The sequence below is a fragment of the Bradyrhizobium sp. IAR9 genome (genome assembly GCF_013408065.1).
Lineage (GTDB): Bacteria > Pseudomonadota > Alphaproteobacteria > Rhizobiales > Xanthobacteraceae > Bradyrhizobium.
In genome coordinates, this window is record NZ_JACBZW010000019.1 from 1 (window position 1) to 57,671 (window position 57,671).

General features: G+C 65.1%; 46 protein-coding genes (1 of these 46 running past the window's edge). 20 read left to right on the forward strand and 26 right to left on the reverse strand.

The window, feature by feature from the left end; genetic code table 11:
• Positions 1-141 precede the first annotated feature (141 nt).
• Together GGD67_RS34900 and malQ are read right to left on the reverse strand one after the other, a co-directional pair.
• Positions 142-1,944 carry a glycoside hydrolase family 15 protein gene (locus tag GGD67_RS34900; RefSeq protein ID WP_179739405.1) on the reverse strand — a complete coding sequence of 601 codons (1,803 nt, stop codon included), beginning with the start codon at positions 1,942-1,944 and terminating at the stop codon, positions 142-144.
• Positions 1,945-1,984: 40 nt separating this feature from the next.
• Complete coding sequence (gene malQ / locus GGD67_RS34905) at positions 1,985-3,946, reverse strand: 4-alpha-glucanotransferase (RefSeq protein WP_179739115.1); 1,962 nt, start codon at positions 3,944-3,946, stop codon at positions 1,985-1,987.
• Positions 3,947-4,150: 204 nt separating this feature from the next.
• Here malQ and GGD67_RS34910 point away from each other — a divergent pair, with 204 nt between their 5' ends.
• The 6 genes from GGD67_RS34910 to treY are packed head-to-tail and all read left to right on the forward strand — an operon-like array spanning position 4,151 to position 18,160.
• Complete coding sequence (locus tag GGD67_RS34910; protein WP_179739117.1) at positions 4,151-6,097, forward strand: maltotransferase domain-containing protein; 1,947 nt, start codon at positions 4,151-4,153, stop codon at positions 6,095-6,097.
• A gap of 11 nt (positions 6,098-6,108) precedes the next feature.
• Positions 6,109-9,402, forward strand: coding sequence for a maltose alpha-D-glucosyltransferase (gene treS / locus GGD67_RS34915; RefSeq protein WP_179739119.1), 3,294 nt, complete (start codon positions 6,109-6,111; stop codon positions 9,400-9,402).
• Positions 9,395-11,542 (forward strand): 1,4-alpha-glucan branching protein GlgB, encoded by a 2,148-nt coding sequence (glgB, locus tag GGD67_RS34920; RefSeq protein WP_179739121.1) that lies wholly within the window; start codon positions 9,395-9,397, stop codon positions 11,540-11,542. Before treS ends, glgB begins: the two co-directional genes overlap by 8 nt.
• 3 nt (positions 11,543-11,545) lie before the next feature.
• Positions 11,546-13,624, forward strand: coding sequence for a glycogen debranching protein GlgX (glgX, locus tag GGD67_RS34925; RefSeq protein ID WP_179739123.1), 2,079 nt, complete (start codon positions 11,546-11,548; stop codon positions 13,622-13,624).
• The gene (gene treZ, locus GGD67_RS34930) at positions 13,621-15,372 is read left to right on the forward strand and encodes a malto-oligosyltrehalose trehalohydrolase (RefSeq protein WP_179739125.1); all 1,752 of its coding nucleotides are present in this window, start codon (positions 13,621-13,623) and stop codon (positions 15,370-15,372) included. The genes glgX and treZ overlap by 4 nt, the downstream gene beginning before the upstream one ends.
• 1 nt (position 15,373) lies before the next feature.
• A complete protein-coding gene (gene treY / locus GGD67_RS34935; protein WP_179739127.1) occupies positions 15,374-18,160 on the forward strand; it encodes a malto-oligosyltrehalose synthase in 2,787 nt (928 codons plus the stop codon).
• Positions 18,161-18,162: 2 nt separating this feature from the next.
• Here treY and GGD67_RS34940 read toward each other — a convergent pair whose 3' ends face one another.
• On the reverse strand, positions 18,163-18,480 hold the full coding sequence (locus GGD67_RS34940) for a polyhydroxyalkanoic acid system family protein (RefSeq protein ID WP_179739129.1): 318 nt from the start codon (positions 18,478-18,480) through the stop codon (positions 18,163-18,165).
• A 180-nt stretch (positions 18,481-18,660) separates the two neighbouring features.
• Here GGD67_RS34940 and GGD67_RS34945 point away from each other — a divergent pair, with 180 nt between their 5' ends.
• Positions 18,661-18,825, forward strand: a complete 165-nt coding sequence (locus tag GGD67_RS34945; RefSeq protein ID WP_018318514.1) for a DUF3309 family protein — start codon at positions 18,661-18,663, stop codon at positions 18,823-18,825.
• Between the two features lie 140 nt (positions 18,826-18,965).
• On the opposite strand, the gene ligD is transcribed toward GGD67_RS34945, so the two are convergent.
• Positions 18,966-21,653 (reverse strand): DNA ligase D, encoded by a 2,688-nt coding sequence (gene ligD / locus GGD67_RS34950; protein ID WP_179739131.1) that lies wholly within the window; start codon positions 21,651-21,653, stop codon positions 18,966-18,968.
• Positions 21,654-21,771: 118 nt separating this feature from the next.
• On the opposite strand from ligD, the gene GGD67_RS34955 reads away from it, so the two are divergent.
• Positions 21,772-22,656: a Ku protein gene (locus GGD67_RS34955; RefSeq protein ID WP_179739141.1), complete on the forward strand. Its 885-nt coding sequence runs from the start codon at positions 21,772-21,774 to the stop codon at positions 22,654-22,656.
• A gap of 136 nt (positions 22,657-22,792) precedes the next feature.
• On the opposite strand, the gene GGD67_RS34960 is transcribed toward GGD67_RS34955, so the two are convergent.
• The 7 genes from GGD67_RS34960 to GGD67_RS34990 form a co-directional block, all read right to left on the reverse strand.
• Complete coding sequence (locus GGD67_RS34960; protein ID WP_179739143.1) at positions 22,793-23,482, reverse strand: response regulator; 690 nt, start codon at positions 23,480-23,482, stop codon at positions 22,793-22,795.
• Positions 23,479-26,202, reverse strand: a complete 2,724-nt coding sequence (locus GGD67_RS34965) for a sensor histidine kinase KdpD (RefSeq protein ID WP_179739145.1) — start codon at positions 26,200-26,202, stop codon at positions 23,479-23,481. Before GGD67_RS34965 ends, GGD67_RS34960 begins: the two co-directional genes overlap by 4 nt.
• A gap of 40 nt (positions 26,203-26,242) precedes the next feature.
• Positions 26,243-26,848: a K(+)-transporting ATPase subunit C gene (locus tag GGD67_RS34970; RefSeq protein WP_179739147.1), complete on the reverse strand. Its 606-nt coding sequence runs from the start codon at positions 26,846-26,848 to the stop codon at positions 26,243-26,245.
• Positions 26,849-26,904: 56 nt separating this feature from the next.
• Positions 26,905-29,019, reverse strand: coding sequence for a potassium-transporting ATPase subunit KdpB (gene kdpB / locus GGD67_RS34975; RefSeq protein WP_179739149.1), 2,115 nt, complete (start codon positions 29,017-29,019; stop codon positions 26,905-26,907).
• 18 nt (positions 29,020-29,037) lie between these two features.
• A complete protein-coding gene (kdpA, locus tag GGD67_RS34980; protein WP_179739151.1) occupies positions 29,038-30,741 on the reverse strand; it encodes a potassium-transporting ATPase subunit KdpA in 1,704 nt (567 codons plus the stop codon).
• A 112-nt stretch (positions 30,742-30,853) separates the two neighbouring features.
• Complete coding sequence (locus GGD67_RS34985) at positions 30,854-30,943, reverse strand: K(+)-transporting ATPase subunit F (RefSeq protein ID WP_049814895.1); 90 nt, start codon at positions 30,941-30,943, stop codon at positions 30,854-30,856.
• Positions 30,944-30,954: 11 nt separating this feature from the next.
• Positions 30,955-31,113 (reverse strand): hypothetical protein, encoded by a 159-nt coding sequence (locus GGD67_RS34990; protein WP_179739113.1) that lies wholly within the window; start codon positions 31,111-31,113, stop codon positions 30,955-30,957.
• A 326-nt stretch (positions 31,114-31,439) separates the two neighbouring features.
• On the opposite strand from GGD67_RS34990, the gene GGD67_RS34995 reads away from it, so the two are divergent.
• Genes GGD67_RS34995 through GGD67_RS39835 form a run of 3 tightly spaced genes read left to right on the forward strand, consistent with a single transcriptional unit; the run spans position 31,440 to position 32,260 of the window.
• Positions 31,440-31,907, forward strand: a complete 468-nt coding sequence (locus GGD67_RS34995) for a hypothetical protein (protein ID WP_179739152.1) — start codon at positions 31,440-31,442, stop codon at positions 31,905-31,907.
• A gap of 27 nt (positions 31,908-31,934) precedes the next feature.
• Positions 31,935-32,126: a hypothetical protein gene (locus GGD67_RS35000; protein ID WP_179739154.1), complete on the forward strand. Its 192-nt coding sequence runs from the start codon at positions 31,935-31,937 to the stop codon at positions 32,124-32,126.
• A 5-nt stretch (positions 32,127-32,131) separates the two neighbouring features.
• Positions 32,132-32,260 (forward strand): hypothetical protein, encoded by a 129-nt coding sequence (locus GGD67_RS39835; protein WP_256375091.1) that lies wholly within the window; start codon positions 32,132-32,134, stop codon positions 32,258-32,260.
• Here GGD67_RS39835 and GGD67_RS35005 read toward each other — a convergent pair.
• On the reverse strand, positions 32,257-32,838 hold the full coding sequence (locus GGD67_RS35005) for a TetR/AcrR family transcriptional regulator (protein ID WP_179739156.1): 582 nt from the start codon (positions 32,836-32,838) through the stop codon (positions 32,257-32,259). The genes GGD67_RS39835 and GGD67_RS35005 overlap by 4 nt on opposite strands.
• Before the next feature lie 85 nt (positions 32,839-32,923).
• On the opposite strand from GGD67_RS35005, the gene GGD67_RS35010 reads away from it, so the two are divergent.
• From GGD67_RS35010 to GGD67_RS35020, 3 genes are all read left to right on the forward strand, one after another.
• Positions 32,924-33,664, forward strand: coding sequence for a crotonase/enoyl-CoA hydratase family protein (locus GGD67_RS35010; RefSeq protein WP_179739158.1), 741 nt, complete (start codon positions 32,924-32,926; stop codon positions 33,662-33,664).
• 69 nt (positions 33,665-33,733) lie between these two features.
• Positions 33,734-34,369, forward strand: a complete 636-nt coding sequence (upp, locus tag GGD67_RS35015) for a uracil phosphoribosyltransferase (protein ID WP_179739160.1) — start codon at positions 33,734-33,736, stop codon at positions 34,367-34,369.
• 33 nt (positions 34,370-34,402) lie between these two features.
• Positions 34,403-35,977 (forward strand): AMP-binding protein, encoded by a 1,575-nt coding sequence (locus tag GGD67_RS35020; protein WP_179739162.1) that lies wholly within the window; start codon positions 34,403-34,405, stop codon positions 35,975-35,977.
• Positions 35,978-36,010: 33 nt separating this feature from the next.
• Here GGD67_RS35020 and GGD67_RS35025 read toward each other — a convergent pair whose 3' ends face one another.
• Entirely contained in the window at positions 36,011-37,177 is a 1,167-nt protein-coding gene (locus tag GGD67_RS35025) for an acyl-CoA dehydrogenase family protein (RefSeq protein ID WP_026202029.1), read from the reverse strand.
• A 181-nt stretch (positions 37,178-37,358) separates the two neighbouring features.
• Between GGD67_RS35025 and GGD67_RS35030 the strand changes: the two genes are divergently transcribed.
• Both GGD67_RS35030 and GGD67_RS35035 read left to right on the forward strand, forming a co-directional pair.
• Positions 37,359-37,862 carry a MaoC family dehydratase gene (locus tag GGD67_RS35030; protein ID WP_409411129.1) on the forward strand — a complete coding sequence of 168 codons (504 nt, stop codon included), beginning with the start codon at positions 37,359-37,361 and terminating at the stop codon, positions 37,860-37,862.
• Positions 37,862-38,713 (forward strand): CoA ester lyase, encoded by an 852-nt coding sequence (locus tag GGD67_RS35035; RefSeq protein ID WP_177236977.1) that lies wholly within the window; start codon positions 37,862-37,864, stop codon positions 38,711-38,713. Before GGD67_RS35030 ends, GGD67_RS35035 begins: the two co-directional genes overlap by 1 nt.
• 47 nt (positions 38,714-38,760) lie before the next feature.
• Here GGD67_RS35035 and GGD67_RS35040 read toward each other — a convergent pair whose 3' ends face one another.
• The 3 genes from GGD67_RS35040 to GGD67_RS35050 all read right to left on the reverse strand — a co-directional run bounded on the left by GGD67_RS35040 (position 38,761) and on the right by GGD67_RS35050 (position 41,494).
• Positions 38,761-39,144: a hypothetical protein gene (locus GGD67_RS35040; RefSeq protein ID WP_049814890.1), complete on the reverse strand. Its 384-nt coding sequence runs from the start codon at positions 39,142-39,144 to the stop codon at positions 38,761-38,763.
• Between the two features lie 147 nt (positions 39,145-39,291).
• A complete protein-coding gene (locus GGD67_RS35045) occupies positions 39,292-40,083 on the reverse strand; it encodes a fumarylacetoacetate hydrolase family protein (RefSeq protein ID WP_179739166.1) in 792 nt (263 codons plus the stop codon).
• A 109-nt stretch (positions 40,084-40,192) separates the two neighbouring features.
• The gene (locus GGD67_RS35050; RefSeq protein ID WP_179739168.1) at positions 40,193-41,494 is read right to left on the reverse strand and encodes an MFS transporter; all 1,302 of its coding nucleotides are present in this window, start codon (positions 41,492-41,494) and stop codon (positions 40,193-40,195) included.
• 391 nt (positions 41,495-41,885) lie between these two features.
• On the opposite strand from GGD67_RS35050, the gene GGD67_RS35055 reads away from it, so the two are divergent.
• The 3 genes from GGD67_RS35055 to GGD67_RS35065 are packed head-to-tail and all read left to right on the forward strand — an operon-like array spanning position 41,886 to position 45,656.
• Positions 41,886-43,100, forward strand: a complete 1,215-nt coding sequence (locus GGD67_RS35055; RefSeq protein WP_018318490.1) for an ABC transporter substrate-binding protein — start codon at positions 41,886-41,888, stop codon at positions 43,098-43,100.
• Between the two features lie 7 nt (positions 43,101-43,107).
• A complete protein-coding gene (locus GGD67_RS35060) occupies positions 43,108-44,841 on the forward strand; it encodes an FAD-dependent oxidoreductase (RefSeq protein WP_179739170.1) in 1,734 nt (577 codons plus the stop codon).
• A gap of 20 nt (positions 44,842-44,861) precedes the next feature.
• Positions 44,862-45,656 (forward strand): IclR family transcriptional regulator, encoded by a 795-nt coding sequence (locus tag GGD67_RS35065; RefSeq protein ID WP_179739172.1) that lies wholly within the window; start codon positions 44,862-44,864, stop codon positions 45,654-45,656.
• A 4-nt stretch (positions 45,657-45,660) separates the two neighbouring features.
• Here the strand turns inward: GGD67_RS35065 and GGD67_RS35070 are convergent, their stop codons facing one another.
• From GGD67_RS35070 to GGD67_RS35085, 4 genes are read right to left on the reverse strand one after another with little or no spacing between them, the layout of a single operon-like run.
• The gene (locus GGD67_RS35070) at positions 45,661-46,440 is read right to left on the reverse strand and encodes an SDR family NAD(P)-dependent oxidoreductase (RefSeq protein ID WP_018318487.1); all 780 of its coding nucleotides are present in this window, start codon (positions 46,438-46,440) and stop codon (positions 45,661-45,663) included.
• Positions 46,441-46,479: 39 nt separating this feature from the next.
• Positions 46,480-47,223 (reverse strand): aspartate/glutamate racemase family protein, encoded by a 744-nt coding sequence (locus tag GGD67_RS35075; RefSeq protein WP_179739174.1) that lies wholly within the window; start codon positions 47,221-47,223, stop codon positions 46,480-46,482.
• Between the two features lie 9 nt (positions 47,224-47,232).
• A complete protein-coding gene (locus GGD67_RS35080) occupies positions 47,233-48,498 on the reverse strand; it encodes an FAD-binding oxidoreductase (protein ID WP_179739176.1) in 1,266 nt (421 codons plus the stop codon).
• 3 nt (positions 48,499-48,501) lie between these two features.
• The gene (locus GGD67_RS35085) at positions 48,502-50,163 is read right to left on the reverse strand and encodes a thiamine pyrophosphate-binding protein (protein ID WP_179739178.1); all 1,662 of its coding nucleotides are present in this window, start codon (positions 50,161-50,163) and stop codon (positions 48,502-48,504) included.
• A gap of 1,143 nt (positions 50,164-51,306) precedes the next feature.
• On the opposite strand from GGD67_RS35085, the gene GGD67_RS35090 reads away from it, so the two are divergent.
• Complete coding sequence (locus GGD67_RS35090) at positions 51,307-51,996, forward strand: aspartate/glutamate racemase family protein (RefSeq protein WP_179739180.1); 690 nt, start codon at positions 51,307-51,309, stop codon at positions 51,994-51,996.
• 33 nt (positions 51,997-52,029) lie between these two features.
• On the opposite strand, the gene uxuA is transcribed toward GGD67_RS35090, so the two are convergent.
• The 6 genes from uxuA to GGD67_RS35120 form a co-directional block, all read right to left on the reverse strand.
• Positions 52,030-53,220, reverse strand: coding sequence for a mannonate dehydratase (gene uxuA, locus GGD67_RS35095; protein WP_018318482.1), 1,191 nt, complete (start codon positions 53,218-53,220; stop codon positions 52,030-52,032).
• A gap of 72 nt (positions 53,221-53,292) precedes the next feature.
• Positions 53,293-54,342 carry an L-idonate 5-dehydrogenase gene (locus GGD67_RS35100; RefSeq protein WP_179739182.1) on the reverse strand — a complete coding sequence of 350 codons (1,050 nt, stop codon included), beginning with the start codon at positions 54,340-54,342 and terminating at the stop codon, positions 53,293-53,295.
• Positions 54,339-55,745 carry a TRAP transporter large permease gene (locus GGD67_RS35105; protein WP_018318480.1) on the reverse strand — a complete coding sequence of 469 codons (1,407 nt, stop codon included), beginning with the start codon at positions 55,743-55,745 and terminating at the stop codon, positions 54,339-54,341. Before GGD67_RS35105 ends, GGD67_RS35100 begins: the two co-directional genes overlap by 4 nt.
• A gap of 4 nt (positions 55,746-55,749) precedes the next feature.
• On the reverse strand, positions 55,750-56,328 hold the full coding sequence (locus tag GGD67_RS35110) for a TRAP transporter small permease (protein ID WP_018318479.1): 579 nt from the start codon (positions 56,326-56,328) through the stop codon (positions 55,750-55,752).
• Positions 56,329-56,444: 116 nt separating this feature from the next.
• Positions 56,445-57,422: a sialic acid TRAP transporter substrate-binding protein SiaP gene (locus GGD67_RS35115; protein ID WP_026202026.1), complete on the reverse strand. Its 978-nt coding sequence runs from the start codon at positions 57,420-57,422 to the stop codon at positions 56,445-56,447.
• Positions 57,423-57,492: 70 nt separating this feature from the next.
• Positions 57,493-57,671: the 3' portion of a FadR/GntR family transcriptional regulator gene (locus GGD67_RS35120; RefSeq protein ID WP_179739185.1), read on the reverse strand. 634 nt of this gene lie beyond the right edge of the window; only the last 179 of its 813 coding nucleotides appear in the window; its start codon lies beyond the right edge, outside the window — the gene reads right to left on this strand; it ends in the stop codon at positions 57,493-57,495.

Consider the following 57,671-nt stretch of genomic DNA (forward strand, 5'->3'; position numbering starts at 1 on the left):
CCGGATCGCGCTTCCCTCCGGCGTAAAATCAAGCGCGCTGGCTGGGACAACGCATTCCTCTTGGCCACCCTCAGCCATATGCGATAGCCCTGCCCGCAAGCGGGAGAGGGAGCGCACCTCCCTCGCGGACGCAACTCTCCCTTACTTCGACCGCTGCACCGCCGGCTTCTCGCTCTCCTGTCTTGCCGCCGACAGATTATGCGCGGTGTTGATCAGCGCGATGTGCGTCAGCGCCTGCGGGAAATTCCCGGTCTGGCGCCGGGCGACTGAATCGTATTCCTCCGCCAGCAAGCCGACATCGTTCGCGATGCCCACGACGCGATCGAGCAAGATCTGCGCCTTGTCGAGATCGCCGGCGAGCACATGGGCATCGGCGAGCCACAGGCTGCAGGCCAGAAACGCGCCTTCGAGCGGCGGCTGCCCCGCAGGCAGCTCGCGCGGATCGTGCCGCAGCACGAAGCCGTCGCGCATCAGGCATGTCTCGACCGCGGCGATGGTGCCACGGATGCGCGGGTCCGACGGCGGCAGGAAGCCCACGGCCGGCAGGAGCAGCACGCTGGCGTCGAGCAGCTTCGAGCCGTAGGATACGACGAAGGCATTTTCCTCCACGTCGAACCCCCGGTTGCAGACGTCGCGATGAATGGCCTCGCGCAAGGTACGCCAGTGCAGCAGCGGCGCCTTGAAGCCGAAGGTCTCGGCGCTCTTGATGCCGCGGTCGAAGGCGACCCAGGTCATCACCTTGGAGAAGACGTAGTGCCTGGGCTGGCCGCGCCGCTCCCAGATGCCGTGATCGGGCCGGTCCCACACTTCGGCCAGATGATTGAGCACGGCACATTCCAGCGCCCATGTCGTTTCATCATCGAGCTTGAGCTTGGCCATGCGCGACTGGTGGAAGGCGTCGATCAGCTCGCCGTAGACGTCGAGCTGGAGCTGCGCATGCGCGGCATTGCCGACGCGCACCGGCCTCGCGCCCTCATAGCCGTCGAGCCAGCCCGCCTCCCATTCCAAGAGCCGCCGCTGGCCCCAGATGCCGTACATGATCTGCATGTTCGCCGGCGAGCCGGCCGCCGCGCGCAGCAGCCAATTGTGCCAGGCCAGCGCTTCCTCGGTATAGCCCGAGTTCATCAGCGCCAGCAGCGTGAAGGTGGCGTCGCGCAGCCAGCAGAAACGATAATCCCAGTTCCTGCTGCCCCCGAGCTTTTCCGGCAGCGAGGTGGTGGGTGCCGCGACGATGCCGCCGGTCGGCGCGAAGGTCAGCGCCTTCAGCGTGATCAGCGAGCGCATGACGAGGTCTTGATAGTCGCCGTCGCGGGTGCAGTGGCCGCACCAATCCTGCCAAAACTTTTCGGTGTCCTGAAGCGCGATCTCCGGATCGATCGGCGCGGGCGGCTCCAGATGCGAGGGGCCGTAGGTCAGCACGAAGGGTACCGTCTCGCCGGCCTTCACCTCGAAATCGGACACCGTGGTCAGATCCTCGCCGCGGGTCTCGACCGGCGTGCGCAGCACCGTCATGTCCTGGCCGGCGATTGCCATCAGCGAATGGTCGATCCGCCGCACCCAGGGGATATCGGTACCGAAGCCGAAGCGGATGACGAGCTCCATCCGCATCTTCACCGCGCCGCTGACGCCGCGGACCAGCCGCACGATGTCGGACGCCTTGCCGCGCGGCGGCATGAAATCGATCAGCGCGACGGTGCCGCTCTTCGTCTCGAAACGCGTTTCGAGGATGAGAGTGTTGCCGAGATAGCGGCGCGAAATCTTCGTGACGTCCTCACCCGGTGCGATCAGCCAGCGGCCATTCTTGTGGGTGCCGAGGATGGCGGCAAAGCAGGCATCGGAATCGAAGGCCGGCCAGCACAGCCAGTCGATCGAGCCGTTGCGCCCGACCAGCGCCGCGGTCTCGCAATCACCGATCAGCGCATAGTCCTCGATCCTCTGAGACAATGTCGTGCGAGCCTTGAAAGAGCCCTTGTAACCTCGCGCGTCAACTCCCGCCATTCAGCGAACGTTCCCGCGTCGCGGCTCGCAAGGCCGTGAGGTCGACCTTCGCGGCGATCTTGTCGAGCGCGACCGGCAAGCGCTGACGCCAATTCGGATGTTCGTCGATCGTGCCGGGAATGTTGGGCTGGTCGATCACGCCGAGCAGATCCTCCATTGAGACCGCGAGCAGCCGCGACGGCGTGCGCGACAGGAAGGCCAGCACGGAATAGAGGTCGTTGGCACGAATGCCGTTCTGGCGCAGGATCTCGTCGAGCCTGCCGAGCGCATCCCAGCGCGCCTGGTCGTTCTCGCCGGGATCGAGCCCGAGCGAGCGCTTCATCTTGAGGTCGCTGAAGGAGCGCCAGCCGGCATAGGTCGACAAATCATGCGTGTTCAGCGTGACCAGTGCGTTGGGCCGGTAATGGTCGACGTTGCGGAAATGGCCGGCATCGTCGCGCTCGAACATCATGACGAGATAGGACCAGATACCGAAATCCTGCATCATCTCGCGAAAACCTTCCGGCACGGTGCCGAGATCCTCGCCGATCACGATGCATTTGTGGGCCGCGCTCTCGCGCGCCACCGCGCCAAGCAGCGCCTCGAACGGCATCTGCACATAGGCACCGTTGTCCGGCTTGAAGCCGCGCGGCACCAGATAAAGCCGCTTCAGCCCGAGCACGTGATCGAGCCTGATAGCGCCGGCATGGCGCATTGAAGCGGCGAGCATGTCGGCGAACGGCACGAAGGATTGCGCTTCCAGGCCGCCGGCGTTGAAGCCGGCAAGGCCCCAGTCCTGGCCGATGGTGTTGAGCACGTCGGGCGGCGCGCCGACGGCGAGATGACGGGAGATCGCCATCTGCTCGTTCCAGGCATCGAAGCCGTTGGACTGCACGCCGACGGCGACATCGAGATAGAGCCCGACGCGCATGCCGAGCTGGCTGGCAAGCTCCTTGGCAGCATGCAGCTGGCTATCTGCGGTCCATTGCACGAATTCGACGAACTCGACCTCGCGCTTGTCAGGCCCATTGCGCAAGCTGGCGCATTTTGCCTCATCAGGTTGCTGCCATTCAACCGGCCATTCCCACCATGGCGCGGTGAAACGATGGCGCAGCACCTCGAAGCAGGCGAAGCGGGACAATAGGGGCGCGCGGGCGGCGCGGAAGGCGTCGAACGCCTTGCGGCGCGCCGCGCTTGCCGTCGTCACGAAGCTGTCAAAGGCGGCGCGCAGCCCCAGCCATTTCAAAGCCGCCATATCGGCATAGGGGACGCGGTCGCCTTGGCGCAGACGCGCCGCGGTCGCGGCTGCGTCGGGGACGAGGTCTGGGGAGAATTCGGGAATGGCCTCGACGTCGATATAGAGCGGATTGAGGAACAGCCGGCTGTTCGGCGAATAAGGGCTGCAATCGGCCGGGTGGTCGTCGAACAGGACATGCAGCGGATTGAGCCCGACGCCGTCGGCCCCGAGCTGCTTTGCGAGCCGGACCAGATCGGCGAGATCGGTGAAATCGCCAATGCCCCAATTGCGGTCCGAACGGACGCTGTAGAGCTGCACGGCAAGCAGCCAGCCGCGGTCGAAATCGCCGCCGAAGGCGCGCTCGGGCGCCACGATCATCGGCACCTCTTCCGTCACACCTTCCGCATCAGTCAGTGTCAACCGGTGATAGCCGAGCGGCAGGCGGGCAGGCCAGGCGATCACGGGCTCGCGGGCCTCGCCCTCGGCGATCACCTCCGCCTTTGCGGTCAATTTCCACTTCAGTGGCGGCGCGCCGATCGTCGCCAATTCGGTGCGCGGATGCCCTAAGGCCCGGACCACGACCGGCCCGCTGACGAAGCGGTAAACCCGCTTCTCCGGCAGGGCATCGAGGATGGATTTGAGGGCCACGGGATCGGTGACCCGCAGCTTTCCGAGGGCGTCGATGAATTCGGATTGAACGCCCTTGATGCGGGCTTGAGCTAAAAGATCCATTCGGCACGCAGCTTGCAGGCCACCCTTTTGCCGGGGGCATCAATTTTAACGAGACGGTGGAAGACGTTAGTCAGCCCTAACTCGCAGACCGCGCTACCCGTTCCCGAGGGAACTAATGACACACAACCGGCTTTCTATATAGGTATCAAGCGTAGGTTCCCGACAAGGGAAACGGGCTCCTGCTTTCTTGTCAATGGCATCACCGTGAACAAGACAATTCAAACTGTCGAAAGTGCCGCAGCCGGCAGCGCTTTCCTGATCGAGGACGTCTATCCCGCAATCGACGCCGGCCGCTTCGCCGTGAAGCGGATCGCGGGTGAGCGCATGGAGGTGTGGGCCGATGTCTACCGCGATGGCGACGCCGTGGTCGGGGCCGCGCTGATCTGGCGCCGCGAGCAGGACCGCGACTGGAAGCACGAGCCGATGGACCATCGGGGCAATGACCGCTGGTCCGGCGGATTCACACCTGTTGAGCCCGGGCAATACGTCTATGCCGTCGAAGCCTGGACCGACGAGTTCGCCACCTGGTCGCACGGGGTCGCGCGCAAGCAGCGAATGGGTGCCGATGTCAGCCTCGATGCGATCGAGGGGGCCGGGCTCCTGACCAAGGCGCATGGCGCGCGACAGGACGCGGCGGCCGTCATCGTCAAACAGTGCGAGGATTATCTTCAGACTGGCGATGTCGCCTCGCTGCTTGCCGCCGAGCTCGGCAATGCCATGGCAGAGAGCCAGTCCAGGCCAGACCTGACCCGCTCGCAGCCCTTCCCGCTGACCGTCGACCGCGACAAGGCGCGCTTCGGCGCCTGGTATCAGATGATGCCGCGCAGCCAGAGCCAGGTCGCCGGCCAGCACGGCACGCTGCGAGACTGCATCGCCCGCGTGCCTGATATCGCCGCGATGGGTTTTGACGTGCTCTATTTCACGCCGATCCACCCGATCGGCCGTCGCCGCCGCAAGGGCCGCAACAATGCGCCGGTGGCAACCGAAGGCGAGCCCGGCTCGCCCTACGCGATCGGAGCCGCCGAGGGCGGCCACGATGCGCTGCATCCCGAGCTCGGCACCATCGAGGATTTCCGCGCACTGGTCGCGACCTGCCTGGAATATGGTCTCGAGCTCGCGCTTGATTTCGCCGTGCAATGCTCGCCCGACCATCCCTGGCTGACGCAGCATCCGGAATGGTTCAAATGGCGGCCGGACCGCTCGGTGCGGACGGCCGATGGACCCTATTCGGACATCGTGATCCCCGATTTCAATTCCGTCGACCGGGCCGGGCTATGGAATGGGTTTCGCGACGCCATGCTGTTCTGGATCGACCAAGGCGTCACCATCTTCGCCATCGACAACCACGACACCGCGCCGCTTGCGTTCTGGGACTGGCTGGTCCGCGACATCCGCCGCCGGCATCCCGAGGTGATCCTGTTCTCCAAGACGTTTGCCCGGCCGAAGCTGATGAAGGGCCTCGCCAAGCTCGGCTTTGCGCAGTCCTTCACCTATTTCCCCTGGCGCACGACAAGGTGGGAGCTGGAGCAATATCTCGGCGAGCTGACGCGCTATCCCGAGCGCGACTTCTATCGCCCGAACCTGTTCGTCAACACGCCCGACCTGCTGCCCTATCATCTCCAGAGCGGCGAAGCCTGGGCATTCAAGTCGCGCCTCGCGCTGGCGGGGACATTGTCGGGCAATTACGGCGTCTACAGCGGGTTCGAGTTGCTCGAACACGAGGCGATGCCCGGCCGCGAGGAATATCTGGATTCCGAGAAATACCAGATCCGGCAACGCGACTGGGACCGTCCCGGCAACATCAAGTCCTACATTGCCGCGCTCAACCGCATCCGCAACGACAATGCCGCGCTCCAGCAAACGGCGAACTTGCGGTTTCTCGGCGTTGAAGACGGCGAGACGATCGCCTTCGTCAAGGAAGCGGCCGAGCCTGCCAATACCGTCCTCGTCGTGATCGCGCTTTCGGGCCATTTGCGCGAGTGCTGGCTGCCGCTGGGCGACGTCACCGTTGACGCCGGCGGGCAGCGGCACCATGTGACGAAACTCGAAAACCTTCTCACCGGCGAACAGTCCCGCATCGAATGGGGCGGGATCAGGTTGCGTATCGATCCCGACCGCGATCCGGCGCTCTTGTTCCGCTGCCTGGCGTAAGGGGTCACGCCATGAATGTTCTGTCTTCCGTCGACACCAAGAAGCTTGAGGCTGCCGAGATCGTGGATGAGCTCTGGTACAAGGACGCCATTATCTATCAGCTCCACGTCAAGGCCTTCGCCGACAGCAACAATGACGGCATCGGCGATTTCGCCGGTCTGACCGAGAAGTTGCCCTATCTGCAGGAGCTCGGCGTCACCGCGCTGTGGCTTTTGCCGTTCTATCCCTCGCCGGGGCGCGACGACGGCTACGACATCGCCGACTACGGCTCGGTCAATCCCGATTTCGGGACCATGAAGGACTTCAAGCGCTTCATCCAGGAAGCGCAGAAGCGCGGCCTGCGCGTCATCACCGAGCTGGTCGTCAACCACACCTCGGACCAGCACAAATGGTTCAAGCGCGCGCGCCGCAGCCATCCCGGCTCCAGCGCCCGCAACTGGTATGTCTGGAGCGACACCGACCAGAAATACCAGGGCACGCGGATCATCTTCACCGACACCGAGAAGTCGAACTGGACCTGGGATCACGAGGCCGGCGCGTTCTACTGGCACCGCTTCTTCTCGCACCAGCCGGATCTCAATTTCGACAATCCGCGCGTGGTCAGCGCGCTGATCCAGGTGATGAAGCGCTGGCTGGACGCCGGCGTCGACGGCTTCCGGCTCGATGCCATTCCCTATCTATGCGAGCGCGAGGGCACCTCGAACGAGAACCTTCCCGAGACGCATGCGATCATCAAGCGCCTGCGCCACGAGCTGGATTCCTACTCCAAGGGCAAGCTGCTGCTGGCCGAGGCCAATCAATGGCCGGAGGACGTGCAGGAATATTTCGGCCGTGGCGACGAGTGCCACATGGCCTACCACTTCCCGCTGATGCCGCGCATCTACATGGCGATCGCGCAGGAGGACCGCTTTCCGATCACCGACATTCTGCGCCAGACACCTGATATTCCGGCAAGCTGCCAATGGGCGCTGTTCCTGCGCAACCATGACGAACTGACGCTGGAGATGGTCACCGACGTCGAGCGCGATTATCTCTGGACCACCTACGCCAACGACCCGCGCGCCCGCATCAATGTCGGCATCCGCAGGCGCCTTGCGCCGCTGATGGACAACGACCGGCGCAAGATCGAGCTGATGAACTCCCTGCTGCTATCCTTCCCCGGCACGCCGATCATCTATTACGGCGACGAGATCGGGATGGGCGACAACATCTATCTCGGCGACCGCAACGGCGTCCGCACGCCGATGCAGTGGAGCCCCGACCGCAACGGCGGCTTCTCGCGCTGTGACCCCGCCCGCCTCTACGCGCCGCTGATCATGGACCCCGTCTACGGCTACGAATCCGTGAACGTCGAAGCCCAGTCGCGCAGCCTGTCGTCGCTGCTCAGCGCCACCAAGCGGCTGATCTCGGTGCGCAAGTCGACGCTCGCTTTCGGCCGCGGCACCATGACCTTCATCCGCCCGGCCAACCGCGCCGTGCTGGCCTATGTCCGCCAATATCGCGACGAGGTGATCCTCTGCGTCGCCAATTTGTCGCGCGCAGCGCAAGCGACCGAGCTCGACCTGTCGCCCTGGAAGGATCGCATCCCGCAGGAGATGCTCGGCCGCACCCGCTTTCCTGCGATCGGCGAACTGCCCTACATGATCACGCTGGGGCCTTACGGCTTCTACTGGTTCCAGCTTCAGGAACGCGACAAGTCCGAGCCGGTGACGCCGCGCGCGGTGCCGGAGTTCGAGACGCTGGTGGTGCCGGTGAACTCGAACTGGGTGTCGCTCGCCCGCGAGCGCGGCGTGTTCGAGCGCGACGTGCTACCGGGATTCTTGTCGCGGACGCGGTGGTATCCCGAGCACAATCCCAAGCAGATCAAAACCACGCTGACCTCGGCCGTGCCGTTCTGCGACATCGGCGACAACAGGCCCTGGATCGCTTTTTTCCAGAAGGCCGACCAGGACGCCGCGTCGCGCTACGTGCTGCCGATGCAGATCGAGTGGGTGCGCTTCGACCGCGAGCGCTTCAACCCGAAGGCGCTCGCCGCCGTCCGCCAGGGTGCGCGAGAGGGCACGCTGCTCGACGTGGCGACCGATCAGATCTTCATCGGCCTGTTCCTGCGCAACCTCTCGCAGAATTTGGTGGTGGAAGAAAACAATCTGCGGCTGGAGTTCAAGGCGACGAGCCGCTTCGCCGATTACACCATCAAGGAGCCCGAACGCATCCGCGCGATCGAGCAATCGAACAGCACCGCGCTGGTCGACAACCAGTACGTCGCCAAGCTCTATCGCCAGCTCGAAGGCGGCATCAACCCCGAGATCGAGATCGGCCATTACCTCACCGAGGTCGCGCGCTTTGCCAATACGCCGGCGCTGCTCGGCAGCGTCGAGCTGGTCGAAGGCGATCAGCGCAGCACGCTCGGCGTGCTCCATGCTTATATCGAGAACCAGGGTGACGGCTGGACCGTGACCACGGGCTATCTCGATCGCTATATCGACGAGCAGCGCGTGCTATCGGCAGGCGAAACGCCGCGCGAGACCCAGGAGCAAGCGCCTTATCTGCACTTCATCGCGCAGATCGGCCGGCGGCTCGGCGAGTTGCATGTCGCCTTGGCGGCGGCAGGGCCGCACGATCTTGCTCCAGAGCCGATCGGCTCTGCGCACGCCAAACGATTTGTGTCCGACCTCAAGGCACGGGCCGAGCGGGTTTTCGAGCGGCTGGCCGACAGCCGCGACGGCCTGCGGGAGGCGGACCGACCGTTGATCGACCGGCTCGCCGCCGTGCGCACGTCCCTGCCCGACCACCTGAATGCGCTATTGCCTTCCGGGATCGGCGGGCTGAGCATCCGTCATCATGGCGACTTCCGCCTCGGGCAAACTCTGATCGTGAAGGACGATATCTTCATCATCGACTTCGACGGCGATCCGCGTCTGCCGCTGGCCGACAAGCGGCGCAAGGCGCCGGCCGCGCGCGACGTCGCCGGCCTGATCCGCTCGATCGATCTTTCGGTTAACGCGGCGCTGAGCCGTGCGCTCACGGGCGCTTCCGACGAGCAGGGCCGGATCACCGCCGCGCTCGACGAATGGCGCGAGCGAGCCGCCGCAACCTTCCTGTCCGCCTATCGCGAAGCCATGACCGATCGACGGCTGTGGCCGGAGGATCGGCAATCCGCGGAAGGCCTGTTAAGGTTTTTCCTGCTTGATCAAGCCTTCGATGAAGTAGAGTACGAGCTGTCCAACCGGCCTGAGGGGCTCCATGCGCCGCTGACCGGACTGCTTCGCATTCTGTCCAGTGCCGGGAGCGAAGCCCATGCCTAAACTGCCTGCCGAGGCCTATGCGATCATCGAGGGCCGCCACTCCGACCCCTTCCACTATCTCGGGCTGCACCCCGAAGGCGATAAAAGCGTGGTGCGCGCTTTTCTCCCCGAGGCCTCAAATGTCGAGGCAGTTGGCGAGCATGGCGAAGTCGCTCCGCTCGACCGCGTGCATGATTCCGGCCTGTTCATCGGCGCCCTGCCCAATGGCTCGAAGCACTATCAGCTGCGCGCAAAATTCGGCGGCAACGTCGTCGAGTTCGAGGACGCCTACCGCTTTCCGCCGATCCTGACCGATTTCGACCTCTATTTGCTCGGCGAAGGCACCGATCAGCGCCTCTACGACAAGCTCGGAGCGCATCCGATGCGGCTCGAGGGCATCGACGGCATCGGCTTCGTGGTACTGGCCCCGAACGCACGCCGCGTTTCCGTGGTCGGCGATTTCAATTTTTGGGACGGACGGCGCCATCCGATGCGGGTGCGCGGCTCCGGGTATTGGGAATTGTTCATTCCGCATGCCAAAGCCGGCGATCACTACAAGTTCGAGATCATCGGGCCGCACGGCCATCTGCTTCCGCTGAAATCAGACCCGATGGCCTTTGCCAGCGAAGTCCGTCCGAAGACGGCCTCCATCGTGTTCGACGAAACGCATTTGCCACGGCCACGCCCGGCGCCCGACGGCATCAACGCGCTGTCGGCGCCGATGTCGATCTATGAGGTGCATCTCGGCTCGTGGCGTCGCAAGAACGGCGATGAATGGCTGACCTATCGCGAGCTGGCCGAACAGTTGCCGGCCTATGCCCGCGACATGGGCTTCACCCACCTCGAATTCCTGCCCGTAAGCGAGCATCCCTTCGACGGCTCCTGGGGCTATCAGCCGACCGGCCTCTATGCGCCGACCAGCCGCTTCGGCACGCCGGAGGATTTTGCCGCCCTCGTCGATGCCTGCCACCGCGAGGGCGTCGGCGTATTGCTCGATTGGGTGCCCGGTCACTTCCCCGACGATCCGCACGGGCTAGGCAGTTTCGACGGCACCGCGCTCTACGAGCACGCCAACCCGCTCCAGGGCCGCCACCTCGACTGGGGCACCTTGATCTACAATTACGGCCGCACCGAAGTGACTAACTTCCTGGTGTCGAACGCACTGTTCTGGATGGAGCGCTATGCGATCGACGGCTTACGCGTCGATGCCGTCGCGTCCATGCTCTATCTCGACTACAGCCGGCCGCCCGGTGCCTGGATCCCGAACCAGTATGGCGGCCGCGAAAACATCGAGGCGATCAACTTCCTGCGCCGCTTCAACACCGAGGTCTTCGCGCGCTTCCCGCAGGCGACCACGGCGGCCGAGGAGTCCACCGCCTGGCCTCAGGTCTCGCGCCCCGTCGAGTTCGGCGGGCTCGGCTTCGGCTACAAGTGGAACATGGGCTGGATGCACGACACGCTGAACTACATCAGCAAGGACCCTGTTCACCGCAAGCACCATCACGGCGAGATCCTGTTCGGCCTGCACTACGCGTTCTCGGAAAACTTCATCCTGCCGCTGTCCCACGACGAGGTCGTGCACGGCAAGCGCTCGATCTTCGGCCGCATGCCCGGCGACGAGTGGCAGCGCTTTGCGAATTTGCGCGCCTATTACAGTTTCATGTTCGGCCATCCCGGCAAGAAGCTGTTGTTCATGGGCGCGGAAATCGCCCAAAGCCGCGAATGGAATCACGACCAGTCGCTCGACTGGCACCTGCTCGAATACAAGTATCATTCCGGCATTCAGTCACTGATCCGGGACCTCAACCGGCTCTATCGCGCGGTGCCGGCGCTGCACCAGATGGACTGCGACCAGGCCGGCTTCGAATGGCTGATCACGGATGACGCCAACCGCAACGTGTTCGCCTGGCTGCGCAAGGGATTTGACGAGCAGGCGCGGTGTCTCGTCATCATCAACTTCTCACCCAATGTCTATCGCAACTATCGCGTTCGTGTGCCCTTTGCCGGCAAGTGGAAGGAAGTGTTCAATTCGGACTCCGCCCATTATGGCGGCAGCAATGTCGGGAACATCGGCGAGGTTCATGCCGTTGAAGGCAAGGCGCCCGAGCTCCGCCTCACCATTCCGCCGCTCGCCGCGATCTTTCTCGTTCCGGAAAGCTGACACATGCGCCTGACTGCCGGATCGCCTGCACGCCTCGGCGCAAGCTGGGACGGACGCGGCACCAATTTCGCGCTGTTCTCCGCGAACGCACAGAAGGTCGAACTCTGCCTGTTCGACACGCAAGGCCGCCGCGAGCTCGAGCGCATCGAGCTGCCGGAAAGAACCGAAGATGTCTGGCACGGCTATCTCAACGACGTCTCGCCCGGCCAGCTCTACGGTTATCGCGTGCACGGCCCCTACGAGCCCGAGCACGGCCACCGCTTCAACGCGAACAAGCTGCTGCTCGATCCCTATGCCAAGCGGCTCGCGGGACGCCTGGTCTGGAGCGATGCGCATTTCGCCTACCGCACCGGGAGCCCACGCGAGGATCTGTCCTTCGATCGGCGCGACAATGCCCGCGGCATGCCCAAGGCCGTCGTGGTCGACGAGACCTTCAACTGGGGCCGCCGCGAGATCCGTCCCAATATCCCCTGGGAAGACACCGTCATCTACGAGGCCCACGTCAAGGGTTTGACCCAGAAGCGCGACGACGTGCCGCCGAACCTGCGGGGCACCTATGGCGGGCTGTCTTCGCCGGCGATGATCGAGCACCTGAAGAAGCTCGGCGTCACCACGGTGGAGCTGCTGCCGGTGCACAGCTTCGTCGACGACCGCATCCTGGTCGAGAAGAAGCTCGCCAATTACTGGGGCTACAACTCGCTCTCCTTCTTCGCGCCTGAGCTGCGCTACGCCCAGGACAATGCGCTCGACTCCTTCCGCACCACGGTGGCGCGCCTGCACGATGCCGGCATCGAGGTGATGCTCGACGTCGTCTACAACCACACCGCCGAGGGCAACCATCTCGGCCCGACGCTGTGCTACCGCGGCATCGACAACGCCTCCTATTACTGGCTCAACCGCGAGAACCCGCGCTATTACGACGACTTCACCGGCTGCGGCTCGTCGGTGAATCTCACCCATCCGCGCGTGCTGCAGATGGTGATGGACTCCTTGCGCTACTGGGTCGAGGTCTGCCACGTCGACGGCTTCCGCTTCGACCTTGCCACCACGCTCGCGCGCGGGCCGAACGGTTATGATCGCGGCATCTCGTTCCTGACCGCGATCCGGCAGGATCCGGTGCTTGCGACCGTCAAGCTCGTCGCCGAACCCTGGGACCTCGGCCTTGGCGGCTATCAGGTCGGCGCATTCCCCTCGCAATGGTCGGAATGGAATGATCGCTATCGCAGCGCCATGCGCCGCTACTGGAGCGGCGAAGGCAGCCTGATCGGCGACATCTCCAGCCGGATGACGGCATCGTCCGACCTGTTCAACCATGACGGACGGCGGCCGCGCGCCAGCATCAATCACATCACCGTCCATGACGGCTTCACGCTCGCCGACCTCTTCAGCTACAACGAGAAGCACAACGAGGCCAACGGCGAGGACAACCGCGACGGCTCCAACGACAACCACAGCAACAATTGCGGTGTCGAGGGGACGACCGACGATCCTCAGATCCTCGCCCTGCGCCGTCAGCTTCGCAAGAACGTGCTGGCTTGCCTGATGCTGGCGCAGGGCGTTCCGCTGATCCTCGCCGGCGACGAGGTCGGCAACTCGCAATCCGGCAACAACAACGCCTATTGCCAGGACAACGAGATCGGCTGGGTCGGCTGGGACAATCTCGGCAAAGAGGGCGACGACATGGTCGATTTCGTTGGCCATCTCGCCGACATCCGCCGCCGGTTCTCGCAGCTTCGCAGCCATCGCTGGCTCGACGGCCGCCCCGCAGACGGCGTGTCGTACGGCGCATTGTGGCTGACACCTGCGGGCGACGAAATGACGGAGAACGACTGGAAATTCCCGGAGGGAAGATTCCTCTCCTATGTGATGGGCCCGGTGGAACCGGGTGGGGCCGCGATCTTTATCGTACTGAACGCCGCCCCCGAAGAGATCGCATTCAAATTGCCCAAAATGACCGAATACAAGAGCTGGCAGCAGATCTTGAACACGACCGATGCCAAGCTGAATACGGTCGAGTTCCCGCCCGGGAGCGACAGCAAGGCGCCGCCGCGCTCGGTGCTCGCCTTCGCGGGGGCGCTATGAGGCCATCCTTCGGGGCGAGGCCGACAAAGGACGGCGTGTCGTTCCGCCTGTGGGCGCCTGGCGCGCGGCGTGTCGACCTCCTGCTCGACCGAAGACACGCGATGCAGCGCCGGCAGGATGGCTGGTACGTGGCCGAGATTTCCGGCCTCACCGCCGGCAGCCCCTACAAGTTCAGGATCGACGACGAGATCGAGGTACCCGATCCCGCCTCGGCCTTTCAGCCCGAGGATGTGTTCGGGCCGAGCGAGGTGATCGATCACGACGCCTTTTCGTGGCGTGCGCGCGATTGGCGCGGCCGCCCCTGGGAAGAGACGGTGCTGACCGAGACCCATGTCGGCACCTTCACCTCCGAAGGCACTTACCGCGCCATGATCGACAAGCTCGATCATCTCGTCGCAACGGGCATCACCGCGCTGGAATTGATGCCGCTGGCCGATTTCGCCGGGCGCCGCGGCTGGGGCTATGACGGCGTGCTTTGGTATGCGCCCGACAGCGCCTATGGCCGGCCCGACGACCTGAAGACGCTGATCGACGAAGCGCATCTGCGCGGCCTGATGGTGTTCCTCGACGTCGTCTACAATCATTTTGGGCCCGAGGGGAATTATCTCGGCCGCTATGCGCCGGCCTTCTTCACCGACGCCCACACGCCCTGGGGCAGTGCGATCGACTATCGCGTGCCGCAGGTGCGCGCATTCGCGGTCGAGAATGCGCTGTCCTGGCTCAGCGACTACCGTTTCGACGGCCTGAGGCTGGATGCCGCCAATCACATCATGGCGATCCCCGGCGAGCAATCGATGCTGCAGGACCTCAGCGTCGCCGCAGGCGAGCTTGCCAAGGCCACGGGGCGGCACATCCATCTCGTGCTGGAGAACGGCGACAATCGCGCCAGCCTGCTCGACGCGGCGCAGGAGCCGCCGAACGGGAAATATCGGGGACAGTGGAACGACGACTATCACCACGTCTGGCACGTGATGCTGACCGGCGAGCTCGCCGGATACTACGCGGATTATCAAACGCCGCGGCTCGATCTCGCCCGCGCGCTGGCCTCCGGCTTCGTCTACCAGGGCGAAGTTTCGGAGTTCTGGGGCAAGAAGCCGCGCGGCGAGCCGAGCGGCAAGCTGCCGCCGGCGACCTTCGTCAATTTCCTGCAAAACCACGACCAGATCGGCAACCGTCCGCTCGGCGACCGGCTCGAGAGCCTGGCATCATCGCAGCAGATCGAAGCGGCGCTCGCGGTGTCCCTGCTCGCGCCGATGGTGCCGATGCTGTTTCAGGGCGAGGAATGGGGCTCCACGGTGCCTTTCCCGTTCTTCTGCGATTTCCACGGCGAACTGGCCGATGCCGTCCGCAAGGGGCGCAAGCAGGAATATGCCTGGGCTTACGAGAAGTACGGCGACGAGGTGCCCGACCCGCTCGATCCGGCAACGCTGCAATCAGCCGTGCTCGACTGGACCGGCCGCACGCCGCAGCAGGACGCGCGGCTCGCGCTGGTCCGGGAGCTGCTCGCGCTTCGCCGCAAGGAGATCATGCCGCGGCTGAGGGGCGCGAGCTTCGGCGAGGCCGAGGCGGCCGACAGCGGCCTGCTCACCGCGCATTGGCGCATGGGCGACGGCACCGTGCTTCGCCTGTCCGCCAACCTGTCGGACCAAGAAATCATCTCCAATATCAGCGCGGGTACGCCGATCTGGGGCGGCGAGATCGGCGACCGGCTTGCCCCCTGGTCGGTGGTCTGGCGCCTCGGAGGTTAGGATGCCTCCCGCCATTCCGCTCGCGACCTACCGGCTTCAGCTCACCGCGGATTTCGATTTCGACAAGGCCGCCGCGGTGGTGCCCTATCTGAAAGCGCTGGGGATCACGCATCTCTATGCCTCGCCGGTGATGAAGGCGCGCAAGGGCTCGACCCACGGCTACGACACCGTCGATCACAGCCAGTTCAGTCCGGAGCTTGGCGGCGAGGCCGGCTTCGCCCGGCTGAGCGAGGCACTGACCAAGCACGACCTCGGCCTCATCATCGACTTCGTACCCAACCATGTCGGCGTGCATTTTGCCGACAATCCCTGGTGGCTCGACGTGCTGGAATGGGGCCAGGCTTCGCCCCACGCGGTCTCCTTCGACATCGACTGGGATCAGCTCGCCTATCGGGCCCGCGGCGGCGTGCTGCTGCCGATCCTGGGGGCGTCCTATGGCGAGGCGCTCGAGCGCGGCGACATCGAGCTGCGCTACGATCCGGACCAGGGAAGCTTTTCCGCCTGGTATTTCGAACATCGCCTGCCCGTCGCGCCGGAGCGCTATGGCGAGATGCTGCGCATGATCGTCAAGGAAGCGGATGCCGCCGAGACGGAGGCCGGCAAGCGCCTGCTGTCGCTCGCTGCGCGCTATACCGGATTACGTCGCCCCAACCGCAAGGAAGCCCCCGCGTTCAAGGCCGAGCTCAGGGAGATCCCTGGTGCTGCCGAAGTCATCGCACGCGGCCTCGCCGCCTATCGTGCCGCCAAGGATCGTCCCGCACCGACGCTGGCGCTGCATCATCTGCTGGAGCGCCAGCACTACAAGCTCGGGCACTGGCGGCTTGCCTCCAGCGATATCAACTATCGCCGCTTCTTCGACGTCAACGGGCTCGCGGGTCTGCGCGTCGAGGACGCGAGCACCTTCGCCGCCACGCACCGGCTGGTGAAGCAGCTCATCGCCAGCGGCAAGCTGCAGGGCATCCGGCTCGATCACATCGACGGCCTGCGAGATCCCGCGCAATATTGCCAGCGGCTGCGCCGGCTGGTGCGCGACGCGCAAGGAAATACAAAGCCCTTTTACACGGTGATCGAGAAGATCCTGTGCGAGCACGAACGCCTGCCGCACTTCGCCGGGGTTCAGGGCACCACCGGCTATGAATGGATGAACGTCATCACCCATGCGCTGGTCGAGGCCGGGGGACTGGGGGCGCTGGACGAGACCTGGCGGCAGGTCAGCAACCGGCCGCCGCGGCTTGCGCCTTACGTCAAGGACGCCAAGCGGCGCGTGCTGGAGACGCTGCTCACCAGCGAATTCACCGTGCTGACGCGCCTGCTCGCGCGCATCGCCAACGGGCATTACTCGACGCGCGATTTCTCCGCCGACAGCCTGCGGCAGGCGCTCGAGCTCTATGTGCTGCATTTCCCGGTGTACCGCACCTATCTGACCAACAGCGGCCCGACCGCGCCCGACCGCAAGCTGATCGACGACACCATCGCGCGCGCCCGCGCCGAATGGTTCGCCGCGGACGAAGGCATCTTCGATTTCCTGCGCGACGCCTTGACCATGGACCTGCTCAAGCCCGGCCGCCCCCCGCACAGCGCCCCGCGCGTGCGCCGTTTTGCGCTGAAAGTGCAGCAATTCACCGGGCCGGTGATGGCGAAGTCGCTGGAAGACACCGCGTTCTATCAATTCCACCGCTTGCTCGCGCTGAACGAGGTCGGCGGCGATCCCGCCAGCACCGGGCTCACGATTTCCGCCTTCCACGAGACCATGCAGGCCCGCGCCAGGGAATGGCCGCTGGGAATGACGGCGACCGCCACCCACGACACCAAGCGCGGCGAGGACGCCCGGGCGCGCATCGCGGCGATCAGCGAGATTCCGGGCGAATGGACCAGCGCGGTGGCGCGCTGGAAGGTGCTGAACGCGCCGCACCTCACGCTCCACGGCAATTACCGCGCGCCGTCGGCGACGTTCGAATACATGCTCTACCAAACCCTGCTCGGAGCCTGGCCGCTGCACGGGCCGGTCGATGCCGGCTTCGTCGAGCGCATCCAGGCCTATGCGCTGAAGGCCGCGCGCGAGGGCAAGGAAGAGACGAGCTGGCTCAACCCGCATGAAGCCTATGAGAACGGCATCAAGAGCTTTATCGACAAGATCCTCGATCCTGCACTGTCAGGGGAATTCCTGGATTCGCTGCAAACGCTGGCCCGACGCGTGGCGCTGCTCGGCGCCTTGAATTCTCTAAGCCAGCTCACCCTCAAGGCGACGCTGCCCGGCGTGCCCGACTTCTACCAGGGCACCGAGTTCTGGGACCTGTCGCTGGTCGACCCCGACAACCGTCGCCCGGTCGACTTTGGCTCGCGGCACGCGGCGCTGGATTCGTTGGACGATCCGGATTGGCGTGGCCTGATCAAGAGCTGGCCTGACGGCCTGCTCAAGCTGGCCTGGACACGGCGTCTTCTCAAGCTGCGCAATGAACTCGCCGACGTCTTCGCTCAAGGCGACTATCAGCCGCTGGCGGTGCGCGGCGCACATGCCGACCATGTCATTGCCTTCGCCCGCCGCCATGGCCGCGCTGCGGCGATCGTCGTGGTCGGGCGTCAGTTCGCGCCGTTCACCCAAGCCGGCCGGGAATGGCCCGCGCTGGAGGGATTTGACGCGACCGTCGATATCACAGGCTATGCCGCGACGGGCCTTGAGGGCCACGAACTGCCGGTCACCCAGGCTTTCGGTGATTTTCCCGCCGCTGTCATCGAGGCCCGCACGGCAAGCGCCATCAGGCCCGCGCGGCCGCGCATGCGCGCCTGAAGCTACTTTCCGTCATCCTTGGTCAGCAGCAACTGCCCGCGCTTCCTGATCGTGGCCTGCGCCATCTCGGCAAAGCGCTGCAACAGCCAGGGCAGCACCACCTGGACCTTGACATGGTCTTCGGCGACGTCGACCTGACCCGTCGCGATCTGCCCGAGCGCGCGAATGCGAAACGCCATGCTGTCGCCGGTCCAGCGCTCCTCCTCGACCTGCATCACGGGAATGCTGGCTGCCGCCCGGCCGAGCCCGGTCTTGAGCCGGCGCACCGCCTCCTCGCGGCCGAGACGGTGCGGAATAGAAACGACAAGCGGTGCTGACATGGCCCTGCCCCGTGATGATCAATCCTCACATAGTCATGCCGGACGAAGCGGCAAAGGTTCCATGCAACTTGGACCTGTGGCCCTGTTTCAAAACCGGAACTTAAAAACCTGCGGCAAGTTGCCCTTGCACAAGGGGACAGGTGCAAACGACCCTTTCAACAAAGGGCTGAGGAGATTCGCATGTCAATCGGTACGATCATTCTGATCATTCTGGTCATCGCCCTGCTCGGCGGCTTCAGCGGCATCGGCGGCGGCCCGTTCTACGGCACCGGCTATTACGGCGGCGGCGGCCTCGGGCTGGTCATCGTCATCCTGTTGATCCTGCTGCTGATGGGACGGATCTAGGACGAGAACTCGTAGGTGGGCAAAGGCGCTCTTGCGCCGTGCCCACCTATTCGTCGTAATGAAAAAGATTCGTTACAACGAAAAAAACGTGGGCACGCTTCGCTTTGCCCACCCTACAGGCGCGGTGCCCGGAGCGCGACCTACTTCCTTTTCCCCGCAAGCTTCTTGATCGCCGCCTTGATCGAGGCGGCCGCATCGTCATAGTCCTCCCACGCCTTTGACCGCGGCAGCAGGCCCGGCACGGTCCGGAGCGTATAGCGCTTCGGATCGAGATCGCTCTTCACCTGCGCCCAAGTGACGGGCATCGAGACCGTTGCCCCGGCGCGCGCCCGCGGCGACAACGGGGCCACCGCCGTCGACATCCGGTCGTTGCGGAGATAGTCGAGGAAGATCTTCCCCTTGCGCAGCTTCTTCGACATGTTGAGCAGATAGCGCTCTGGATCGTCGTCGGCCATCCACTGGCAGACGCCTTGCGCGAAGGCCTTGGCTTCCTTCCAGCTCACCTTGTCGCGCGCGCCGTGAAGCAGCGGCACCACCACATGCAGGCCTTTGCCGCCCGTGGTCTTGCAGAAGCTCTCCATGCCGACATCGGCCAGCCGCTGCCGCATCTCCTTGGCAGCCTCGACGACATCGGCGAACTCCACATCCGGCGCCGGATCGAGATCGAACACCAACCGGCCCGGCGTATCGTAGGCATCAGGTGCGCAATTCCAGGGATGCAGCTCGACACCGCCGATCTGCGCGACGGCGGCAAGCCCTTCGACGCGATCGATCTGCAAATAGGGTTTGCGATCGCCCGAGACCTTGGCCAGCTCGAGCAAATTCGAGGTGCCCTGCATGGCGTGACGCTGGAAAAACGTCTCGCCGCCGATGCCATCGGGCGCACGCACGATCGAGCACGGGCGCCCTTTCAGATGTTCGATCATCCAGTCGCCGACCGCCTCGAAGTAGCGCGCGAGATCGAGCTTCGTCGCGCCCTCGCCGTCACCGCCGTCCGGCCACAGCTCCTTGTCCGGCTTGGAGATGACGACGCCCATCACCTCGGCGGTGCCGGTGTCCTTCGATCGCTTGGCCGTCTTTGCCGCGCGCTTGCTGGGGGTGGGCTCGGCAAGCTCGGTGTCGACAGGCGTCTCGGCCTCGACCTCCTCGGCCGGCTTGTCCTGCCGCAAGCCCTTGAACGCGGCCTGGCGGATATTGCCGTCGGCGGTGAAGCCGGCGAACTCGATCTCGGCCACGAGCTCCGGCTTCAGCCAGTGCACCTCGCGGCTCTTCTTCGGCGCGTTCTTGCCACCGAAGGGGCTCTCCTTGGCCTCCATGGCCTTCAGGGACGGCATGATGCGCTTGACCTTGTCGGCGCCAAAGCCGGTGCCGACCATGCCGACAAAGACGAGATGATCGCCGCGATGCACGCCCGCCATCAGCGAGCGGAATTTGCCGTTGGTGGTCTTGTAGCCGCCGATCACGACCTCGTGGCCGGCGCGGCACTTTGCCTTGGTCCAGCTCTCGGTGCGGCCGGAGCGATAGGGCGCGTCCAGCTTCTTCGACACCACGCCTTCCAGCTCAAGCTTGCAGGCCGATTGCAGCACCGCATCGCCGCCGCTTTCGAAATGCTCGACATAGCGGATCTGAGTCGATTTCCGCTTGCGCGCTCCCAGCAGCTGCTTCAGCCGCGCCTTGCGCTCGCCGAGCGGCAGACGCCGAAAATCGAGATCCTCCGCGAACAGGAGGTCAAAGGCAAAGAAGATCAGCTCTTCGGTCTTGCCGTCCGACAGCGCGGCCTGGAGCGAGGAGAAATTCGGCGCACCGTCGTGATCGAGCGCCACGATCTCTCCGTCGATCATCACGTCCGGCAGCGCAGCCGCCTCCTTCGCGATCGAGGCGAACTTGTCGGTCCAGTCGAGGCCCTTGCGCGTCTTCAGCGTCGCCTTGCCGTCCTCGACCCGGAGCTGCACGCGGTAGCCGTCGAACTTGATCTCATGGCACCAGCCTTCGCCGGCCGGCGGACGCTCGACCGACGTGCAAAGCTGCGGCGGCACGAAGTCCGGTATCTCGGCGATCTTCTTGCCGTTGGTCGCAGTTGTGCCTTTCTTCCTCGCCGTCCTGGTCTTGACGATCTTGCCGCCCTTCAATGCCGTACGTGGCGCCGGCTTGACCGTTTGCCCTTTCGCTTCCTCGGCCCGGTTGGATTGCCAGACCGCGTCGGCCTTGGTCTTCGCACCCTTGGCCAGCATGAACGGCTTTGGCGCGCGCCCCTTGCCCTCGGCGATCTGCTCCATCGCACGGCCGGATGCGACGGACTTGTCCTCATCGAGAATGTCGTTCTTGGCCCCTTCACGGACAAATTCGTCGCGGTGCTTGATCAAGAGCCAGTTGGTGCGCTTGCCGCCGGTACGGTCGTTGCGCATGCGGACCAGGACCCAGCTTCCGTGCAACTTGTCCCCATGCAGAGTGAACTTCAAATCGCCCTTCTTGAAGCCGCGTTCGGGATCTTCCGACTCCCAGGTGCCGCGATCCCAAAGCATCACCGTGCCGCCGCCGTACTGCCCTTCCGGTATCGTGCCTTCGAAATCGCCATAATCGAGCGGATGGTCCTCGACCTCGACCGCCAGCCGCTTGTCGTGCGGATCGAGCGAGGGACCCTTGGTCACCGCCCAGGACTTGAACACGCCGTCGAATTCGAGCCTGAGATCGTAATGCAGCCGGCTCGCGTCGTGCTTCTGGATCACGAAGCGCCGCTGCTTCGACGGCGTCACCGCCGTCTTGCCCGACGGCTCCGGCGTCTTCTCGAAATCACGTTTCTGTCGATAGGTGGAGAGTTTTTGCAGCACGACCGGTCCCGCTTCTCTTTCGGGGATTCAAGCCTATCACGGCCAAAGTCCCATCCGGAACCAAAACCCCGCGGGGCGGTTGGGGTTCCAAAACGCCTTGAAAACGCTGGAGAATGGAATGGCCCCGCGCGCCTATTGGAAGGGAACGTTGAAGCTCTCGCTGGTCAGCTGTCCGGTCGTGCTTTATCCGGCGACCACGGCGGCCGAGAAGACGCGGTTTCACCTGATCAACCGCGAGACCGGCAACCGGCTCAAGCAGCAGATGATCGATGCCGAGACCGGCGATGTCGTCGAGAGCGACCAGAAGGGCCGCGGCTACGAGCTGCGCAAGGGCAAATATGTCGAGATCGAGCCGGAGGAGCTCGAGGCGGTCCAGATCGAGAGCAACCATACCATCGACATCGAGAGCTTCGTGCCGAGCGAGGAGATCGACCAGCGTTACCTCAACCATCCCTATTATCTTGCACCCGACGGCAAGGCCGCCGTCGATGCGTTTGCGGTGATCCGCGACGCCATGAAGGACCAGGAGCGGGTGGCGCTCGCCAAGATCGTGCTCACCAACCGCGAACACATCATGGCAATCGAGCCGCTCGGCAAGGGCCTGCTCGGCACCACGCTGCGCTTTCCTTACGAGCTGCGCGACGAGGACCAGTTCTTCGACGACATCAAGAGCCCGAAGATCACCAAGGACATGGTCGAGCTTGCCGGCCACATCCTCCAGACCAAGGCCGCCCATTTCGACCCCGGCAAGTTCAAGGACGAGTACGAGAACGCACTGAAGGCGCTGGTGAAACGCAAGGCCAGCGGCAAGAAGATTGAGCTGCCGGAACCCGAGGAACGCCCCAGCAACGTTGTCAGCCTGATGGATGCGCTGAAGCAGAGCCTGAAGGGGCGTGGCGGCAAAAAGACGGCGGCGAAGTCGCATGCCCGCCGCGCGACCGGACGGCAGCGAACCGCGAAGAAGGCGCATCGGTCCACGGCGCGACATCGGAAGGCGGGTTGAGGAAACTGCTCGCCCAACACTCGATATCGTAGGGTGGGCAAAGCGAAGCGTGCCCACCACCTTTATCAAAATCGCGAGAATGGTGGGCACGGCGCTTTGCGCCTTTGCCCACCCTACGGGCTGTCGAAGTCGGAGCCTAATCCCCCGCCTTCAACCGGTACCCGATCCCCGTCTCGGTCAGCACATACTGCGGTCGCTCGGGATCAGCTTCGATCTTCTGGCGGAGCTGGCGGACATAGACGCGCAAATACTGCGCGTCGGTCAATTCGTCCCACAGCTCCTTCAGCAGAAAGCGGTGGGTGAGCACCTTGCCGGCGTGCTGCACCAGCACGCGCAGCAGGTCGTATTCCTTCGGCGACAGTTTTATCTCACGCTCGCCGGTTTTGACGATGCGGCGGACGAGATCGACCGAGAGATCGCCGCTGCGAAACACCGGGCGCTCTCCCTGCACCTGGAGCTGGTGCCGCAGCGCGGCGCGCAGGCGGGCCAGAAGCTCGTCCATGCCGAACGGCTTGGTCAGATAATCGTCGGCGCCGAGATCGAGTGCCTGCACCTTGCCGGCTTCGTCGCCGCGGCTCGACAGCACCACGATCGGCACGCCTTCGTTGCGGGCACGGATGGTGCGCAGCAGTTCGTGTCCCTGCACGTCGGGCAGGCCGAGATCGAGGATGATCAGCGCGGGCTCCTCAACGAGCTTCTCCAGCGCGATCTTGCCGTTCGACGCTTCCAGGATCTCATAGCCTTGCGTCGTCAGCCCCATCCGCAGCAATTTGCGGATCGGCGGCTCGTCGTCGATGACCAGGACCTTGATCGGCGCAGCGCTCATGCGGCGGTATCCAATGCGCGGCTCTCTGCCGGAACGGGAAGACGGATGGTGAGGACGGCGCCACTGCGGTCGCTGCGGTTGGCGGCCGAGATCGTGCCCCGCATCGCCTCGACGAAGCCGCGCGAGATGGCGAGCCCGAGCCCCGTGCCGGGACGGACATGATCGCCTTTCTGCACGCGATAGAACTTGTCGAACACGCTATCGAGCTCGTCAGACGGGATGCCGGCCCCCTCGTCCGCGATCTCGAGCACGACATGGTCGCTGTCGCGCCGGCTGCGGATCGAGATGGTGGCCTCGGGTGGCGAATATTTCGCGGCGTTGTCGAGCAGGTTGAACAGCACCTGCTCGAACAGCACCGCATCGAGCTGCAGCATCGGCAGATCGGCGGCCAGCACCAGCTCGACCTCGTGCGCGGTGAGAATCTTGGCTGCACGCCGCAGCGCGCTACCCACGATCTCGCTGAGATCATGTAGCGCAGCGTTGGGCACGATGGCGCCCGATTCGAGCTTGGTCATGTCGAGCAGGTTGGCGATGAAGCGGTTGAGCCGTTCGGATTCGTCGATCACGGTCGCGAGCAGATCGCGCTTCTCGGTGTCGGAGAGGGCGCCGGCAAGATCGCGCATGGTGGAGGCCGCCCCCAGCACCGAGGCGAGCGGCGTCTTCAGATCATGGGAGATCGAGGTCAGGAGCGCAGCGCGCAGCCGCTCGGACTCGACGGTGCGCTTGACGCGGTCCATGTCCTCGACCAACAGCACCCGCTCGACCGCCAGCGCGCCCTGATCGACCAGCGCGTCAAGCAGGCGGCGCTGGTCCGGTGTCAGCAGCGGACCGGTCCGGTCGTCGTCGATGCCGATGACGCCGATCGGGCCGCGCCCGGTGCGCATCGGCAGGAACAGCCGTTTTGCCCCCGGCAGCGTGTCCGAGCCCCGGCCGGCGGGGCGGTCATTGCTCCAGGCCCAGTTGGCGGCGGCAAGATCGGCCTGATCGAGCTCGTCCTCGGGCGGATAGCCGGATTTCACCGTGAGCAGGCCCTCGTCCGGCAGCAGCAGCACCACCCGGACTTTCAGCATCAATGCGATCTGGTAGGCCGTCGCCCACAGCACGTCGTCGAGCGTCGCGGTGCCGGCGAGCTTGCGGCTGAAGGCATAGAGCTGCTCGCTCATTCTGATCCGGCCGATGGCGGCATCGGCCTGGGTGCGCACGCGCGCTGCGACATTCGACACCACGAATGCGATCAGCATGAAGAAGAAGAACGCCGCGACGTTGGTCGGATCGGTGATGGTGAAGGTGTAGACCGGCGGCAGGAAGAAGAAGTTATACGCCAGTGACGCAGCAACGCTTGCCAGCAGCGACGGCCACAACCCATAGCGGACGGCCACGGCAACCACCGCGGTCAGGAACATGAGATCAACGTTCTCGATGCCGAAATACGGCTTAATGGCCACCGCCGCGGCAAGGCCGAGCGCGGTGATCCCGAGCGCCTTCAGATAAGGAATTGCATCGAACGGCTCGGATCGTGCCGCGGTCTGCACCGCCGTCTTCGGCGCCGGCTCACCCGTCAGCTCGTCGCCTGGAATGACGTGAACGCTGATATTGCCGGCGCGGCGCACCAGATCATGCACGACCGAGCCGCGTGTCATCTCGAACCAGCGCGAGCGCGTCGACTTGCCGATCACGATCTGGGTGACATTGTTGCCTTGCGCGAAATTGACGACGTCGTCGGCAATGCGGCGGCCGACAGCCGGAATCGTCAACGCCTCGCCGCCGAGCGATTCCGCGAGCCGAAGCGTATCGGCCAGCCGGTCGCGCTGCTCATCGGACAATTGCAGCGATCGCCGCGTCTCGATCGAAACCGCAGTAAATGGCGCATGCAGCCGGTCCGCCAGCCGTTTGGTGTAGCGCACGAGACCGGCCGCGCGCGGATCCTCGCTGACGCAGACGAGAATGCGCTCGCCGACGGCCCACGGCCCGGGAATCGCATTGGCCTGCATGTGGTTGAGGAGCTGCTCGTCGACCCGCTCGGCCGTACGTCGCAAAGCGAGCTCGCGCAACGCCGTCAGGTTCCCCGGCGAGAAATAGTGCTCCAGCGCCCGCTCGGCCTGCTTGGGCACATAGACCTTGCCCTCCTTCAGGCGCTGGATCAAATCGTCGGGCGTGAGGTCGATCAGCTCGATCGCGTCGGCGCGATCGAACACCGAGTCCGGCACGGTCTCGCGCACCCTGACATGGGTGATCTGCGCCACGACGTCGTTCAGGCTCTCGATGTGCTGGATGTTGACGGCGGTGTAGACGTCGATGCCGTGGGACAGCAACTCCTCGACGTCGAGATAGCGCTTGGGATGGCGGCTGCCGGCCGCGTTGGTGTGGGCGAGCTCGTCGACCAGAGCGATCTGCGGCCGGCGCGCGATCACCGCATCGAGGTCCATCTCCTCGACGATCTGCCCGCGATAGTCCAGCCGCTTGCGTGGAACCATCTCGAGACCGCGCACCAGCGCCTCGGTCTCAGCGCGGCCGTGGGTCTCGACGAAGCCGACCACGACGTCGATGCCGGACTTGCGCTTGGCGTGGGCGCTTTGCAGCATCTCGTACGTCTTGCCGACGCCGGGGGCGGCGCCGACAAAGATCTTCAGCTTGCCGCTCGCGCTCCCTTCCCGCCGCGCCGCTTCCAGCAGCGCCTCGGGCGACGGACGTTGTTCGGGATCGCGGCGCTCTCGGACCATTTTTCCAATATAATCATCTGCGTGACGCGAGCCTAGACCGCTACTTGGCGGCGGCGCGATCCAGCGAGAGATTCAGTGCCAGAACGTTAACCCTGGGTTCGCCAATCAGACCGAGCAAGCGGCCTTCGGTATTGGCGGTCACGATCTGCTTGACCTGATCCTCCGGCATATTCCGCGCCTTGGCCACGCGCGGCACCTGGAATTGCGCCGCTTCCGGCGAGATATCAGGATCGAGGCCGCTGGCCGACGTCGTCACCAGGTCGACCGGCACGGTAGCGCTCGGATTCTCGGCCTTGAGCTTGTCTACATCTTCCCTGAGCCGGTCGGCCAGCGCCTTGCTGGTCGGGCCGAGATTGGCGCCGCCCGAATTGGCGGCGTTGTAGGGCGCGGGCACCGTCTTGGTCGAATCATTGGGGTCCGGCGCAACCGTCGCCGAGGGACGGCCGTGGAAGTATTTGTCGTCCCTGAACTCCTGCCCGATCAGGGCGGAGCCGATCACCTTGCCGTCCTTCTCGATCAGGCTGCCTTGGGCCTGCCCGGGGAAGAGCGCGCCGGCGATGGCCGTCATCGCCAGCGGATAGGCAAGGCCGGTGATGGCCGTGAGCACCAGCAATAGGACGATGGCGGGGCGGATTTCTCTGAGCATGTTGGTCTCCTAAGTCTTCGTCATGGCGCGCGGCGCCTTGCGCCGCGCCAGGACGGTCAAGCCAGGTGCAAGGCGGTGACGACGAGGTCGATTGCCTTGATACCGATGAAGGGAATGACGATGCCGCCGAGGCCGTAGATCAGGAGGTTGCGCCGGAGCAGCGCGCCGGCACCGACCGCGCGGTAGGCAACGCCCTTCAGCGCCAGCGGAATCAGCGCGATGATGATCAATGCGTTGAAGATGATCGCCGACAGGATGGCGCTCTGCGGGCTCGACAGGTTCATGACGTTGAGTACGTTGAGCTGGGGGTAAAACGCCAAAAACATCGCCGGAATGATCGCAAAATACTTTGCGACGTCATTGGCGATCGAGAACGTCGTCAGCGCGCCGCGCGTCATCAGAAGCTGCTTGCCGATCTCGACGACCTCGATCAGCTTGGTCGGGTTGGAATCGAGATCGACCATGTTGCCGGCCTCGCGGGCGGCCTGGGTGCCGGTGTTCATGGCGACACCGACGTCGGCCTGCGCAAGCGCCGGCGCGTCATTGGTGCCGTCGCCGCACATCGCAACCAGCTTGCCCTTGGCCTGCTCGTCGCGGATCAGCTTGAGCTTGTCTTCGGGGGTGGCTTGCGCCAGGAAGTCGTCGACCCCTGCCTCCGCTGCGATGGCAGCCGCCGTCATCGGGTTGTCGCCGGTGATCATGATGGTGCGAATCCCCATGCGGCGCAGCTCGGCAAAACGCTCGCGGATACCGCCCTTGACGATGTCCTTGAGCTGGATGACGCCGAGCAGCTTGCCGTCCCTCGCGACCGCCAGCGGCGTGCCGCCGGACTTCGATACTTCATCAGCAATGGCCTGGATCTCGCGACCGAGGTCCGACAATGCCGCCGGCTGGATCGCCCGCGCGGTGTTGCCGGAGGCGACCGCCATCGGTGCGCCGCCGCCGACATAGTTCAGCATGGCATCGACCGCGCCCTTGCGCACCGACGAGCCGCCGGCATCGACGCCGCTCATGCGGGTCTGCGCCGTGAACGGGATGAAAGTCGCGCCAAGCTCCGCCATGTCGCGGCCGCGGATGCCGTATTTCTCCTTTGCCAACACCACGATGGAACGGCCTTCCGGCGTCTCGTCGGCAAGCGAGGCGAGCTGAGCTGCGTCGGCGAGCTCCTGCTCGGTCACGCCGCGCACTGGGCGGAAGGCGGTCGCCTGGCGGTTGCCGAGCGTGATGGTTCCGGTCTTGTCGAGCAGCAGCGTGTCGACGTCGCCGGCGGCCTCGACGGCCCGGCCGGACATCGCCAGCACGTTGAAACGCACCAGACGGTCCATGCCGGCGATGCCGATCGCCGACAACAGCGCACCGATCGTGGTCGGGATCAGCGTCACGAACAGCGCGACCAGCACGATCACCGAGATCGAGCCGCCGGCATAGGCCGCGTAGCTCGGAATGGTGACGGTGGCGAACACGAAGATGATGGTGAGGCCGGCGAGCAGGATGTTGAGCGCGATCTCGTTCGGCGTCTTCTGCCGCTCGGCGCCCTCGACCAGCTTGATCATGCGGTCGATGAAGGTCGAGCCCTGGGCCGCGGTGATGCGGACGCGGATCCAGTCGGACAGCACCTGCGTGCCGCCGGTCACCGCGGAACGATCGCCGCCGGATTCGCGAATGACGGGCGCGGACTCGCCGGTGATGGCGGCCTCATTGACCGAGGCGACGCCCTCGATCACCTCGCCGTCGGACGGAATGGTGTCGCCGGCCTCGACCAGCACGATGTCGCCGACCTTCAGGCTCGTGCCCGGTACCAGCTCGAAGGCCCGGCCGACACCGGTCAGGAGCTTGGCCTGGCCCTCGGTGCGGGTCTTGCGCAGCGAGTCGGCCTGCGCCTTGCCGCGGCCTTCGGCCACCGCTTCGGCGAAATTGGCGAACAACACCGTGAACCAGAGCCAGACGATGATCTGGAAGGTGAAGCCGAGGCCTGAGCCGCCGGTGACGACGTCGCGCAGGAAGATCACCGTCGTCAGCGCGGCCACGATTTCGACCACGAACATCACGGGGTTCTTCATCATCAGCCGCGGGTTGAGCTTGGTGAAGGAGGCGCGGATCGCAGGCATCACGATCCCAGGATCGAGCATTGCCGAAACGGCAGCACGTTTTTGCAGTTTCATCGTATCCATGGAGGTCACTCCAGACAATCAGAAGAGGTTGCCGGCGTTCATCGCCAGATGTTCGACGATCGGGCCGAGCGCGAGCGCCGGGAAGAAGGTCAGGCCGCCCATGATCAGGATGACGCCGACGACGAGGCCGACGAACAGGCCACCGGTGGTCGGGAACGTGCCCGTCGACGGCGGGATCGACTTCTTCTCCGCGAGCGAGCCCGCGATCGCCATGGCCGGGACGATCATGAAGAAGCGGCCGACGAACATCGCGCTTGCGAGCGTGAGGTTGTAGAAGAAGGTGTTGCCGGTGAGGCCTGCGAAAGCCGAGCCGTTGTTTCCGGCCGCCGAGGTGAAGGCATAGAGCACTTCGGTGAAGCCATGCGGGCCGGCATTCGCCATCGAGGCGACGGCCGCCGGATAGACCACGCCGACGGCGGTCCAGCCGAGGATCATCAGCGGCAGCACCAGGATGGCCAGCATCGCCATCTTGACCTCGCGGGCCTCGATCTTCTTGCCGACATATTCCGGGGTGCGGCCGACCATCAGTCCGGCGACGAAGATCGCGAGGATGACGAACAGCAGCATGCCGTACATGCCGGCACCGACGCCACCGACAATGATCTCGCCGAGCTCGATATTGATCAGCGGGATCATGCCGCCGAGCGCGGTGAAGCTGTCATGCATGGCGTTGACGGCACCGCACGACGCGGCGGTGGTGACGACCGCGAACAGCGAGGACGCGACGATGCCGAAGCGGACCTCCTTGCCTTCCATGTTGCCGCCGGTCAGGCCCAGCGCATGCAGCATCGAGGTTCCGTTCGCTTCCGCCCAATAGGTGATGGCGACGCCTGCGACGAACAGCACGCCCATCACAGAGAGGATCGCCCAGCCCTGGCGCTGGTTGCCGACCATACGGCCGAACACGTTGGTCATTGCGGCGCCGAGCGCGAAGATCGACAGCATCTGCACGAAATTCGACAGCGCGGTCGGATTTTCGAACGGGTGCGCCGCATTGGCGTTGAAGAAGCCACCGCCATTGGTGCCGAGCATCTTGATCGCCACCTGGGAAGCGACCGGGCCGACCGCAATGGTCTGCTTGGCGCCTTCGAGCGTGGTCGCCTCGATATACGGGCCGAGCGTCTGCGGGATGCCCTGCCAGACCAGGAACAGCGTGTAGACGACGCAGATCGGCAGCAGCACGTAGAGCGTACAGCGGGTGACGTCGACCCAGAAATTGCCGACCGTGCGCATCGAGGCGCGCGAGAAGCCGCGGATCAGGGCCATCGCCAGCGCGATGCCGGTCGCGGCCGACAGGAAGTTCTGGTGCGTCAGGCCGAGCATCTGGACGAGATAGGACAGCGTGCTCTCGCCGCCGTAGTTCTGCCAGTTGGTGTTGGTGATGAAGGAGACCGCGGTGTTGAAGGAAAGATCCTCGGCGACCGCGCCCTGCCCGGCCGGATTGAAGGGCAATACGGCCTGAAGCCGCATCACACCGTAGATGACGAGGAAGCCGCCAACATGGAACAACAACATGGCGACCGTGTAGGTCAGCCAATGCTGCTCGCGCTTCTCGTCGACGCCGGAAATCCAGTACACGCCGGCCTCGATCGGGCGCAGCACCGGCGACAGGAACGTCCGCTCGCCGCCAAACACACGCGTCATGTACCAGCCGAGCGGCTTGGTCAGCGCAACAATAATGGCGCAGAACAGAATGATCTGGAGCCAACCGATCACAGTCATGGAATCAACCCTTCAGGCTTGGTGTCCGGCGCAACAGGGGCGGGAGCACCGTCAGCAGGCAGGCGACGAGCACAGCGTCCGCCAGCAGGAATTCGACGAGCAGCAGCACGGGTCAGAACCGCTCGGGCCGCAGCAGCGCATAAGTGAGGTAGAGCAGCAGACCGAACGAGACGGCACCGGCGAGCGCATAATCGAAGATCATGGTTTGCTCCGTCACAGCCGTTCGCAGGCGTAGGTGTAGCCGATGGCGAGGGCGAAGAAGACGAAGCCCAGCGCCAGCATCAGAATGTCCATCATCGGATCGCTCCTCGTTGCGTCGCTTAAGTCCGGCGCAACCTTCTCTCGGTGACCCGGCTGGCTCGCGAAGGACATGGAAGGCACGTCCACGCATGACAGCCGGGACTTTTGACCGTGCTGAAATGCCAGCGCAGGCATAGGTTTTCGAGATGAGGCCTATGGCGAAGATATAGGAATCTCATAAAAGCGGCGGCGCTGCTCGCGAGGCAACCTCACTGTCGTCCCGGACAAGCGAAGCGCAGATCCGGGACGATGATGGAGAATGGCGCGCCACCCCGCCCCTCCCGCATTTATGAAATCCCTATATCTCACGCCCGATCCCCATCTCGTTTTCAAATGCCTTTGGGGCCCATCCTGGCAATGCCGGCCGACTGACCGACACCAATTCCAGGAGGCCTGACATGACCGCCCCTCTCCGACGCCTCGCCCCACCTTCCCTCGACCAGCAGCTTCGCGCGGCACCGGCGATGACCCGGCCGTTGATGCTCGACATCATTGCGCACGCCTGCCGGCGCGTCCCCTTGCTCGGCCGGGGCGAACGCGCCGCACGCATCATGCGCCTGATCGAGGTTGAAGCCTGGGCCGATGTGGCGCTGGCGCTGATCGCGCTCGAGCTGCCGATGTGGCAGGTCCGCCGCCTCGCCTATGACGAGGGCGAATGGCATTGTGCGCTGTCGCGCGAGCGAGAGCTGCCGGACTGGCTGGATGCCGCGGTCGAGGCGCGCCATTCCGACCTCGCGCTGGCTCTGCTGTCGGCCTTCATCGAGGTCCGATCGCTCATCGCAGAAGCATCGCGGCCGAGCGTTCCCTCGGTTCGCCCCCTGCTGGATCCGCTGTGCGAGCCAGCCGCCTGCGACAATTTCAGCTGAAGCCGCCTGACAGAAGGATCCCGCAAAATGCCGATGCTGACACATCGCTTTGAACAACCGCTGCACTGGGCCCAACGCCAATCAGGGCTCTCGAAGATGCGCAGGGCCCGGCTCGAGCGCCTCGCGCTGCATGCGCTGACCGTACTCTCGATGGGCAGCGTTCTCACCGCCCTGATCGCGCTGAGAGCCGCCATCTATTTCTGGCATCGCGGGGATTGACCACCATGCCGCTCCTCAAGGGAAATCTCGAGCATGTGGTCACAATCACCATCCTGACCATGACGCTGAGCCTGATCTGGGGCGCGATCCTGACGCTCGTGATCACGCTTGTCGCGCGCGGGCTCGGCGTCTAGTTCCTCGCTTCCCGCTCGATCAGCCGCGCCAATTCCGCCGCGGTGACCTCGATCGGCCGGCCGCTGCGCTCAACCCGGGCCTGGATCAACGCGCCCTGGAGCGCCGACGTGCAGAGCACCGCAAGCGTTTCCGCGCGAGATCTGACGAAGCCGTCAGCGACAAGCTTGTCGCGCAGGATGGACAATCGCGCCGCATAGGCCTTGCGGCCGGCATCGGACACGGCGCGCTCGCGCGGCGCAAGCTCGAGCAGCACGGTCGTGATCGGGCAGCCGTTGCGAAAGCCGGAGCCCCGCATCCAGCCCGCCAGCAATCTTGCATGCGCTCGCAAGAGGTCGGCGGTCGAGCCGCACTCTTCCGCGAGCCTGGCGACCGTCGCCGCGACGCGGTGGCCCGCCTCCTCCACGGCCGCCACCGCGATCGAGGACTTTCCATCCGGAAAGTAATGGTAGAGCGAGCCCTTCGGCGCACCGCTGATGTCGACGATGTCGTTCAGCCCGGTCCGGGCATAGCCCTGGCGGCGGAACAGCGTCACCGCGGCATTGATGATGGGCTGGCGGTGTTTTGGCACGGCCGGCATGGCGCTCTCCCCCTCGCACGAAATTATATTGATTGGTCTACATCAGCCTCCGACAGTCAAGCCTGGTTCATGACAGGAGAGGCAAATGCCAATGGGAGTGAGTTTTGAGGTGAGCGACGGCGTCGCGCGGATCGGGCTCGACGACGGCAAGGTCAATGTGATGTCGACCACGATGCTGGCCGAGATCGGCACGGCCTTCGACCGGGCCGAGACTGAAGCCGAGATCGTGGTGCTGCGCTCGGCAAGGCCCGGCATCTTCTCGGCCGGCTTCGATCTCAAGGTGTTCGCGTCGGGTGATGCCGCCAAGAGCCTCGAAATGGTCCGCGCCGGCGCCGAGCTTGCGCTGCGGCTGATGTCGTTTCCGCATCCGATCGTCGGCGTGATGGAAGGTCACGCCTTTCCGATGGGGACGTTCCTGCTGCTCGCCTGCGACGTCAGGCTGGGCGCGCGCGGACCGCATCGCATGGGATTGAACGAGGTCGCGATCGGCATCGCGCCGCCGAGCTTTGCCATCGAGCTCGCGCGCAGCCGCCTGCATCCGGCCTGGCTCAGCCGCACCGTCACGCTCGGCGAGATGTACGAGCCCGAGGAGGCGTTGACCGCCGGCTTCCTCGATCGGGTGGTTGCGCCCGAAGCCGTCGACAAAGCCCTTGAGGAGGCCGTCACGGCATTGCGCGCGATCCACAAGCCGTCGCATGCGACCGCAAAGAAGCGTCTGCGCCAACCGGCCACGGACGCGATGCGGATGGCGATCGACCGTGAACTGACCATGGCTGCCTATGAGGCGAGCAGCCGGGCGCGCAGCGCGGTGGCGATGCCCGGTTGACGCCGCCTGTCCGACGGAAAAGACCCGGCCGATCTGGCGCAATTCCAGGGAAACGTGTAGAGCGGTTTCATGAGCACCAGCACCGTCAACGTCGTCGCCCACCCCCTGGTCCAGCACAAGCTCTCGCTGATGCGGGAGAAGGATCGCTCGACCAAGAGCTTTCGCGAGATCCTGAACGAGATCGGGATGCTGCTCGGCTACGAGGTGACGCGTGATTTGCCGCTGGAGCTGGTCGATATCGAAACGCCGATCGCACCGATGCAGGCGCCCAAGATTGCCGGCAAGAAGCTCACGCTGGCGCCGATCCTGCGCGCCGGCGTCGGCTTCCTCGACGGCATGCTGGCGCTGATGCCCTCGGCGCGCATCGCCCATATCGGGCTCTACCGCGACCCCGAGACGTTGCAGGCCGTGGAATATTACTTCAAGGCGCCGCATGACCTGTCCGACCGCGCCGTGATCCTGATGGATCCGATGCTGGCGACCGGCAACTCGGCCTGCGCCGGTGCCTCCCTGCTCAAGGCCCGCGGCGCCCGCGACATCCGCTTCGTGTGCCTTCTGGCCGCGCCCGAGGGCATCGCCCAGTTCCAGAGCGAACACCCGGACGTGCCGATCTGGACCGCTGCGATCGACGAGCGGCTCAACGACCACGGCTACATCGTGCCGGGCCTGGGCGATGCCGGCGACCGGATGTTCGGCACCAAGTAGACAGGTTGGCGCGATCGGGTTACTCCCCTTGCCATGAGTGCCAACGCGTCTTCGTTGCAATCGCTGATCCGGACCGAGGTCGCCGCCGATCCCGCCTTCGCATGCGACGGCACGCGGGTCTCGCGCGCTGAGTTCTCCGAAAGGATCGAGCAGACCGCGGCCTGGCTTGCGGCACAAGGCATCGGCAAGGGCGACGTGGTCGCAGTCTGGCTGGTCAACCGGATCGAATGGGTCGCGCTGCTGTTCGCCGCCGCAAGATGTGGCGCGATCGTCGCGGCCGTCAATACACGCTACCGGAGCGCGGAGGTCGCGCATCTGCTCAAGCTATCCGGTGCCAGGCTGATGGTGGTCGAGGCCGCATTCCGCTCGGTGGATTTTGCCGCGATCCTCGCCGACATCGCCAAGGACGAGGTGCCGGCGCTGCAACGGCTCGCGGTGATCGGTGCGGATGCGATCCCGGCGCACTGGCCCTGCGTGCGGTTCGATGCTTTCGACAGACGCTATCCGCCGGCGCCACCCGCGCAGGACGACGTGGATCAGCCGGTCCTGCTCTACACCACGTCAGGCACCACCAAGGGGCCGAAGCTCGTGGCGCATTCGCAGCGGACGCTGGCGGGCCATGCCATCTCCGTGGCCAAGGCGCTTCGGCTCGATCCGCAGCGTCATTCGCTGCTGGCCATGCTGCCGTTCTGTGGCACCTTTGGCATGACGAGCCTGCTCGGCTTTGTCGCGGCGGGTGCGACCGTCCACGTGCTCGATGCCTTCGAGGCGGCGCCGGCGCTGAAGATCCTCGGCGAGCACAGGATCACGCACTCGTTCGGATCGGACGAGATGTTCCGGCGCATCCTCGCCCTCACCGATGCACCCCGGCCATTTCCGCATCTGGAAGTCTGCGGCTTCGCCGCGTTCCAGCCTGGCTGGCGCGAGCTTGCCGCGGAGGCCGAGGCGCGCGGCCTGCCGCTGTTCGGCCTCTACGGGTCGAGCGAGGTTCAGGCCCTATTCTCGATCGCCCGCCCCGTCGATGCCTTCGCCGACCGCATCGAGGGCGGCGGCTGGCCGATGTCGTCTGACGCAAAGGTGCGCGTGCGCGACACCGAGACCGGCGAGCTTGCGGCTAGCGGCATTTCCGGCGAGATCGAGATTAACGCGCCGTCAAGTTTCCTCGGCTATTTCAACAATCCGGATGCGACGCGCGATGCGCTCACCGCGGACGGGTTCTTCCGCGCCGGCGACATCGGCCGGCTGCGGGGCGACGGCTCCTTCGTCTACGAGACCCGCGCGGGCGATGCCATGCGGCTCGGCGGCTTCCTCGTCGCGCCCGGCGAGATCGAGGACGAGCTCAAATCATGCAACGGCGTTGCCGACGCCCAGGTGGTTGCAGTCGATCTCAAGGGTCAGGCGCGCTGCGTCGCCTTCGTGATCCCGGCGAAGGAGCCGCCAATGCAGGAGACGCTGGTCGCGCGCCTGCGCGAACGGCTCGCCGGCTACAAGGTCCCGGCCCGGATCTATGTGGTGGAGGCCTTCCCGGTCACCGACAGCGCCAACGGCGTGAAGATCCAGCGCGCCAGGCTTCGCGCCATGGCGATGGAGCGGATCGCCGCCGAATAGGCGAGCCCATTTGGTTTGCGCCACAAGGCTCGTTCAGTACGACTTCGCGAGCCCCAGCACCTTCTCCGCGATGAAGCTGAGCGCGAGCTGCGGGCTGACCGGCGCGATGCGCGGGATCAGCACCTCGCGCAAGTAGCGCTCAACGTGGAATTCCTTGGCGTAGCCGAAGCCGCCGTGGGTCATCACGGCCTGCTCGCAGGCCGAGAAGCCCGCTTCGCCCGCAAGGTATTTTGCGGCATTGGCCGCAGCGCCGCAGGGCATTCCCTTGTCGTATTGCCACGCCGCCGACATCACCATCAGCCAGGCCGCCTCGAGCTCGACCCAGTTCACCGCGAGCGGATGCTGAATGCCCTGGTTCTTGCCGATCGGACGGTTGAACACCACGCGCGTCTTGGCATATTCCGTGGCGCGCGCCAGCGCCAGCTTGCCGAGGCCGACCGCCTCCGCCGCGATCAGGATGCGCTCGGGGTTCATGCCTTCGAGGATGTACTGGAAGCCTTTGCCTTCCTCGCCGACGCGGTCCTCCATCGGGATCTCGAAATCTTCGAAGAACAGCTCGTTGGAATCGACGATCTTGCGGCCCATCTTCTCGATCTCGTGGACCTTGATCTTGTTGCGGTCGAAATCGGTGTAGAACAGGCTGAGGCCGTGGGTCGGCGAGCGCACCTCTTCCAGCGGCGTGGTGCGGGCCAGCAGCAGGATCTTGTGCGCGACCTGCGCGGTCGAGATCCACACCTTCTGGCCGTTGACGATGTAGCGGTCGTTCTTGGCGACCGCGCGGGTCTTCAGCTGCGTGGTGTTGAGGCCGGTGTTGGGCTCGGTGACGGCAAAGCACGCCTTCTCGCGACCCTCGACCATCGGCGGCAGCATGCGCTTGCGCTGCTCCTCGGTGCCGAACACGACGACGGGATTGAGGCCGAACACGTTGATGTGCACGGCGGATGCGCCGGACATGCCGGCGCCGGATTCGGCGATGGTGCGCATCATGATCGCAGCTTCGGTGATGCCGAGCCCCGAGCCGCCATATTCCTCCGGCACGCAGATGCCGAGCCAGCCGGCGTCGGCGAGTGCTTTATGAAAATCGTGCGGGAAGCCGCCGTCGTGGTCCTTCTTCAGCCAGTAGGCATCCGGAAAGCCTTCGCAGATCTTGGCGATGGCATCCCGAATGGCTTCCTGCTGATCGGTGAGCGCGAAATCCATGATCTTGATCTCCGTCTTGGGAGCCGCGACCGCGCCATCTCCCGTCTCTTCGCGTTCCCCGCTCAAAGGCCGTGGCCGCTTGCGTCGCGCCCTGACGTGCCCTTGCCCGGGTTCTTAGCTCGAAAAACCGCGTACAGATACGTGAATTTATCTATCAACTGTGTCTACCATGCATAGGGTCATGCGACGTGAAGCTATGGGCGCGCCGTTATTTCGCAGGGAGGAAACCGCGATGGCCGGACTTTATTTCGAAGACTTTTCCGTAGGCCAGGAGTTCAGGCATCCGCTGACCCGGACCGTCACGGAGATGGACAACACCATGTTCAGCCTGCTGACCCTCAATCCGCAGCCGCTGCATATCGACGCGCATTTCGCCGAAAAGACCGAGTTCGGCCAGCGCATTTTCAACAGCCTTTACACCCTCGGCATCATGATCGGCATGACGGTCTACGATACGACCATGGGGACCACCGTTGCCAATCTCGGCATGACCGACGTGACCTTTCCAAAACCGGTCTTCCATGGCGACACGTTGCGGGCGACGACGAAGGTGCTTTCGGTGCGGGAATCCCAATCGCGGCCCAAGGCCGGCATCGTCGAGTTCGAGCACCATGCCTTGAACCAGAACGACGAGATCGTCGGCAAATGCCGCCGCATGGCGATGATGCACAAGAGGCCGGTCTGATGCGTTCGATGCTGTTCGTGCCGGGCGATTCCCCGCGCAAATTCGAGAAGGCGAGCGAAGGCAAGGCCGACGCGCTGATCATCGACCTCGAGGATTCCGTCGTCACCGAGAAGAAGGCGGAGGCGCGCGGGTTGACGCTGACGATGCTGAAGGGCCGCCCCGGCCCGCACCAGCTCTATGTCCGCGTCAACGCGCTCGACACCGGCATGACGCTCGCCGATCTCGCAGCGGTGATGCCGGGCAAGCCCGACGGCATCGTGCTGCCGAAATCGCAGGGCGGTGATGACGTAAGGCAGGTCGCAACCTGGCTCGAAGCCCTGGAAGCCGCGGCCGGCACGGAGCTGGGCTCAACCCGCATCGTTTGCGTGGCGACCGAAACCGCAGGTTCGATCTTTGGCCTCGGCAGCTACAAGGGCTGCTCCCCTCGCCTCGCCGGCTTGATGTGGGGCGCGGAAGATCTCTCGGCTTCGCTCGGAGCCACCGAAAAGGCGTCCGGCGGCGTGTTCCACAGCCCCTATCGTCTCGCGCGCGATCTCTGCCTGATGGCGGCGGCCGCGGCCGAGGTCGCGCCGATCGATACCGTCTATACCGACATCGATAACCTCGCGGGCCTGGAAGCCGAAACACGCGCGGCGCGCCGCGACGGGTTTTCCGCCAAGGCGCTGATCCATCCCAAGCATGTCGACGTCGTCAACGCCGCCTTCGCGCCGACCGAAGCCGAACGCACCTGGGCGGAGAAAGTGATCGCGGCGTTTGCCAGCAATCCCAATTCCGGCACGCTGCGGCTCGACGGCCAGATGATCGACAAGCCGCACCTTCGCGCCGCCAAGAAGATCCTCGGCCAGCCCTAGGGCAGGCCGGGGGCTGCGGCCGAAGACGTCGGCTTGAAGCTGCGGCCTTAGTCGAACCCCTGAACCGGCGGCGCCGAGGCTTGCGCCGGAGCGGCGGGAGCGGCCTGAACCGGCGGGGCCGGATTGCCAGCAGCTCGCATCTGACCGTTGGCTGCCATCGCCTCGCGGGTGCGCGTCGGGCTCCTGGTCGCGGCCGCGCGGCGCGGCGGCGGCCGATGTCCTGCCGAGTGCGAACCTCTCATACCCCAGGACCGAGCGATCGAAGGTCCGGCAGTGTAGCCGATCAAGGCTCCGGCAACCGCCCCGACCGGGCCCAGCACGACCGCGCCGGAGACGGCACCGAGTGCTGCATCGCCGGCGCGCTCCTGCGCAACCGCGCTCACGGGCACACACGCCAGCATTGCGACAGCAGTGATCAGAGCCTTGGTCATCGGAGCGCCTCCCTCGCGGGAAATCACTCGTTCCCAAATATGGCCACAGGAGGTTCGCTTGCCGGCCAACAAATGGCAATCGTCGGGTGGAACTCCCCTGGCGCAGGGCTGCCGCCGCCAACCGGCGGTTGCGACGGCGGCGTGGAGCTACACGATCTTGATCGACATATCAGGTAAGCCCTCGAGCTTGCACAGCAGCACGTCGCCCTTCACGACGGGACCGACATTCTCCGGCGTGCCGGAATAGATGATATCGCCGGCTTTCAATTCGAAGGCTTCCGACAGCTTTGCGATCTGCTCGGCCACGTTCCAGATCATCTTGCTGAGATCCGAGTTCTGCTTCACCGTGCCGTTGATCGCCAGCGAGATGGCGCCCTTCTCGAAATGGCCGGTCTTGCTGGCCGGATGAATCGGGCCGATCACTGCGGCGTGGTCGAAACTCTTGCCGATTTCCCAGGGCTTCTTCTCCGCGGCCATGCCGTTCTGGAGGTCGCGCCGGGTCATGTCGAGGCCGAGCGCGTAGCCATAGACGTGGTCGAGCGCCTTATCGACCGGGATATTGGTGCCGCCTGATTTCAGGGCGGCGACCAGCTCGACCTCGTGATGATAGTTCTTGGTCAGTGACGGATAGGGATGATCGGCGACCTCGCCGACCGCGACGTTCTGGATCGCGTCGGTCGGCTTCTGGAAGAAGAACGGCGGCTCGCGGTTGGGGTCCGAGCCGCGCTCGATCGCGTGCGCGGCGTAGTTGCGCCCGATGCAGTAGATGCGGCGGACCTGAAACACCTGGCTCTCGCCGACGATCGGGATCGTCACCATCGGCACTGGAAAGATCGGCTTCGGTCCGGCCTGCGCTGCGGCCGGCGCAGCTTCGGCGATGCCCGCCGCTGTCATCGCGGCTGCGGCAGTGAGCACGTCGCGTCGAGACGTCTTCGTCATGGTTCTGTTCCCTGGCTTGGGGGAGGTTTCCTCAGGGGCGTTCTTAGAACCAAACGGTCCGCAGGCCAATGGCCCGGCTGCTGCATCTTGAGTCGCGAGACGATCGACATCAGGATTTCAGCGAACTCCGCGCCGTCTCCGGCGCCATCAGCGTCGCGACGATCGTGATGATGGAGAGGGCGATGATGTAGACGGACACGGCCCAGTACGAGCCGGCCCACGCCAGCAGCGCAGTCGCAATCAGCGGCGAGAAGCCGCCGCTCAGCGCCGCCGCGACATTGGCCCCGAGCGAGGCTCCGCTGTAGCGCACCTGGGTGCGGAACAACTCCGGCATGAACGCGGCCTTCGGCCCGAATAGCAGCGCATGGGTCAGCGTCATCGTGACGACGAGCGCCAGCGTGATCAGCGCCGGCTCCTTCGTATCGAGGAACCAGAACAACGGAAACGCCAGCGCCACCGAGAACACGCCGCCGGCAAGGTATAGAGCCTTGCGTCCGAAGATGTCGGACAGCCAGCCGGCGAGCGGCAGCGTCGCGAACTCGACGAGGGCGGCATAGACCACGGCATCCAGGATCACCTGGCGCGGCAGCCCGAGCTTCGTCGTGGCATAGACCACGGTGAAGACGGTGAGGAGATAAGCAAGCCCGACCTCGGACACCGTGATGCCGATCGCCAGCAGAAAGCTGCGCCAGTCGCGGCGGAGCACTTCCAGCACCGGCTGCGCCAGCACCTCCTTGCGCTCGACCACCTCCTTGAAGTGCGGCGTCTCCGCGAGCTTGAGCCGCACGATGAAGCCGACACCGACGAGCAGGATGCTGATCAGGAACGGCACGCGCCAGCCCCAGCTCAGGAAATCGGCTTCGGGCAGCTTGGTCATCAGGCCGAAAATGCCGGTCGATGCGGCAACGCCGACGGGAAAGCCGATCTGCACCATGCTGCCATAGAAGCCGCGGCGATTGCCGGCATGCTCGATCACCATGACGACCGCGCCGCTCCATTCGCCGCCCAGGCCGATGCCCTGGACGAAGCGCAGCACGATGAGCAGGATCGGCGCCCACACGCCGATCTGGCTGTAGGTCGGCAGGCAGCCGATCAGGAAGGTGCCGAGCCCCATCGCGATCATGGTCGCGACCAGCATGGTCTTGCGGCCGAGCCGGTCGCCGTAATGCCCGATGATGGCGCCGCCGATGGGCCGCGCCACGAAACCGACCGCATAGGTCGAGAACGCCGCCAGCGTGCCGACGAAGGGATCGAAGCTCGGGAAGAACAGCTTGTTGAAGACCAGCGCCGCCGCCGTGCCGTAGATCAGGAAGTCGTACCACTCGATGGCGGTGCCGAGCGCGCTCGCCCACACCACATGCGCCGTCGTCGATTTCTCCGCCGCCGCGGAGACTCCCGTTGCTGCCGTCATGCCCTGCCCCAGAGATTCCCGCGAGCATCATGGCCAATCGTGCCGAGGGTTGCAACCTGCAGGGGTGATGGCTCTCACAGGATAACAACGCGGGATTTTGTGCGCAGCTTTCGCAACATCCGTCATTGCGAGGAGCTCTTGCGACGAAGCAATCCAGGCTGCCTCCGGGAGAGAGTCTGGATTGCTTCAGCCTTCGCCAAGGCTTCGGCGGACAAGTCGCTGAGCTCGCAATCACGGGCGCTGAAGCAGCGGTGCCCCCTGTCGTCTCATCCGCCGAGAGGAACTCATTCCGGACCCTGAATTCACCATTGACAAACTTATTTGCTTATATCTAATTCATCTCAAGAACAGCCAGCCGCGCCATGCGGCCAATAAGAGAGAGGAAACAACGATGAGAGGGCTTCTGGCCTGCGCCATGCTCGCGGCCATGACTTCGGCAGCCATGACCACAGTCGCCACCGCGCAAGTCTCCGACGACGCGGTGCGGATCGGCGTGCTGACGGATCTGTCGAGCTGGGGCCGCGACAACTCAGGGCCGGGCTCGGTCGAGGCCGCGAAGATGGCGGTGGAGGAATTCGGGCCGACCGTGCTCGGCAAGCCGATCGAGATCATCAGCGCCGATCACCAGATGAAGACCGACGTCGGCGTGCAGATCGTGCGCGGCTGGTTCGACAACGGCAAGGTCGACGCCGTCGTCGACATCCCCAATTCCGGCATCGCGATCGCCGTCCACAACATGGTGCGCGAGCGGGGCAAGGTCGCGCTGCTCTCCGGCCCCGGCGCAAGCTCGCTGACCGACGAGCTGTGCAGCCCGAACACCGTGCACTTCACCTACGATACCTACGCGCTGTCGAAGGTGACGGCCTCCGCCGTGATCAAGGAGGGTGGTAAGTCCTGGTACTTCATCACTGCGGACTACGCCTTCGGCCAGCAGCTCGAGAAGGACGCCACGCGCTTCGTCAACGAGATGGGCGGAAAGGTCCTGGGCGGCGTCAAGCATCCGACCAACACCGCGGACTTCTCCTCCTTCGCGCTCCAGGCACAAAGCTCGAAATCCGACGTCGTCGCCTTTGCCAATGCCGGCCAGGACACCGACAACGCGATCAAGCAGTCCGGCGAGTTCGGCCTCGTCCAGGGTGGCCAGAAGCTCGTCGGCCTCCTGATGTTCGACACCGACGTGCACGCGATCGGCCTCAAGGCCGCGCAGGGCACCTACATGACCACGGCCTCGTACTGGGCCATGGACGAAGCAACGCGCGCCTGGTCGAAGAAGTTCTACGAGCGCACCAAGGTGATGCCGACCATGATCCAGACCGGCGTCTACGGCTCGGTGCTGCACTATCTGAAGGCAATCAAGGCGGCCGGCACCGACGATTCCGCCAAGGTGATGGCCAAGATGCGCGAGCTGCCGATCGAGGATACATTCGTCCATGGCGGCAAGTTGCGCGAGGACGGCCGCGTCATCCGCGACATGTATCTCGCCAAGGTGAAGAAGCCCGAGCAGTCGAAGGAGCCGTGGGATTACCTGGACATCGTCAAGACCGTGAAGGGCGAGGACGCCTTCCGCCCGGTCTCCGAGTCCAAATGTCCGCTCCTGAAGAAGTGAGGCCAAGATGACCGGCAGCGAGCATAGCGCAATTGAGACTTACGAGTGCGACGTGCTCGTGGCCGGATCAGGCTGCTCCGGCATGTCGGCCGCGATCACCGCGCGCCATCGCGGCCTCGACGTGCTGATCGTCGAGAAGGAACCGCGCTTTGGCGGCACCACCGCCCGCTCCGGCGGCTGGCTCTGGATTCCCGGCACCTCGCTGGCAAAGGCCTACGGCATCGCCGAGACGCCGGAGCAGGCCCGCACCTATTTGCGGCACGAGGCCGGCAACAATTACGACGCCGCGCGCGTCGATGCATTCCTGAGTGCCGGCCCCGAGGCGGTCGATTTCTTCACCACCAAGACCGCGCTCCGCTTCGACATGCCGCTGGTGTTTCCCGACTACCACGCCGAAGCACCCGGCGGCGCACAAGGCGGTCGCTCCATGGTGACGCGCCCGTTCGACGGCCGCGAACTCGGCGACCTCATCAAGTCGCTGGGCATGCCGCTGCCCGAGCTCACCGTGTTCGGCATGATGCTGGGAAGCGGCAAGGAGATCATCCACTTCATGCGCGTGACCAAGTCGCTGACTTCCGCGGTCTACGTCGCCAAGCGCTTGTCGCGTCACCTGATGGACGTGCTGCGCTACGGCCGCGGCATGACGCTGACCAACGGCAATGCGCTCGCAGGGCGGCTGGCGAAATCCGCCCAGGATCTGAACATTCCGATGTGGCTGTCCTCGCCCGTGCGCGAGTTGACGGTCGAGAACGGCGCGGTGACGGGTGCCATCGTTTCGCGAGAGGGACGCGAGGTGCGCGTCCGCGCAAGGCAAGGCGTGGTGCTGGCCTGCGGCGGCTTCCCGCATGATGTGGAGCGGCGCAAGAAGATGTTTCCGCACGCCCCGACCGGCAACGAGCATTTCTCGCCGGGGCCATCAGGCAACACCGGCGACGGACTGCGTCTTGCGGAGCGCGCCGGCGGACATATCGAGGACCGGCTGCCGAACGCGGCGGCCTGGGTGCCGGTGTCGCTGACCACGCGCAAGGACGGTTCCAAGGGCGTGATGCCGCACTTCATCGACCGCGCCAAGCCCGGCGTGATCGCGGTGATGCGCGACGGCAAGCGCTTTGCCAATGAGGGCAATTCCTATCACGACTTCGTCCAGGCCATGATCAAGGCCGCCAAGCCCGGCGAGGAGATCGCCGCCTTCCTGGTCTGCGATCACCCAACGCTGCGCAAATACGGTCTCGGCTGCGTGCCGCCGTTCCCGATGCCGCTGGGTCATCACCTCAATACCGGCTATCTCATGCGCGGCGACACGTTGGAGGCGCTGGCGGCGAAGGCCGGCGTCGATGCCAAGGCATTCGCCGAGACCGTCAGGCAGTTCAATGCCACCGCGCTGCAAGGCCATGACGCCGCGTTCGGCAAGGGCTCGAAGGCCTACAACCGCTACCAGGGTGACGCGATGCACGGCCCCAACCCTTGCGTCGCGCCGGTCGAGAACGGGCCTTTCTACGCCATCAAGATGGTGATCGGCGATCTCGGCACCTATGCCGGCATCGTCACCGACGCGAACGCCCGGGCGCTCGATGCCGAGGGCCGGGTCATTCCCGGGCTTTATGCCGCCGGCAACGACATGGCGAGCATCATGGGCGGCAATTACCCCGGGGCCGGCATCACGCTTGGGCCGGCGCTGACCTTCGGCTACATTGCCGGCCGTCATCTCGCCGACAGCGCCGCCAAGCGCGACGCGGCGTAAGCCAAGCGCATCGGAGGCGCATGAAGAGGGAAAGCCGCGGCATCCAGTCCATCGAGGTCGGCGGAGAGCTGCTCCGCGCGCTCGCAAGGTGCGGCGAGCCGATGATGCTGCGCGATCTCGCGCGCGAGGCCGGCATGTCGCCGGCCAAGGCGCACCCTTACCTCGCCAGCTTCTCCCGCATCGGGCTGATCGAGCAGGACGAGACCACCGGCCGCTACGAGATCGGCGCGCTGGCGCTGGAGCTCGGCCTGATCAGCCTGCGCCGCCTCTCCGGCGTGCGCATCGCAAGGCCGAAGATCGCCGCGCTCGCGAGTCAGATCGGACATGCGGTCTCACTGGCAGTCTGGGGCACGTACGGCCCGACCGTCGTCCAGCTCGAAGAGCCGGCCCAGCCGGTCCACATCGTGATGCGCGCGGGCTCGGTGATGGCGCTGCTGGAGACGGCCACGGGCCGCGCCTTTGCGGCGTTCCTGCCGGAGAAGACCATCAACGCCGCGCTGGAGAGCGGGCTCGATCGTCACGGCGTCGGTTACAGTCCGAAGCGCACCGTGAAGGGCGCCAAGGTCGCCGAGATACTGACGGAGGTCCGCAAGCACGGCCTCGCCCGCGCGCTCGGCGATCCCCTGCCCGGCGTCAACGCCTTCTCGGCCCCCGTGTTCGATCATTCCGGCCATGTCGCGCTGGTCATCACGGCGATGGGACCCGAAGGCACGTTCGATGCGCGCTGGGACAGCCCGATCGCGCATGCGTTGCGGGATTGCGCCGGCGGCATCTCGAAGCGGCTCGGCTACGGGATGACGGTTGCGGCGGAGTGAGGGCCTACTTCTCCTTCACCGGCACCGTGTAATTCAGGATCAATCGCCCCCCATCGGGATAGATCGTCTGCCCGGTAATGTAGGACGCATCGTCGCTCGCCAGGAACGCGACGACGGACGCCACCTCGCTCGGCTCGCCGCCGCGGCCGGCCGGCGTGCGTGACATCACGGTTTTGCGCGCGTCCTCCGAGGTGTAGATGGATGATGCCACCATGTCGGTCAGGATCGTGCCCGGTCCGACCGCGACGACGCGGATGTTGTGCGGGGCGAGCGCGACGGCGGCAACCGAGGTCAGCTGCTTCATGCCGCCCTTGGACATCGCGTAGGTCGCCAGCGCCGGGATCGCCAGCAGCGCGTTCACCGAGGACATGTTGATGATGACCCCGCCGCCGCCTTGCGCGATCATCTGCTTCGCCGCGGCCTGGACGCCGAAGAACGCGCCCTTCAAATTGATTCCGATGATCTCGTCGAATTCCTCTTCGGATATCTCCAGGATGTCCCGGTTGCGGGCGACGCCGGCATTGTTGACCATGATGTCGAGCCGGCCGAATTCCTTCACGGCGGTGGCGACGAGCTGGTCGACGTCGGCGCGCCTGGCGACATTGCCGACGACGGTGCGCAAGGCCTCCGGACGTCCGAGCTCGGCCGCCGTCGCGGCGAGGCCCTCGGCATCGACGTCAGAGATCACGACCTTGACGCCGTCATCCAAAAATCTCTTCGCGCAGGCCTTGCCGATGCCGCGTGCGGCGCCGGTGATGGCGGCGACCTTGCCGGATAACTTCATGGGCTCGCTCCAGGACTTGTGACGATCTCACGGACGCGTTCACGCAAAGGCGCGCGGGCGCAGTCCGGCGTGAAACCAGGTGATCATGGAATAGATGTCGTAGACCGGCAACCCGACCTCGGCCTGCAACGCTGCCGCATAAGGCGGCATGTTGGTGCATTCGAGCACGATCGCGCCGACATCGGGATTTTTGGCGACAAGCTCCTTGCCGGCCTCGACCACGTCACGCTCGGCCTGCGCGATGTCCATATCGTCCTTCTCGGCCTTGATCAGGACGCGGAAGAATTCCTTGCCGTTCTCGGTGCCGACCAGCGGCGTGTCGAGCGGCACGCCGGCGCCCTCGAGATGAGCCGGAGTCAAGGTCGAGCCCGACACCGTGACGAGGCCGACGCGCTTGCCCGGCGGCAAGGTCGCCTGCACCCACGGCACCTGCATCAGCGACGAGGTCGCAACGGGAACGCCGACCGCGGCCGCGATCTCCTTCTGGAACAGCGAGAGGAAGCCGCAATTGGTGGTGATGGCTTCAGCGCCGAGCCGCACCAGATCCTTGGCGGCATCGATGAAGTCGGGCAGCAGGCCGGCCGCGCCCTTCAGCACCACCTTCTCCGGCGAAGCCCCGCTCACCACGCGATAGAGCACGGGGAATGGCCAGGTCGTGCCGTTGCCCATGTCGCCGGGAATGCGGGGAAAGCGCGCTTCCAGCATCAAGATGCCGAGCGGCGCGCCATAGATGGCCTTGCCGCCACGGGCGATGCGGGAGGGTAAATTGGCCGAACTGGTCATGCTGCGACCTCAGAGGAAACGTTCGGGCGCAAACGGCGCCAGCGGAATCTCGGGCGGCTTGCCGCTGAGCAACTGCGCGACGAGCCGGCCGGTACGGGCCGAGCCGACCAGCCCGACGTGGCCGTGGCCGAAGGCATAGACGATGTCACGCGAGGCGCGCGCATAGCCGATGCAGGGACGTCCATCCGGCATGCTCGGCCGATGGCCGAACCAGGTTTTGATGCGCGAGGCCGGAATGTCTTTCGGCAGTTTTGGAAACATGCTGACAAGGTGGTTGCGCAGGATTTCGGCGCGCTTCCAGTTCGGCGCGGCCTCGAGGCCCGCGATCTCGACCGTGCCGGCGGCGCGCAGGCCCTTGTCGGTCCAGTTCACCACCATCTTGGCGTCGGATGCCATCATCGAGCTGCGCGGACCTGACTCCGGGTTCTCTATCATGACATGGTAGCCGCGCTCGGTCTCGAGCGGCAAGGGATCTCCGACCGATGCGGTGAGCTGCTTTGATCGGGCGCCGGCCGCGACGACGGCAGCATCGCAGGCGATCTCGCCGGTCTCGGTGAGGACAGCGACGAGCTTGTCGCCGTTCAGCCTCAAGCCAGTCGCCTTGGCGCGCACATGCTTGGCGCCGCTCGCCAGCGCGTGGTTGGCAAGCGCCGCAACATAAGCGCCGGGATCGCGGCAGCGCCCGGCCTCTTCCACCACCACGCCAAAGGTGTAGCGCGGATGCAGATCGGGCTCGCGCTGGCGCATCTCGTCGGCGTTGAGCTCCATCCATTCGACGCCGACCTTCTTGCGCAGGCGCCAGCCGAGATCATTGTCGAAATTGCCGCGCGACGGAAACACATGCATCACGCCATTGCGCTCGATCAGCTCGGGGACGCCAGCCTCCTCCGCCAGCTTCCGGTGCAGCAGCGGCGCGTCCTTCAACAGGTCGCGCAGCGCAAAGGCCGTTGTCTCGACCCGCGCCTCGGTCCAACCCGAGAGCAGATATTTGATCAGCCAGGGCAGCGCCTTCGGCAAATACGACCAGCGGATCGCAAGCGGCCCGAGCGGATCCATTAGATAGCCCGGCACCTTCTTCCAGATGCCCGGCTCCGCCGGCGGGATCACCGAATGCGACGACAGCCAGCCGGCATTGCCATAGCTCGCCGCCTGTTCGCCGCCGGGCTCGCCCGGATCGATCAGCGTGACGCGATGGCCCTCGCGCAAGGCCTCGATGGCGCTGATGACACCGACCGCGCCGGCTCCGATGATCGCAACGTGGCGACCGGTCGTCATCGCTTACGCCTTCACCGCGGGCGCAAAGTCCTTGCCGACCGAGATCGCGCGCGGGTCGATGATGCAGTGGAGGATCGACGGCTTGCCGGAGGCCAGCGCACGCTCGAACGCCGGCGCGAACTCTTCGGTGCGCTCAACGCGCTCGCCATGGCCGCCGAATGCCTTCGCGTACATTGCGAAATCAGGGTTCTTGAGCTGGGTGCCGACCACGCGGCCGGGATAGTCACGCTCCTGGTGCATGCGGATGGTGCCGTATTGCGAATTGTCGACCACGATCACGACCAGCGGCGCGTCATACTGCACGGCGGTCGCGAACTCCTGGCCGTTCATCAGGAAGCAGCCGTCACCGGCGAAGGCGACGACGGTGCGATCCGGATATTGCCGCTTGGCGAGAACTGCCGCCGGGACGCCGTAGCCCATCGAGCCCGAGGTCGGCGCCAGCTGCGCGGCAAAACTGTGGAAGCGATGATGGCGGTGGATCCAGCCGGCATAATTGCCGGCGCCGTTGCAGACGATCGCGTCCTTCGGGAGCCTGTCGCGCAGCCAGGTCATGACCTGGCCATACTGGAACGTGCCCGGCAGCTCGCGGGCGTTCTCGGTCCAGGCGAGATAATCGGCGTGCGCCTTGGCGGCCTCGCCCTTCCAGGCCACCGCGCCTGAAGGCTTCAGCGTCTCGACGGCGGCGGCGAACGCGGCGGGCGTCGCCTGGATCGCGAGCGCCGGCTGATAGACCCGGCCGAGCTCTTCGGAGCCGGGATGCACATGGATCAGCTTCTGCTGCGGGGTCGGAATATCGAGCAGCGTGTAGGACGAGGACGGCATCTCCGACATGCGGCCGCCGACGAGGAGCACGACATCGGCGTTGTCGATGCGCGCCTTCAGGCCCGGGCTCGGCCCGATGCCGAGATCGCCGGCGTAATGCGAATGGTCGGCATCGATCAGCGAGGCCCGGCGGAACGAGGTCGCGACCGGCAGGTCGAAGCGCTCGGCAAAGCGGGCGATGCTCCTGGTCGCCTCATCCGTCCAGCGCGAGCCGCCGAGGATGACGAGCGGCGCCTTGGCGCTCGCGAGCATCGCGCCGAGCTTCTCGATATCCGCAGGCGCGGGCCAGCTCACGGCAGGCTCGATGCGCATGGCATCCGCAACGGCGGCGGTCTCGGTCAGCATGTTCTCCGGTAGCGAGATCACGACGGGACCGGGGCGGCCCTGCATGGCGACGCGGAAGGCGCGCGCCACCAGCTCCGGAATGCGATCGGGACGATCGATCTCGACCGCCCATTTCGCCATGGTGCCGAACACCGCCTTGTAGTCCAGCTCCTGGAACGCCTCGCGCTCGCGCATGCCGGTGTCGACCTGGCCGACGAACAGGACCATCGGCGTCGAATCCTGCATCGCGATGTGGACGCCGTGGCTGGCATTGGTGGCGCCGGGGCCGCGGGTGACGAAGCAGATGCCGGGCCGCCCGGTCAGCTTGCCGTAGGCCTCCGCCATCATCGCCGCGCCGCCTTCGGCGCGGCAGATCATGACGTCGATCGGGCTGTCATGCAGCGCATCGAGCGCGGCCAGATAGCTCTCGCCCGGCACGCAGGTGACGCGCTCGACCCCTTGCGCGACCAACTGGTCGATCAGGATCTGGCCCCCGGTGCGGGTGTTGCGGATGGTCATGACGGCTCCCTCAAGGCTCTGGCGATGCGCTATTATTCGGAGACTGCGTAGGACAGGCCGAGAGGGCGCGCAAGATCGAAAGGCTTCTCGCAGCCTGCGCAGACGTCATGCCCGTCGGTGCCGTTTGCACGACGCCTGTTCGTCGGGCTTGGTGCAGGGATTGCGGTTGGCACGTCATTGCGAGGAGCCCGCGACAGAATTGCGTAGCAATTTTGCGCTGGTGCGACGAAGCAATCCAGTGCCGTAGGGTGGGTAAAGGCGCACTTGCGCCGTGCCCACGATCTCCCTCCATCAGCAACAAGAGCGTGGGCACGCTGCGCTTTGCCCACCCTACGATATCGGTTGTGACTCGCAGACATGCCTCCACCTTCTCGCGGCGCTTCCGCCCGAGTTTTGCTGTCCGCTTCACGCCCTCTCCGAAGAAAAAGGGCGCAGGGAAGGCCGGGTGCCGGCTGGCACCCGCAAGACCCCCGTGCGAAGACATTGCACACGCAATGCACGAGGGAGACACAGGGCAGCCGATCATCCGGCCTTCCCTGCGCGATGTTTGACGGCCTATGGCGCGCTCTCCCCGGAGACGAGTTCCTGCTTGCCTCCGTCACCCCGCGGATTGGCGGCGCGCTTCGCCCGGTCGGGCTCGGCGCACCTCCGCAAGGCTTGGCTGTAGCAACGACAGCCAGGACCACGCGATTTGGCCGTACGCTTCAAGCGCCGTTCGTCCGCACGAAGCCTGGACCTCACGGGGTTCTCCCGCCCTGCTCCCGCCTCTCGTGCACGACGCTGCCTGCGTCCACCGCTCCCCGATCCGCGGCTCGTGACGACGTACGACCGCCCCTTTCGCCGGATCAGGATGACCGACACATACGCCGAAACCGAATTTCGGTAAAGTGGAATATTTTTGTGCGCGGCAATTGACAGAGGGCGACACAGGACGATGGCGTAGCCCGGATGGAGCGCCAGCGTAATCCGGGACGGTGTGAGATGCCGAGCGAAGGCCCCGGATTACGCTAACGCTCCATCCGGGCTACGAGCGCTGAAATAATTAGGCCTGACGCTGCATCAAGCCGCAATCAAGCGATGGCTACCGCGCTTCGACGTCTTCGTTTACGATCCGGACGAAACCAAATCGTCGAGGACACCGGAATGCAAACCATCGGCCTGATCGGGGGCATGAGCTGGGAGAGCACGGCACTCTACTACAAGCTCATCAATGAGCGGGTCCGTGACCGCATGGGCAAGCTGCATTCGGCTCCGCTCCTGCTGTATTCCTACGATTTCGAGGAAATCAAGCAGATGCAATACGCCGGCCGCTGGCGCGAGGCGGCGGCCAGCCTGGCGGAGGTCGCGCGGCGTCTTGAAGGCGCCGGCGCGCGGGCGATCGTGCTGTGCACGAACACGATGCACAAGCTGGCGCCCGACATCATCTCCAGCGTGACCGTTCCGTTCATCCACCTTGGCGACGCGACGGCGCAGCGGATCCGGGCGAGAGGATATCGGCGGGTCGGGCTGCTCGGCACCAAGTTCACGATGGAGGAGGACTTCTACATCGACCGGCTGCGCGCGCATGATCTCGACGTGCTGGTCCCTCACCCTGAGGCGCGCGCCGACGTGAACCGCATCATCTACGACGAGCTGTGCCTCGGTATCGTCGCCGACCCCTCGCGCCGCCGCTATCAGGAGGTGATGGCAGCGCTGGTCGCCGCCGGCGCCGAGTGCATCATCCTCGGCTGCACCGAGATCACGATGCTGGTCGGCCCTGACGACACATCGGTCGAGACGTTCGACACCACGGCCATTCACGCAGAGACGGCGGCGGATTTCGCCATCGGGTGATGCGATGTCGGCCGTCGCCGAGCCCCGCCTCTATCACCGATGCTCGATCGCGCGGATCGCGCCGCGGAGCTCGGCGAGACCGCGCAGGCGGCCGATCGCGGTGTAGCCGGGATTGGTGCGCTTGGTCGCGGCGAGGTCGTCGAGCATGCGGTGGCCGTGATCGGGACGGAACACGATCTGCTTGTCCGGCGCGCGTCGCGCGTTCTCCTTGAGCAGCGCCTTGAGTACCGCGACCATGTCGACGTCGCCGTCGAGATGATCGGATTCGTAGAACGACAGCCCGTCGGCCTCGCGCTTGGTGGCGCGGAGATGCGCGAACGCAATACGCGGGCCGAAGCGTTCGGCCATTTCAGGCAGATTGTTTTCCGCCCGCACGCCGAGCGAGCCCGTGCACAGGCAGATGCCGTTGGCCCTGGACGGCACGGCGTCGAACAGTGCCTGGTAGTCGTCGGCGCTCGAGGCAATACGCGGCAGGCCGAACAGCGGCCGCGGCGGGTCGTCCGGATGCAGGGTCAAGGACACCCCGAGCTGCTCGGCCACCGGCGTCACGCGCCCGAGGAATTCGGCGAGATGCTGCCGCAGGATCTTTGGCGTGATGTCGCGATAGGTCTCCAGCCGATCGCGGAATTGCGGGATGGTCATCGGCTCGGTGGTCGAGCCGGGCAGCGCGCTGGCGATCACCATGACGAGATAGTCGATATCGGCCTGGCTCATCTGCTCGAACAGCGCTTTCGCACGCGCCTGCTGCTCGGGCGAATAATCCTGCACGGCCGCAGGGCGCTTGAGGATATGCAGCTCGAAGGCGGCAAAGCGGTCCTGGTCGAAGCGCATGGCGCGGGCGCCGTTCGGCAGCTCCCATTCCAGATCGGTGCGGCACCAATCGACCACCGGCATGAAATTGTAGCAGATGATCTTGATGCCCGAAGCCGCGACGGCTTCGAGGCTCGCGATCCAGGCCTCGATCGACTTGGTCGCCTTGCCGCCGAGCCGCTTGACGTCGTCTGGGATCGGAATCGATTCCACCACCGACCAGGTCAGCTGCGAGCGGCCGGGCTGGCCGCGCTCGATGAAGTTCTTGCGCTCCTCCACCGCCTTGCGTGTCCAGGCTTCGCCAATCGGCACCTGATGCAGCGCCGAGACGATATCGCTCGCCCCGGCCTGCCTGACATCGTCGAGCGAGACAGGATCGTCGGGCCCGTACCAGCGCCAGCCTTCGAGCATCATGCGCAATCTCCTAAAGCGTTTTCGAGCGAAGTGGGTATCGGTTCGCGTGAAGAAAACGCGTCAAAACAAGAGTCAATTCGCGGTCAGCACGACCTTGACGCTCTGCGAGCGGTCGAGCGCCAGCCTGAGCGCATCCGGCGCGGTCGACAGCGGACGCTCGGCGGTGACCAGCGACAGCACGTCGACGCTGCCATTGGAGATCAGTTCCACCGCGGTTGAGAATTCGAAGCCGAAGCGGAACGAGCCGCGCAGGTCTATCTCCTTCGCCATCACCGCATTCGACGGCGTCGGAATCTGGCCGCCCGGCAGATTGCCGATCTGCACCACGATGCCGCCGCGCCTGACGATGCCAATGGCGCTCGCAAGGCCCGCGGCCGTTCCCGAGACCTCGAACGCGACGTCGTAGGGACGCGACGCGGCCTGCGCCTTCAGGCCCTCTTCCCCGGCCGACACGTTCTCGACATGCGAAGCACCGAGCTTGGTCGCGAAGGCCAGCGGGGCCGGCGCGATGTCGGCCACCGTGATATCGGCCATGCCGGCGCGGTGCGCGGCGAGCATGGTCAGAAGCCCGATCGGGCCGGCACCAAAGATGATGCCGCGCTTGCCCTCGATATTGCCGGCACGCGCGACCGCGTGCAGGCAGACCGCGAGGGGCTCGGCGAGCGCCGCAGCCTGGTAGGAGACGTGATCGGGAATCTTCACGCACTGCGCGGGAACCGCATCGAAGTAATTGGCAAAGCCGCCCTGCATGTGCGGCGTCTTCGAGGCCGAGCCCATGAAGTAGATGTTCTCACACAGGTTCGGCCGGCCCTCGCGGCAGGCGACGCAATGGCCGCACCAGCGCGAGGGATTGACGGCGACGCGGTCGCCGACCTTCAGGTTCGCAGCCGCGCCGGAGATCTCCACGACCTCGCCCGAGATCTCGTGGCCGAGCACCAGCGGCGACTTCACCACGAAATCGCCGGTCCGGGCATGGCGGAAATAGTGCATGTCCGAACCGCAGATGCCGCCGGCGCCGAAGCGGATGCGCACCATGCCGTCTGCCAGCTTGTCGAGCGGATGCTCGACCATGCGCAGATCTTCGGGACCGAACAGGGTAGCGGCGAGAGCAACGGAGGTCATTTGGAGAGTCCCATGTATTTTGGCAGCCAGAGGGTCAGTTCGGGAATGTAGGTGATCGCGATCAGCGCGAGCATGAGCGGCACCAGCCAGGGCAGGATCGCGACCGTGGTGCGCTCGACCGAGAGCTTGGCCACGCGCGCGAGCACGAACAGCACCATGCCGAGCGGCGGATGCAGCAGGCCGATCATCAGGTTCAGCGTCATGATCAGGCCGAAATGGATCGGGTCGATGCCGAGCTTGAGCACGATCGGCAGCAGGATCGGCACCAGGATGGTGATCGCCGCCGTGGTGTCGATGAAGCAGCCGACGAACAGGATCAAGACGTTGGCGAGCGCCAAAAACACCCATTTGTTGTGGGTGACGCTGAGCATCCAGTCCGACAAGGTCTGCGCCGCCTGCGACACCGTCAGCAGCCAGGCGAAGATCGAGGCTGCCGTGACGATGAACAGCACCGAGGCCGTGGTCTCGATGGTGTCGAACGTCGCCTTCGCCACCGTCTGCAGCGTCATGGTGCGGTAGCGGACGAGGCCGAGGAACAGCGACCAGATTACGGCCGCGACCGCGGCCTCCGTCGGCGTGAACCAGCCGAGCGTCATGCCGCCGATCAGGATCACCGGCGCCATCAGCGCCATCACCGCCGAGAAGTCGAAGTACCAGTCGATTGCCAGCAACGTGCCGAGGCCGATCACCACGGCGACATTGACCGAGAGGCCGGCCAGCACCATCAGCCAGATCGCCATCGGGAAAGACAGCACGATGAGGATTTCGAGGCCGGCCGAGCCGAGCTGCGGCCAGGAGAACGGCGTGTCGCTGCCCCATTTGTTCTTGTGCGCGAAATAGGTGACCGTCGCCATCATGAACAGCGTCAGCACAACGCCCGGGATGACGCCGCCCAAGAACAGCGCGCCGATCGAGACGTTGGCCATCATGCCGTAGATCACGAAGGGCAGCGACGGCGGGATGATCGGGCCGAGCGTCGCCGAGGCCGCGGTGACGCCGACCGAGAACTCGGTGGAATAGCCGTGATCCTTCATCGCCTTGATCTCGATGGTGCCGAGACCGGCGGCGTCCGCGATCGCGGTGCCGGACATGCCGGAGAAGATCACCGAGCCGATGATGTTGACGTGGCCGAGGCCGCCGCGCATCCAGCCGACCAGGGCGACGGCGAATTTGTAGATGCGGCCGGTGACGCCGGCGATGTTCATGAGGTTGCCGGCCAGGATGAAGAACGGCACCGCGAGCAGCGGAAAGCTCTCGACGCCGGCGATCATGCGCTGCGCCAGCGTGACGTCGGGCGTCACGCCGCTGACCAGGATGTAGAGCAGCGACGACGCGGCCATGGCGATCGCCACGGGAACGCCGAGCAGCATCAGGATGAGAAAGCCTCCGAGCAGCAGCAGCATGATGTCAAATCTCCGATCCGTCGTAGGCGCCGGGTCGTTCGAGGACCGAGTAGCCCTGCCGCCAGTGTTGCAGCGCCGCCTGCACCGAGCGCAGGAACATCAGCACGAAGCCGAGCAGCACGGCGTAATAGACGTAGTTCTTGGGAAAATTGATCGTCGTCATCTGCTCGTCGCCGATGATCTGGATGTAGACCCAGACCAACTTGATGGCGTAGCCGAAGAAGGCGATCCGGATCAGGTCGATCACCGTCGACAGGGCGCGCGCCACGAGGTGCGGCAGATAGCGATAGACGAGATCGACCTGGATGTGCCGAGACAGCCGCACGCACATCGAGGCGCCGATGAAGACGACGCCGATCAGGCAATAGGTCGCAATCTCCTCGGTCCAGGCGTAGCTGTCGTTGAGCACGTAGCGGGTGAAGAACTGGAGGAAGACGGCGAGCGCCATCACCCAGAAGATCGCGAGCGCCACCCAGTCCTCGAACGCGTAGATGCCGAGGTCGACCTTCGGCGTCGCCTCCTCCTCGAAGGTATGGGCGATCTCGTCCGCGGTGATCTGCCGGTGTATTTCGGCGGTGGACATGGGTTACTCCTCAAATCTCTCGATCGTCATTCCGGGGCGGCTCGAAGAGCCGAACCCGGAATCTCGAGGTTCCGGATTCGACGCTTACGCGTCACTCCGGAACGACTTGGCATCGATTACTTGACCGCCTGGATCTTTTCCCAGTCGGCCTTGCGATAGCCGAAGGTCTCGAACGCGACGTTCTTCAGCACGGTGTCGCGGAACTCGTTCTTGTCGACCTCGGTCACGCTCAGGCCCTTCTCCTTGAAGAAGGCGACCAGCTTGGCCTCGTTCTGCTTGATCTCCGCGGTGGCCTTGGCGGCGGCTTCCTGGGCGACGTCGGTGAAGATCTTCTTGTCCTCGTCGGAGAGCTTCTTCCACAGCGCGCCCGCAACCACCGTGTTGAGGTGATCGACGATGTGGCCGGTCAGCACGATGTGCTTCTGCACCTCGTAGAACTTCTTGGCCTCGATCGTGGTCAGCGGGTTTTCCTGCGCCTCGACGGTGCCGTTCTGGAGCGCGAGGTAGACTTCGGCGAAGGCGATCGGCGCAGTGTTGGCGCCGCAGGCGCGCGGCATCGCGAGATAGGCCGGCACGTCCGGCACGCGCATCTTCAGGCCCTTCATGTCGGCGCAGGTCTTGATCGGCTTGTTCGACGAGGTCTGGCGCACGCCGTAATAGGTCACCGCGACGATGTGGTGGCCGCTCTTGTCCTCATAGCCCTTGGCGAGCTCCTTGAAGATGTCGCTCTTGGTGTAGGCGAGCAGATGATCGGCGTCGCGGAAGGTGTAGGGATAATAGGTCACGCCGATCGGCGGGAAGCTCTTGGCCGCGAAGCTCGAGCCGGAGATGATGATGTCGACCGAGCCGAGCGAGAGGCCCTGGTTGATGTCGGCTTCCTTGCCGAGCTGCGAGGCCGGATAGACGTCGATCGCATAACGCCCGTTGGTGCGCTTGCCGATCTCCTGCGCGGCCCAGACCGAGGCGGTGTGGAACGGCTCCGAGGTCTCGTAGACATGGGCCCATTTGAGCTTGGTCTGCGCCACGCTGGCCTGGGTGGCAGCCAATAGCGCGGCGGCGGACATCACTGCTGCAATCGTCATTTTCTTCAACATCGACTTTTCCTCCATCGTTCAAGTCTGCTTCTTGTTCGCCCGCCCCGGCACGGATGCGGACCGTACAATCTCATCGCCGCCGCGCGCTGCCGCTCTTGGCCTGCTTCTTCGGTGGTCGCTTTGGCACCGCCGGCTTCGCCGGGGATCGCGCGGTGCGGCTCCGCCCCGAAGATGATCCCGCCGCTTTCTCGGCGCCGAAATTCTGCGCGAAGCGCTCCTGCGACCGCGCCAGATGCGCGCGCATCGCAT

Excerpts from the sequence above, each read along its gene's own strand:
- GGD67_RS35005 (WP_179739156.1), bottom strand. The coding sequence starts at position 32,838 with ATGCCGGCCGTGCCAAAACACCGCCAGCCCATCATCAATGCCGCGGTG.
- GGD67_RS35080 (WP_179739176.1), bottom strand. The coding sequence starts at position 48,498 with ATGACGACCGGTCGCCACGTTGCGATCATCGGAGCCGGCGCGGTCGGT.
- GGD67_RS35020 (WP_179739162.1), top strand. The coding sequence starts at position 34,403 with ATGAGTGCCAACGCGTCTTCGTTGCAATCGCTGATCCGGACCGAGGTC.
- GGD67_RS34995 (WP_179739152.1), top strand. The coding sequence starts at position 31,440 with ATGACCGCCCCTCTCCGACGCCTCGCCCCACCTTCCCTCGACCAGCAG.
- GGD67_RS34990 (WP_179739113.1), bottom strand. The coding sequence starts at position 31,113 with ATGTCCTTCGCGAGCCAGCCGGGTCACCGAGAGAAGGTTGCGCCGGAC.
- kdpB (WP_179739149.1), bottom strand. The coding sequence starts at position 29,019 with ATGGATACGATGAAACTGCAAAAACGTGCTGCCGTTTCGGCAATGCTC.
- GGD67_RS35115 (WP_026202026.1), bottom strand. The coding sequence starts at position 57,422 with ATGTTGAAGAAAATGACGATTGCAGCAGTGATGTCCGCCGCCGCGCTA.
- glgX (WP_179739123.1), top strand. The coding sequence starts at position 11,546 with ATGCGCCTGACTGCCGGATCGCCTGCACGCCTCGGCGCAAGCTGGGAC.
- GGD67_RS34960 (WP_179739143.1), bottom strand. The coding sequence starts at position 23,482 with ATGAGCGCTGCGCCGATCAAGGTCCTGGTCATCGACGACGAGCCGCCG.
- GGD67_RS35070 (WP_018318487.1), bottom strand. The coding sequence starts at position 46,440 with ATGAAGTTATCCGGCAAGGTCGCCGCCATCACCGGCGCCGCACGCGGC.
- GGD67_RS35035 (WP_177236977.1), top strand. The coding sequence starts at position 37,862 with ATGCGTTCGATGCTGTTCGTGCCGGGCGATTCCCCGCGCAAATTCGAG.
- GGD67_RS34940 (WP_179739129.1), bottom strand. The coding sequence starts at position 18,480 with ATGTCAGCACCGCTTGTCGTTTCTATTCCGCACCGTCTCGGCCGCGAG.
- uxuA (WP_018318482.1), bottom strand. The coding sequence starts at position 53,220 with ATGATGCTCGAAGGCTGGCGCTGGTACGGGCCCGACGATCCTGTCTCG.
- GGD67_RS35085 (WP_179739178.1), bottom strand. The coding sequence starts at position 50,163 with ATGACCATCCGCAACACCCGCACCGGGGGCCAGATCCTGATCGACCAG.
- GGD67_RS34970 (WP_179739147.1), bottom strand. The coding sequence starts at position 26,848 with ATGCTCAGAGAAATCCGCCCCGCCATCGTCCTATTGCTGGTGCTCACG.
- kdpA (WP_179739151.1), bottom strand. The coding sequence starts at position 30,741 with ATGACTGTGATCGGTTGGCTCCAGATCATTCTGTTCTGCGCCATTATT.
- GGD67_RS35050 (WP_179739168.1), bottom strand. The coding sequence starts at position 41,494 with ATGACGGCAGCAACGGGAGTCTCCGCGGCGGCGGAGAAATCGACGACG.
- GGD67_RS34985 (WP_049814895.1), bottom strand. The coding sequence starts at position 30,943 with ATGATCTTCGATTATGCGCTCGCCGGTGCCGTCTCGTTCGGTCTGCTG.
- GGD67_RS35045 (WP_179739166.1), bottom strand. The coding sequence starts at position 40,083 with ATGACGAAGACGTCTCGACGCGACGTGCTCACTGCCGCAGCCGCGATG.
- GGD67_RS35040 (WP_049814890.1), bottom strand. The coding sequence starts at position 39,144 with ATGACCAAGGCTCTGATCACTGCTGTCGCAATGCTGGCGTGTGTGCCC.
- GGD67_RS35105 (WP_018318480.1), bottom strand. The coding sequence starts at position 55,745 with ATGCTGCTGCTGCTCGGAGGCTTTCTCATCCTGATGCTGCTCGGCGTT.
- GGD67_RS35010 (WP_179739158.1), top strand. The coding sequence starts at position 32,924 with ATGCCAATGGGAGTGAGTTTTGAGGTGAGCGACGGCGTCGCGCGGATC.
- GGD67_RS35110 (WP_018318479.1), bottom strand. The coding sequence starts at position 56,328 with ATGTCCACCGCCGAAATACACCGGCAGATCACCGCGGACGAGATCGCC.
- GGD67_RS35100 (WP_179739182.1), bottom strand. The coding sequence starts at position 54,342 with ATGACCTCCGTTGCTCTCGCCGCTACCCTGTTCGGTCCCGAAGATCTG.
- treY (WP_179739127.1), top strand. The coding sequence starts at position 15,374 with ATGCCTCCCGCCATTCCGCTCGCGACCTACCGGCTTCAGCTCACCGCG.
- GGD67_RS34945 (WP_018318514.1), top strand. The coding sequence starts at position 18,661 with ATGTCAATCGGTACGATCATTCTGATCATTCTGGTCATCGCCCTGCTC.
- GGD67_RS34965 (WP_179739145.1), bottom strand. The coding sequence starts at position 26,202 with ATGGTCCGAGAGCGCCGCGATCCCGAACAACGTCCGTCGCCCGAGGCG.
- malQ (WP_179739115.1), bottom strand. The coding sequence starts at position 3,946 with ATGGATCTTTTAGCTCAAGCCCGCATCAAGGGCGTTCAATCCGAATTC.
- GGD67_RS35030 (WP_409411129.1), top strand. The coding sequence starts at position 37,359 with ATGCGACGTGAAGCTATGGGCGCGCCGTTATTTCGCAGGGAGGAAACC.
- GGD67_RS35075 (WP_179739174.1), bottom strand. The coding sequence starts at position 47,223 with ATGACCAGTTCGGCCAATTTACCCTCCCGCATCGCCCGTGGCGGCAAG.
- GGD67_RS39835 (WP_256375091.1), top strand. The coding sequence starts at position 32,132 with ATGCCGCTCCTCAAGGGAAATCTCGAGCATGTGGTCACAATCACCATC.
- upp (WP_179739160.1), top strand. The coding sequence starts at position 33,734 with ATGAGCACCAGCACCGTCAACGTCGTCGCCCACCCCCTGGTCCAGCAC.
- GGD67_RS35060 (WP_179739170.1), top strand. The coding sequence starts at position 43,108 with ATGACCGGCAGCGAGCATAGCGCAATTGAGACTTACGAGTGCGACGTG.
- GGD67_RS35065 (WP_179739172.1), top strand. The coding sequence starts at position 44,862 with ATGAAGAGGGAAAGCCGCGGCATCCAGTCCATCGAGGTCGGCGGAGAG.
- GGD67_RS35055 (WP_018318490.1), top strand. The coding sequence starts at position 41,886 with ATGAGAGGGCTTCTGGCCTGCGCCATGCTCGCGGCCATGACTTCGGCA.
- GGD67_RS35090 (WP_179739180.1), top strand. The coding sequence starts at position 51,307 with ATGCAAACCATCGGCCTGATCGGGGGCATGAGCTGGGAGAGCACGGCA.
- GGD67_RS35000 (WP_179739154.1), top strand. The coding sequence starts at position 31,935 with ATGCCGATGCTGACACATCGCTTTGAACAACCGCTGCACTGGGCCCAA.
- glgB (WP_179739121.1), top strand. The coding sequence starts at position 9,395 with ATGCCTAAACTGCCTGCCGAGGCCTATGCGATCATCGAGGGCCGCCAC.
- treS (WP_179739119.1), top strand. The coding sequence starts at position 6,109 with ATGAATGTTCTGTCTTCCGTCGACACCAAGAAGCTTGAGGCTGCCGAG.
- treZ (WP_179739125.1), top strand. The coding sequence starts at position 13,621 with ATGAGGCCATCCTTCGGGGCGAGGCCGACAAAGGACGGCGTGTCGTTC.
- GGD67_RS34955 (WP_179739141.1), top strand. The coding sequence starts at position 21,772 with ATGGCCCCGCGCGCCTATTGGAAGGGAACGTTGAAGCTCTCGCTGGTC.
- GGD67_RS35025 (WP_026202029.1), bottom strand. The coding sequence starts at position 37,177 with ATGGATTTCGCGCTCACCGATCAGCAGGAAGCCATTCGGGATGCCATC.